Raw genomic sequence first — 57,442 nt, forward strand, 5'->3', positions numbered from 1 at the left:
CGATCACGCCGCGCAGTACCTCTTTTTCACGCGCGGTCAGCGACTCGATCCGCTTGCGCAACTCGCGCTGCTTCTGGGCGGCCACGTGACGTTGAGCGGCGAGCTTCAGCGCGCTTTGCACGCGGTCGAGCATCTGCTGCGAGTTATACGGTTTCTCGACGAAATCGATCGCGCCGTTTTGCAACGCGCGCACCGACATCGGAATATCGCCGTGGCCGCTGACGAAAATGATCGGCAACGTGGCGCCGCGACGATTCAATTCCGCTTGCACGTCGAAGCCGCTTTGCTCGGGCATACGCACGTCGAGCACGAGACAGGCGGGCACGTCCGGATCGAACGCGCCGAGAAACTCGCCGGCATTCGGAAAACCCGCCGACTTCACGCCAACCGATTCGAGCAGCCACGCAAGCGACGTGCGCATGCCGCTGTCGTCGTCGACGATGTACACGATCGGTGCGAGGGGTGTGGCGGACTGCGAAGGCTGGGGCATGGTGGTAGTTTTAGATGCGAATCGAAGCGTATTACTGGTCCATCATAACCAGCGGAAAAAGCGCTGCAAAGCGATAGTTACCCTGAAATGCCGCTTTGTTTTGCCTACCAGCCCAACATTCGGCGATGCATTGGGGAAAGCTTTAGACGGACTGGGAAACACGGCTGCCCGGCTACCGCTCGCGCGGATTTTATTTTCCGCGGGGATTGCTTACGCTTGAATCCAATCACACGAGATCAGCCTAGGAACCCGAACGATGACGCCGACCCAACACGCGACTCCCGACGCCGAAGCTCACATGGACGCGAAACAGCAATTCCGTCAAGCCATGGCGCACCTCAGCGCCGCCGTCAACGTGATCACGACAGCGGGCCCGCATGGACGATGCGGCGTCACCGCGAGCGCCGTGTGCTCGGTCACCGATACGCCGCCTACGTTGCTCGTCTGCCTGAACCGGTCGAGCGCCATGCACGCGACCTTCCAAAGCAACCGGCATGTTTGCATCAACGTGCTGCCAGGCGAGCACGAACTGCTCGCGCGCCACTTCGCGGGCATGACCCAGGTGCCGATGGAAGAACGCTTTGGCTGGCCCATCTGGGACGAAGGCACGCACGGCGTGCCGGTCTTGCGCGACGCGCTGGCGAGTCTGCAAGGCGAGATCGTCGACCTGAAGGAAGTCGGCTCGCACTCGGTGATGTTCGTGAAGACCACACGCATTAGCGTACGAAGCGATGGCGATGGCTTGATCTACTTCGACCGCAACTTCCATCGCATCAAACGTGCGGCATCGCATTGATGCATGATCGCGGCACGTGGACTGCTCATGCGACGTCCGCGCGATCGGTGTCGGATTGAAAAAGCGGCGCTGACGCGACGGCTTCGACGAAACAGTCGAGTTGCGCGCCGCGCGCGCTGCGTGTCACGAGCGGCACGCCCAATTCCTGCTCGATCTTGCGAATCGCCTTGGTCAACGCGGGCTGGGACAGGCACACCGTCTTGGCCGCGGCGCGGATGCTGCCGTGCTGGGCAATGGCCACTAAAGCGCGCAACTGGTTGTATTCCACGGGCGTTTTCGCGATTCGGATTGAGGCCATACGGGGCACGCAGCAACTCGAACAGACCCCGCGCCGTCGACACCGGGTTGTGAGCATTCACAACCCCCGCCGATTCCTGCGCCGTGATCCAGAGCAGGTCACTGAATTCGGTCGGTGAAATGCCTTCGAGCTCTATCGCTTTGCGCAACGCGTCTCGCGACGCGATCGGCACGATCAACGGGTCTCTTGCCACCCAACCCTGCTTGCCGTGCTTAACCTGACGATGGACATGCGCATGCTTGTTCATAAACGATCTACATTCCAAAGATGCTGGAAGCGACGGTTGCGCATGGATCGGGTTCGCTTTTGCCGTCACTGATCGGGCTGATGCAAGGCATCTTTCGGTTGTGTTTCTCACCAGCGCACGTCATGTTTCGTTGTCCCATTGCACGAGCAACTCGGCCGGAATCGCCAGGACCACCTCCGCATAGCGTTTGCCGACGAATCGTTCCGCGCGCCGCAGCAGCACTGGAATGGGACTGCTCGGCTCATGCTGCTCGAACCACTGACGAGCTGCCCGGACCAGTTCGAGCGCGGCTTGACGATCCGCCGGTGTCACGTCCAAGCGGCGATTGACGGCGGCAGCGACAGGCGATGCTGTTCTCTCTTCGTTCGCGGGTAACGAATCGCCCGACGCGGCATTCGTGACTTCGTCCATAGCCTGCGCGTCGGCCGCGACGATCGCCGGGTGAGCGCTGTCCGATCGCACTTCCCCGGTGCTCAGTTGTCGCAGCAACCGGGTAAGCGCTGACAAGTCCGCGGCGTAGAGACTCAGGTGCTCGCGGCTCCACGCGTCAATCGCGGCGACGCTCGCCAGCGCGTCATTGAATCCCGCCAGGGCCGCTGGTTGTTGCACGCGTAGATCATCGAGTTGCCGCGTCACCGACTCGGGCGCAAGCGCATCGCTCGGACGCGGTTGGGCAAAGGCGCGTTCAACGTCGCGCACCTGCAGGCGTGTCGCTGTCGACTTCGTCAGCGCGATCTCGCGCACGTCCGATAGCAGACCGTCTGTATCGGCCAACGTCTGCAAGGCATTCATGCGAATTTCCAGCGCGGCATCACGGTCTGTGTCGACGCCCGGTTGCGGGTGAATCCCGTCGGGAAACGCAGCCAGCCATGCAGCGAGCAATCCGGTGCCTTCGGCAAGACCTGCGGCACCCGCAAGGCGCGTACGGCACCGCGTAAAGAGGACCGCGAGGCGCATGTCCTTGCTGCGCATCATCAGGCGCCGGCAGTCGCGATCGACATCGCTCCAGTTGACCGGGTCCGGAGAACCCACGAAGTCGCCATACTGTGCCTCAATCCTTGTGGCCACTTTCGCCGAAAGCACCACGAATTCCGGATCGTATTCGAGGTCGGCCCCGCAAGGAGCGCTGTCATCCACCGGCATCATCCAGTCGTGGAGCGCTGGCCCTTTGGCCGGCGCGGCTTTCTGGGGCGCCTGTTTTCTGTTATTGCTCATCGTCTACCTTCATCACCCGCGCGGCTGCGCCACATCCACGGCATCGCTTGAATTCCTTTACATAGCGTTCCGGCTCGAAACGCATACCGGTAATCCGCTCTTCAGACGCTGAACGTCCCAGCCACCCGGACCATCCGAGCTGCTGCGGACCGCCCATGACAGCAGGCGGCGCACTCTGCGGCCGGATGCGCAGTTCCAGTTCCCAGTTGAACTCATTGCCGACGAACGTCCTGACCCATTCAATCAGTCGCGGCAAATCCGCACCCTGCGGGGTAAAGCGCAGGTATTCGTCGAGGTCGACCGGACCGACGACAATGCGGAATTTGTGCTGGCGATCAGGAATCTGTTCACCGAGCGTCGCGCCGTCGCACATTGTCGACGGCGAGCCAGGCCAGCCGAGACGGCTGTGTTCGCTCGGATCCACGTCGAACCAGTGAAATGCAAATTCCTCGATGGCGACTGGCACGCCGAAGTAGTGCGCAAGCGTGGCGCGCAGGCCATCCGGATTACGCGCCTCGCGCACCAGATGCGGCGCGGCCGACAGCCGAGCATGCGCAGGCAGCGGCCCGTGATCGATCTCGCGGACATCCTGGCCGGTAAGGCTCGCAACGTAGAACGAGAATCGCTCGTTGCCGGGTCGATCGAGTCCCGCCGCGGCCTGGGCGGACGCCCATGCGCGGTACAGCAGCGTCAGATAGCGGTGGTGGAAGATGTCGAGGAAATTGACCAACGTGGTATCGCGTCGGCTCTGCTCACGTTCGCGCGCAATCTCCGTTACGTGGATCGGCAGCGGCCCGTTCGGCCCGAGCATCCCCAGACTGAAGAGGCGCACTTTCAGTCTTCCGTTCGCCTGCCCGACGCTCGCAATTTCGCGCGGGGCGAAGGTCAGGCTCGGCTGCTGCCCGAGACGAAACGGTTCCGCCTGCGGGCGTTGCGCCGTGCCGACCGGATCGATTCGCGGATCGGCGCCGATGCGACGCAGCAGCATCAGGAAGCCGTAGCGCCACGGCTCGGCCCGCAGGCGTTCGATCAACTCCGGCGAAAGCGCTGCATCGCGCACGATCGCCTTAAGCAGGGCCCGGTCCATCAGACGATCCCACGCGTGCCCATGCGCGCGGGCCAGTTCGCCACGCGGCCGCGCTGCATCGAATGCAGTTCGGTCTGCGTGAAGCTGTTGACCGACACGTGTCGCGTCAGATAGTGCTCGAGAATCAGGCCGAACAGATAGGGGCTGGTGCCCGAGAAGCCGGTTTCGTCGACGGTCAGCGCGCACTCGATGCCACGTCCGAACACCAGCGGGCCACCACCAGGAAGTTTCCTCGCCACCGGCCGTGTCTTCACGCCGACGAGGCTTTCGACCTGACGTCGGTGCTCGGTGTCGTCGGCTGCCAGGAACAGTCGCAACAGGTCACGCAAGCCCTGCCCGCCCTCGCGGTGATCGAGATCGTCAAGGGGCAAATAGTTGAAGTTCAGTTGACGGATCAGCCGCCAGGCCATCTCGCGCTCCGCGTAGGGCGCTCTCGGCACACTGGGGGCGCGAATCAAGCCGGTGCTCGCCACCGCATCGGCGTCGGCTACCGCAAGATCGTTGACGCCGTCACGCGGCACAAGGTTTGGCAGATCGCGGTTGGTAACCCACGCATCGACCGACAGGTAGCGGATTTCCTCGCTGTAGGGTGCCTCGTGCTGATCGACCAGCGACACAAACATCTCCGTGCCGATATACGGTGTTCGTGTACCGTAGCGGCGCGCCGAGTCCGAAATCAGCCGGCGCTCGCGGCGCGTCGAGAAATACCGTCCGTAATTTCCTTCGTCGTTGTTCAACGTTTGAAATAGCGGCCGGAATTCGCGCTCGGCGGACGTCGTCGTGACCTGCCCGGACAGCTTTTCAACGGCAAACACCTCATAGTCGAGTGGATGAAGCCGCGCCGGCACGATGCGGAACTCGGTGTCGCCTTCCGACAGTTCGATCTGGTCGGTGTGCTTACGGAACAGGTTGATGACCGGCGTGCAGAACAGCGCAAAGCGCGACGCGTCGACGAGGCTCGCGAGCCGGTCGGGCGACTGGTCGAGTAGCAGGACAATTTCCGCTTCTGGGCCGTTGACGCGGCGCAGGCCCTCCTTGAGACCGGTTAGCGTAAAGAAATAGAAGCGACTCGGGCACGCGAAGTATTCGTGCAACAGGTTGTGTCCGTGAAATTTCGACCACGTGAGTGGCAGCAGGCCCTCGTCGTGCCCCAGCCCCTCGTGAACCACCGCGTCGGAGCTCACCACGGACAGCGGCCGGCCGGCTGTGCCGAACTGACCCGGCACGCCGGTTATCGTTGCAATGCCCGCCGCGTGGATCAGTTCGAACAGGTGTGAAGCAACCTGTTCGTCACCCGCCAGGTACACAGGCAATCTGTCCAGCCCTCGCAGATCGGCCATGGATGCTGCATTAGTCGTACGCAACTTCAGGCGCAGCGCGCCGCGTACCTGCACGTTCGGCGGCACGTAGCGGCCGAGCGAGGCAATGTCGGGCGGAATGCCGGTCAACCTTGCGTCGACAATCTCCAGCGGATAGAGCATCACGTCCTGGCTGCTGCGGAACTGACAGGGCGTCTGCTCTCCATCGGGTACGCGCGACTTGAAGGCGGTGCCGCGTGCAACGCGGAAGCCTTCGGCAAGATTGCCTTCGACGGGGCTCGGGTACAGGCGCGCGACGGCCATCGAAGGCGTGGGAGCAACGTAGTTCGGGTAGATGACTTCGAGCAGCCGCCCGGTGAAACGCGGAAACTCGGCATCCAGCTTGATCTGCATGCGTGCCGCCATGAAGCAGAACGACTCGATCAGACGTTCGACATACGGGTCCGCCACCTCACCCGCCTGCATGCCGAGCCGCCGCGCAATCTTGGGATGAGCCTGCGCGAACTCGCCGGCGAGCTCGCGCATGTAGATCAATTCCTGGTTGTAGTAGTCGAGCAGTCGCGGATCCATCGGTGTTTTCTCGTTGTTCTTTAAGCTTCTCTTGCGCAACGGAGGGCTGTGCTCAGCCCGCGCGCATGCCGGTGACGTTCAACTGACTCGTTTCCAGATCGAGCGAACTCTGCACCATGAATTCGAGCGGATAAGGATCCATGCGGATCATGCAGCGGATCTCGAATGCCAGCACGTTGTAGTGAACGTCGGCATCGACTCCCGCGAGCGGCGCAATGCTGAGCGAATCGGAGATCAGCCGCGGCTCGAACTCGCTAATCGCGGTCCGGATGATTTTCTCGATGTCTTCCCACTTGCGCGTTGCCGTGAACGCGCCCGCCAGCGGCGGCACGCCGAAATTCACGGTCGACGAAGCCGCGTGCGGATGCCGCTTGCGATCGATCAGGTCCTCGATGCTGGTCGTGTTGAGCAGGAACGCCAGGTCGCGCTGCACGATGTCGCGCATCTGTGCACGGGTCACCGCGTATTCATTGGGCGCTTCTGTCTGCCTCTGCGGGGCATCGTCACGCAGGCGGTCGAGCAAGGTCGGCAGCAGGTGCGCATTCGCACGCCGAGGCGTGGTGCCGCCATCACGAACCGACCGCGCGTCGCCGCGCATTGGCTTCGACGCCGGCTTAAGCCTGTTCATTTGAGCCGCCCTGCTGATTCGATCCGCGCTTGCTCGCGCCGTTACTGAATTCGCAACCAGCAAGCTCGAAGAGACTCAAGTCGCCGGCACTGGTTGTCCACGTTTTCCGGCCATGGGCGATCACGCCGGTCGCCCCCGATTCCCGCCACACCGTCTTGCGTCCTAGTCGGATGGCATCGCGCTCACCGCTGTCCCCCTGCACATCTTCCGCGCCAGGGTAACGCGCCGGCGCGAAGCCGCAAACCGTGGTGCCGTCGAGCAGCGTCCACGTGCACGGTGCCCAGACGAGATCAAGGAGCGTGGCGGGACGCTCGACCTTCCACGCGGCAAGATCTGAAAACGGCAACCACCGGTAGCGTCCTGCCATCACCACTTCGCAGACTGGTCCGAAGCGCGAATCGCTGTCGCCGATCCAGTCGAACGCGAAATGCGGCGCTTGACCCGCGACGAGCGGCGCGCGATCGAGCGCCGCATAGCGCGCCTGATCGGCGGCGTCGATCTGACCGGCAGCGCTCAGACGCAACGCCTCGATGAGCCCCTCGACCCATGACGGCGCGTGGAAGACGAACCCGGGACGCTCGCGACCCGCGATGACTTTCGCGCGCCAGAGCTCGGCGCGAATCAGATCGCGATACACCTGAACGGCCTGAGTCTGCTCGGGGCAAAGTTGCGCGAACACCTGGAGCTGACCGATTGCGCGCTCCCAATGACCGGTCACGCATAACAACTGGAACAGCGCCCAGCGAAATTCGGCTGCTGCGGGGCGCGTGCGAATCTGCATTTCAGCAGCCGCGATGCGCTCATCGAGCGGCATGCCGTGATCGGTCGTCGGGTTGATGCGGGATAGCTGCGCGGTCATCGAGCGTCATCGTGTGTCAATGAATGGGAGGCCGGCAATGGGCTGTCAAGACCCAACGTATGGTGCTCGCGCCGCGCAAGCGCAGGTGGCAACGCGCGGGCGCGCCGCGCTGCCGCGGCGAGGTATTCCTCCGGCGCAAAAAGACCCAGGATTTCCGGGACCGGATCCGGTGCCGCCAGGTCAGCTTCATGAGCCGCCGCCAGCGGGCCGAAGACGTCTTCCATGAAGCGCGCGCCGGACAGGAGTGCCTCTATCGACCCGCTGTGCGGCGCCTGAGCAACCACCGATGACTCATAGTGCAAAGCCGGGTGCAGTCCCGCCGATAACGCCGGCTGTGCTCCCCACCCTTCGGTAAGCGATGCCTGCGGATCAACAAGCACGCGACGATACTGCTCATGCAGCGTCTCGATCAGATCGTCGGCGCCATTACCTGCCTCGTCTCGTTCGCGCCGCGATTCGCCATTTTCAGAGGCCAGGGCGCCGCCGATCAGTCCGAATATGGCGCTACTGCCACGCAAGTCTTCGTCGATGCGGTCCTCGGCATCGTCTTCACAGGCACGTAGTGGATCGTCGACGGCCTCGCGTGCGAGGCGCATGTCTTCCCGCAGTCCGCATTCCGTTTCGGCCGCGCCCGGTTCAATGCGCGTCGGCGCCATGGCGTCGCGCCTGATAAGCCTGTTTATCCACATGCGATTCCCGTGCCTTTCCTCAATGGCGAGAGATCGCATTTTAACCACAACTCGCGGGCATTAGTCCATTACCCATCGAATAAAATTTTACTCCGATAGCCGATCTTATTTTTGAGACAAACACCATTCGCCGAAAAACCTTGATCGACGTTAGACAGCCCCCAACCTCACAACACTCACCAACATTTAAATGCAATATAGAGATATATTTTTATGCCATAAAAACAAAGACATGCAGACAAAACACCAATGACAACATATCCACCACGAAGAACTTTCCGAACATTGAATAGAAATTTCCCAATCTAGATAAGTTGCAAGTTTTATAGGCAATAGTCAATTGACGAATCATCCAAGCCATGTGTTTAATACAGTCAAGACGATTTGCTTATTCCAAAGAATATCGGGAAATTCGGAATACAACCTTGATTCGACCAGACTAAATTGAATAGTCGTTAGGCTGATTAGAAATTACGTTGTCCGGCAATAGTCGAAAGCACAAAACCAAGAACAACGATTCAGAGAAACCACATGGCGATTTCGCGTCAGGCGCTTTTCGGCAAGCTTGGAACCACGCTGTACAGAAGCATCGAGTCCGCCACGGCCTTCTGCAAGCTGCGCGGCAATCCGTATATCGAGCTTGTGCATTGGCTCCATCAACTGCTGCAGCAGCCTGATTCGGACCTGCATCGGATCGCGCGGCACTGTGGCATCGATCACGCAACGCTAGATCGCGATCTGGCGCGTGCGCTGGCCGCACTGCCCGCGGGTGCCAGTTCGATCAGTGACTTCTCGCATTACGTCGAATTGGCAATCGAACGCGCGTGGGTGCTTGCAACACTTAGTTTCGACGACCGAAGTATCCGTAGCGCGTGGCTCGTCGCCGCACTCGTACAGACGCCTGAACTGCGGCGTGTGCTGCTGTCCATCTCACCGGCGTTCGGCAAGATACCTGTCGAAGGTCTTGACGACGCTGTTCTTGCGTACATCGACGGGTCGCCCGAAGCCGCTGACGCACCTTACGACAACAGCGATTTCTCGCCAGCGGTGCCCGGTGAAGCCTCGCAGGCCCTTTCCGCGGTATCAAAGGGCTCGCCGCTCGAACAGTTCTGCACGGACCTGACAGCGCGCGCACACAACGGTGAAATAGACCCGGTCGTCGGGCGCGAGCTGGAAATTCGCACCATGATCGACGTGCTGCTGCGCCGCAGGCAAAACAATCCCTTGCTGACCGGCGAGGCGGGCGTCGGCAAGACCGCTGTTGTCGAGGGGTTGGCGTGCGCCATCGCCGCGGGCGACGTGCCGCCCAAGCTGGTGGGCGTGCGCTTGCTGAATCTCGACGTGGGCGCACTGCTCGCAGGCGCAAGCATGAAGGGGGAATTCGAAGCGCGTCTGCGAGGCGTGCTGGAGGCGGCGCTGAAATCAACGGTCCCCGTGATCCTGTTCGTCGACGAAATCCACACGCTGATCGGTGCGGGCGGCCAGGCCGGCACCGGCGACGCCGCCAATCTGCTCAAGCCCGCGCTCGCGCGCGGCGCGATTCGCACGATCGGCGCGACGACCTGGGCGGAGTACAAACGGCACATTGAAAAGGATCCCGCGCTCACGCGGCGTTTCCAGGTTCTGCAAGTGCCGGAGCCGGAAGAACTGGCGGCGATCGACATGGTGCGCGGACTTGCGGAAACGTTCTCGCGGCATCACGGCGTGGTCGTGCGTGACCAGGCGATCCGCGCGGCCGTGACCCTGTCGCATCGGTATATCCCTTCCCGTCAGTTGCCGGACAAGGCAATCAGTCTCCTCGACACCGCCTGCGCGCGTGTCGCACTTTCCCAGCATGCGCCCCCGCGAGAGCTGCAGGACGTGCGTCAACGCGTGCGGGCAGCGCGCGTCGAAAGCGAGTTGCTCGCCACGGAATCGCGTATCGGCCTCGATGCCGGCCGCGCCTTGGAGGCGGCCCAGAGTCGCATCGATGAACTCGTCGCCGCCGAGCAAAGCATCGAAGCGCGCTGGCAAGCACAGCTCCTCGCGGCGCAGGCCTTGCTCGCCGCCCGTCATGCGCTCGGTGCCGATGCTGGTGCATCGCAACCAGACAGAAGCATGGATACGCGCAGACCGCTTCATCCGCTCAAGGAACTGGAACGCGCGCTCACCGAATTGCAGGGCGATGGGCCGCTGGTGTTTCCGGAGGTGAGCGAAGCGATCGTCGCGGAGGTTGTGTCGGATTGGACAGGCATCCCGGTCGGCCGCATGCTCACCGACGAAGTGGCCGCCGTGCAGTCGCTGCCGGCCACGCTCGAGGCGCGTGTGATCGGCCAGCGCGATGCACTGCATCAGATCGGCGAGCGGGTGCAAACCGCACGCGCCGGCCTAACGGATCCGAAGAAGCCGCTGGGCGTATTCCTGCTCGCGGGGCCGTCCGGCGTGGGCAAAACCGAGACGGCGCTCGCACTGGCAGAGGCGCTCTACGGCGGCGAGCAGAACCTGATCACCGTCAATATGAGCGAGTATCAGGAGGCTCATACCGTTTCCGGACTGAAAGGCGCTCCGCCCGGATATGTCGGTTACGGCGAGGGAGGTGTGCTCACTGAGGCCGTTCGGCGTCGCCCCTATTCGGTGGTTTTGCTCGACGAAATCGAGAAGGCCCACCGCGACGTGCACGAAATGTTCTTCCAGGTCTTCGACAAAGGCTACATGGAAGATGGTGACGGCCGCTACATCGATTTCCGCAACACGACGATTCTGCTCACCAGCAACGCCGGATCGGAACTGACGACAAGCCTGTGTGCCGACGCACCGCTCTCGCCGGACGCCGACGGGCTGCGCGAAGCCCTCACACACGAGTTGCTCAAGGCATTTCCCGCGGCATTCCTCGGCCGCGTCACCGTGGTGCCGTACCGGCCGCTTGCCGATGAATCGCTTGCGCGCATCGTGCGCTTGCATCTGGACCGCGTGGTCATGCGCATGGCCCGCGCCCACGATATTGCGCTTGCCTACAACCAGCAAGTGGTCGACTACATCGTCGGCAGATGTCTTGTCGAGGAAACCGGGGCTCGTGTGCTAATCGGCTTCATCGAACAACACGTGCTGCCTCGCCTGTCCGCGTTGTGGCTCGACGCATTTTCGTCGAAATGGCCCATCACGCGCATTGAAATCGACGTCGTCGACGCGAGCGCACCACCCATCGTGGCGCTCACTTTCCAATGCACGTATGCGCATGCCCCGGTCGAGCCATCAGCAGCCGCAATGTCACCTTCCCTTTCCGTCGAGCAGGTTGACTAAACGCTGCCGACTCATCACCACCGTCCACGGAGACCTCAATGTCTGTTCCCAGTAGTTCGCAGAAATTCATCGCGCGCAATCGGGCGCCACGTGTGCAGATCGAGTACGACGTCGAAGTCTATGGCTCCGAGAAGAAAGTCGAACTGCCGTTTGTCATGGGCGTGCTTTCGGACCTCTCCGGCAAGCCCGTCGAACCGCTGCCGCCGGTTGCCGACCGCAGTTTCCTCGATATCGATATCGACAACTTCGATGAACGGATGAAGGCGATCAAGCCGCGCGTCGCATTCGCGGTGCCGAACACGCTGTCAGGCGAGGGGCAGTTGATGGTCGATATGACCTTCGAGAGCATTGAGGACTTCTCGCCGGCGGCCGTCGCCCGCAAGGTCGATTCCCTGCGGCAACTGCTCGAAGCCCGCACGCAACTCGCGAACCTGCAAACGTACATGGACGGCAAGTCCGGCGCGGAATCGCTCGTCAACAGGCTGCTGCAGGATCCGGCGCTGCTGAAATCGCTTGCGGCCACACCGAAACCCCAGCTTTCGAACGCCGCAGCCGACGTGGCGGATGCCGCGGACGCGCCCCGCTGATCGACGGGACAGAACAGATTCAGAGGACAAAACATGGCAAAACAACCAATGCACGCGGCCACCGCGGAAGTACACACGCAGTCCGACTTTACCCAACTGCTCAACCAGGAATTCAGGCCGAAAACCGAACAGGCCCGCGAGGCCGTCGAGCACGCCGTGCAGACGCTCGCCGAACAGGCGCTGCTGCAATCGGCCACGATCAGCGACGACGCCTACAAGAGCATCGAGGCGATCATCGCTCAAATCGATCACAAGCTTTCCGAGCAGATCAACCTGATTCTGCATCATGACGACTTCCAGAAACTGGAGTCCGCCTGGCGCGGCGTACACCATCTGGTTTCGAACACGGAAACCGACGAGCGTCTGAAGATCCGTTTCATGGACGTGTCGAAAGACGAATTGCGCCGCACGATGAAACGCTATAAAGGCATCGCCTGGGATCAGAGCCCGCTCTTCAAGCAGATCTATGAAGAGGAGTACGGCCAGCTTGGTGGCGAGCCTTACGGCTGCCTAGTGGCCGACTACTATTTCGACCATACGCCGCCTGACGTCGATCTGCTCGGCTCGATCGCAAAAGTCGCCGCGGCGGCGCACACGCCGTTCATCTCCGGCGCGTCGCCCTCGGTGCTGCAGATGGAATCGTGGCAAGAACTCGCCAATCCTCGCGACCTGACCAAGATCTTCACTCAGAATCTCGAGTACGCGCCGTGGAACTCGCTGCGCAATAGCGAAGACGCGCGCTATGTCGGTCTCGCGATGCCCCGTTTCCTCGCCCGCCTGCCCTATGGCGCGAAGACCAATCCCGTTGACGAATTCGACTTCGAAGAAGACACCAACGGCTCCGACCACCGCCGTTACGCGTGGGCCAATGCGGCCTATGCGATGGGTGTGAACATCAATCGTTCGTTCAAGCTGTATGGCTGGTGCTCGCTGATCCGCGGCGTCGAATCCGGCGGTACGGTCGACAATCTGCCGTGTCATTCATTCCCCACCGATGACGGCGGCGTCGACATGAAGTGCCCAACCGAGATCGCCATCTCGGACCGGCGCGAAGCCGAGTTGTCGAAAAACGGTTTCATCCCGCTGATCCACCGCAAGAATACCGATCACGCCACTTTCATCGGCGCGCAGTCATTGCAGAAGCCGGCCGAATACCACGACGCTGACGCCACCGCGAATGCGAATCTGTCCGCGCGCCTGCCGTATCTGTTCGCCTGCTCGCGCTTCGCGCATTACCTCAAGTGCATCGTGCGCGACAAGATCGGCGCGTTCAAGGAGCGCGAGGAAATGCAGCGCTGGCTGAACGAGTGGGTCATGCACTACGTCGACGCGGATCCCGCCAACTCGTCTCAGGAAACCAAGGCGCGACGTCCGCTTGCCGCGGCTGAAGTCGTCGTGGAAGAGGTGGAAGGCAATCCCGGCTACTACCAGGCGAAGTTCTTCCTCCGCCCGCACTTCCAGCTCGAAGGCCTGACGGTGTCCTTGCGTCTCGTCGCGAAACTGCCGTCCATCAAGGAAGCGGCTTAATCGATACGTTCGCGAGTAGGTCCCCCTGAATGCACGGCATGTCTGCTGTCCGAAACCAGCCGTGCGTCCAGGCACGGACCAGCTCGCCGTTCGTGATTCTTTACCGTTTTCGATCCGATTCAAGGCGTTGATATGGCCGATGAAAATTACGATGTCGATGCAGCCGTAGCGCATCTCAATGCTCACGCACATGCGGACTCCCTTAGCCGATGCGCGTCCTACGTCAGGCAAGCGATTGCGGCCGGCGGAATCGTCATTTCTCAAGGACCGGCGGTCGAGTTGGCGAAGAACTACGGCCCCGTTCTGCGCGCGCACGGTTTTGTCGAGGTGTCGGCAAGTGACCTCATTACGCCGCGCAAGGGGGATGTTGCCGTCATTCAGTCTTACCCAGGCGGCAATATCGCCGGCCATATCACCATGTACAACGGTCAGCGGTGGGTTTCCGATTTCCGCCAGAACGACATGTGGAGCGGGCCCGGCTATCGCCAGAACAAGCCCGCGTACAAAGTGTACCGGTGGCAGGGAGAACAGTGATGCGATTGCGAGCCTGCGTATTGGCGGTGATCGCATGGGCTGTTCTGAGCATGCAGCCGGCACTTGCACAAAGCGCCGCGTCAGCGCAGCGGTTTCTGCAAACCGTCTACAGCGCCTACACGTTCAACGGCGATCCTCCCGGCATTGAGGCGGCGGGCTCTCACGCCATTGCCTCGCCATCGCTCCTGCACTTGATCAGGAAAGATCAGCGGGCATTGAAGGGCGAGGCCGGCTATCTGGACATGGATCCGATTTGCCGTTGTCAGGACTTCGACATGAAGACGACCGGCATTGAAGTCACGGTGGCGAAGCGCCAAAAAGCAAAGGCCGTCGTTTCATTTACGAACTTCAGGAAACCGAACAGGGTGGAGCTCGATTTGGTGTGGGTTCGTGGCAAATGGCTTATCGACGATATCAGGGGCAGTGATGATCGGCGCAGCCTCCGTGACGCACTACAGGCAGAGATTGCTGATTTGGTCAGGTAGTTGTTGTGAAACCAGGTTGTAGATGTTTAACACCAAGGAGCTTTAGATGGCACAAGACATTTTTCTCAAGATTAACGGCATTGATGGCGAGTCGCCGGACTCGTCGCACAAGAACGAGATCGAGGTGAGGAGCTGGGGCTGGCGCGTATCGCAGCAAGCGAACATGCACGCTGGTTCGGGTGGCGGCGCCGGCAAGGCCACCGTCGAGGACCTCGAGTTCGAACACCTCGTGGACCGGGCGAGCCCGAACCTGATGAAGTACTGCCTGACCGGCAAGCACGTCGACCAGGCTGTGCTGGTTGTCCGCAAAGCCGGTGGCAACCCGCTCGAATATCTGAAGATCACGATGAGTGACGTGATCGTGACTCAGGTTCATCCGTCCGGCAGCAACTCCGACGAAGGCATTCACGAACACGTTCGGCTTTCGTTTGCCAAGGTCAAGCAGGAATACGTCGTACAGAACGCGCAAGGCGGTAGCGGCGGCGCCGTGACGGCCGCCTTCGACATCAAGGGCAATAAGGAGGCTTAAGCCGTCCTGCCAACAGTCGCCCGGGCAGGTCCTGGCCCGCCTGGGCCTTTCCGGTTTGCTTCCCGCGGCGTTTCTATCGCGCCTCATTTTGCGTTGCCTAATGCGCCTCTTCATCAACGTTATTGCTCTCGCTTTTGCATGCGCGCTGACCGCGTGCGTCAGCAGCGATCCCAAAATGGCGAAGGAACCCGTCAAGCTCGAACTGTCGGTCGTGGCATCCGCCGGCGTCAATCCCGACGATCAGAAGCGCGCGGCGCCGATTGTCGTACGGATCTATGAATTGAAAACCGACGGCGTGTTCAATTCCGCCGACTTTTTTTCATTACAGGACAAAGACAAGACCGCTCTCGCGGACGATCTCGTCACCCGCCAGCAATTCCAGCTGCGGCCTGGCGAGAGCAAATCCATCAAGACCAGGGCCGATCCCGCAACCACCAGCGTCGGAATCCTGGCGGCCTACCGGGATCTACCCAACTCGGTATGGCGCGCGGTCTATCCGCTGCCGGCGGCGCCGGATGCGGCGTGGTACCGCGCCTCGCCCAAACTCAAACTGACCATCAATCTTGAACCCAACGCAATCAAGATTACCGAGACCAAATAGTGGAATGAACGCATGAGCTGGCACAACAAGGTCGTCTGGAGCGAGGGGCTCTTTCTGCGCCCGCAGCTTTTTCAGCAACAGGAACGGTATCTCGAACACTATGCGCACAAGCGCGCAGCAACGCTCTCGCCGTTCTTCTTCGGCTTCAGTCATTACAGCCTCGATACCGAAGCGCTGGCGCTAGGCAAGGTGATCGTGAAATCGGCCAGCGGCGTGTTCGCCGACGGCACGCCATTCGATACGCCCGGCAGCACTCCCCCGCCTGCGCCGCTCACCATCCGCGCGGAACACCTGGATCAGTTGATCTATCTCGCCGTGCCTGTCCGTGTGCCGAACGGCGAAGAGACGACTTTCGACAACGCCGCTGACTCGCTCGCCCGCAACGTCGTATTCGATACCGACCTGCGCGACACCAATTCGATCGGACAAGGGCCGAAGACCGTGCAATTGTCGAATCTGCGCCTGCGACTCGTGCCGGAAAAGGAATTGACCGATGCATGGATCGGACTTGCGCTGACACGCGTCAAGACGATTCACGCGGATAGCAGCATCGTTCTGGACGACACATTGATTCCGCCGGTGGCCGGCTTCGGGGCGAGCGACCTGCTCACGAGCTGGCTCGCGAAGATTCACGAACTCACGCGCCTGCGCGCAACCGCCCTCGCTACACGGCTGACCGGCGGCGACGGCAAGGCCGGCACGACCGCCGAAGTGTCCGACTATCTGCTGTTGCAGACGCTCAACCGTTACGAGCCTCTGCTCCAGCATCTGCGCCGGGTACCGACCACGTCGCCGGCCGATCTGTACGCGCTGCTGCTGAGCATGGCAGGAGAACTGTCGACCTACGTGCGTCCCGAAAGCCGCCGCCCGCTCGACTCCCATCCGGCCTACCAGCACACCACACCACATCTTTGCCTGAAGCCCGTGGTGGATGACACGCACCTGTTACTCAACGCGGTGCTGGTGCGCAGCGCACAAAGCATCGCGCTGAAAGAACAGGGACATGGGATGCGCAACGCGGTGGTCGATCCAGTCGACATGCGCGGCTTCACGGCAGTCGTGCTCGCAGTGCACGCCGCGATGCCGCCGGATCTGCTCCAGCAACAGTTCGCCGCCCAGGCGAAAGCCGGTCCCTCTGAACGGTTGCCGGACCTGGTGCGAGGACATCTGCCGGGCATCGCGCTGCAGGCGTTGCCGGTGCCGCCGCGACAGATCCCGTTCAACGCGGGCTTCGTGTACTACGAACTCTCGCGTAGCGGCCCATTGTGGGAAGAAGTCGCGCGGCACGGCGGCCTCGCCCTGCATGTCGCCGGTGATTTCCCGTCGCTGAAGCTCGAACTGTGGGGCGTGCGCGGCTAGCACACATCAGCCGATATCGGGCAGCGGGAGGTGCTCGTGCCTGAGATCAGAAGGCGCGACGAAATTCCAGAGAAAAAAGGTAAACCAGTGAATTCAGACGTAGCGAACCGTTCGGGCGAGCGTGACCGGTGGCCAGGCGATCAAGACGGCATTCAGAGCACCGTCCCGCGTTCCGCACCAGGAGGACAGTCTTCCCGGAGCGCGGGCGCGGCAGCGTCCGGAGCGTCTCTTCATCGAGATGTGCCGCAGGGGGAATCGACTGCGGAGCGCCTTGCCGCCATCAGAGCGGCCCGCAATCCGCTGCTCGAGGCGGCTCGCCCTCTATTGCGGGCGCTGGCGGACTTGCCCGATCAGTTGGAAAAGGACGGAATAGATCAGTTGCGAGTCTTGCTGGAGCAAGAAGTGCGGATCTTCCAGAAGCTCTGCGATCAGATCAGTATCCGGCGCGATCACATGCTCGGCGCACGCTATTGCCTGTGCACGGCACTCGACGAAGCCGCGATGCAAACGGTATGGGGAAAAGGCGGTGAAACCGGCGTCGAATGGAATACCAACGGTCTTGCCACGCTTTTCCACGAGGATCGCCAGGGCGGCACCAAAGTCTATCTGTTGGTCGGGCGGCTGATGAGCGAGTCGCAGGAGCATCTCGACCTGCTCGAACTCATTTACCGGATTCTTAGCCTCGGCTTCGAAGGTCGCTACCGCTACGAGGCGGATGGCCGACGCAAACACGAAACCGTGCGTCAGCGGATCTACAACGAGATCATGTCGCAGCGCGGGAGCCTGGCCGTCGCACTATCACCTCACTGGCAATCGGATGTGACGGGCAAGCGCGTGTCGTTCTTCGACTTCCCGGTATGGATCACGCTTGCCGTTCTATCAGTCATCCTGATCGGTCTGTTCGGCTATTTCAAATACGAACTGTTGAACCGGAGTGCCGAGGTGCAAAAACAGATCGCCGACATCGGGCGCATGACGCCCCCGCCTGCCCCGCCCGCACTTCATCTCAAGGAACTGCTGAAGAACGAGATTGCCGCGGGCACCGTGAGCGTCGACGAAGACGCGCATCACAGTTCAGTGACGTTCCACGGTGATTCGATGTTCCCGCCGGGCGCCGCGGCGGTGAAGACGTCGATGACGCCATTGGTCACGAAGATCGCGGGCGAAATCGTGAAGGTACCGGGCAAGGTAACGGTGCTGGGTTACACCGATAACCTGCCGATAAAGAGCCGCCAGTTCGCGTCGAACGAAGCCTTGTCCGAGGAGCGCGCCACCCAGATCATGCAGATGCTTCAGACCGCGGGCGTGCCGGCGGCCCGGCTCGAAGCAGTAGGAAAGGGTGACGCCGATCCGATAGGCGATAACGCAACCGTCCAGGGCCGCGCACAGAATCGCCGCGTCGAAATCACGGTCGCGCAATAACGGACCAACCAGGACACTCGGGAAATTCAAGCATGAAGAAGTTGTCGTTTCTGGTATCGCGCCAGTTTCTTGCCTTTGTCGCGCTGCTGGTTGTCGCGCTGGTGGTCTGGTTTGTCGGTCCTCTTGTTGCGTTCGGTGGGCTGAAGCCGCTCGCAACCGTCGGGATGCGTGTGCTGGTGATCGGACTGATGCTGGGCGGCGTGCTGCTGTGGCTAGCCGGCTGGTCCACCAGCATGATGTTCGTGGCGCTACTGTGCCTGCTCATCTGGTATGCGTCGCCGCTCCTCGCGTTCGGGCATGAACAGCCGTTTGTGCCCGGGTCGGCACGCGTGATCGCCATTGCAGTCGTGCTGGCGATTTTCGCCGTGTACTGGACTTTGCGGCTCTGGCAGAGAATGCGCACCGACGCGCAATTCCTCAAGAGCCTGCTCGACTTCGGTGGCGCAAAAGAGGCATCGCCGGCTGCGGCGCAACTGGAGAAAGTGCAGGCGATCGTATCGGGCGCGTTGGCGCGGCTGAAGGCAATGCGCACCGGAGCACGCGGCATCGGACGCCTGTTTCAGGGCAAGCGCTACCTGTACGAACTGCCGTGGTACATCACGCTCGGCTCGCAGGGTTCGGGGAAAACGGCAGCCTTGCTCAATGCCGGCCTGTCGTTTCCGGTCGCGGGCCAGATGCAGCGTACCGTCGGCGCCCTTGCCGGCACCGAGTCCGTCGACTGGTGGCTGACCAACGACGCGGTGCTGATCGATACCGCGGGCCACTACACCCGTCACGGCACCTCGCAACACAGCAGGCTGTTGTCGACGGTCGCTACGGTTGGAAGGAAATCTGCCGACAAGACGGATGCCACGTCAAAGAGCGAAAGCGCGCACGACAAGGACAAATCGGTCGTGGCTCTCCCGGTGCAGCCCGCTGCCGCTACGGCTTCCGCCACGGTCCATCCCGCCTCCGGTCCGTTGCACGAGAAAATGGATGCGGCCGAGTGGTTCGGCTTTCTGGCGATGCTGCGCAAGCACCGGCCTCGCGCACCGATCAACGGCGCACTACTGACGCTGGATCTGGCCGTGCTGACGAGTCTCGACGACAGCGCGCGCATGGCCGAAGCGGCTGCGTTGCGCGGACGTCTCGCGGAGTTGCGCCAAGCGCTCGGCATCCGTTTTCCGGTCTATCTGGTCGTGACCAAAATGGACCGGCTGACCGGCTTCAACGAATACTTTGCTTCCTTGCCAGCGGAGGGACGCGCCCAGTCCTGGGGTTTTACGCTTCCCTACGGCAAGGAGACCATTGCGGCGGAAGGAGTTCGGACTCGCTGCAACGAGGAGCTCGGCTTGCTGGCAAATCGTCTGGCCGACGGCGTCAACACGCGCTTGCAGGACGAGTTCGATGCCACCCGACGCCGGCAGCTTGTCGCGCTATCTGAAGAGTTCGCCGCTCTGTCCCGACCGCTCGGCGAGCTGGTCGAGCGCGTCTTCCTCGACTCGCGTTACGACGATACGCAACTTCACGCCACTCTGCGCGGCGTCTATTTCACCAGCGCGATCCAGGCAGGCGGCGCACTTGTCGCCGAGCGGCGGACTATCGCGCAGCGGCTATCGGCGTCGCTCGATCGGGTACTGGGCACACGCGCGTCGAGACCGGCCGGCAACCAGAGCTACTTCCTGCACGATCTGCTCACGAAAGTCGTGTTCGCCGAGGCGCAGTTGGTGCGACCCAATCTGCGCTGGGAATTCCGTTTCCGTCTCCTGCGGCTCATCGGCCATGCCCTCGCTGTGCTGCTGTTCGCATGGCTGGCCATCGGCCTGCGCCTCAGCTTCGGCAACAACAGCGACTATCTCTCCATCATCAGCCGCAAGACCCAGGCGCTGGCCGCGAAGGTCGCGCAACTGTACAAGGAGCCGAAACCCGATGCGATCCCCGATACGCTCACCGAGGCACGCTACCTGCCGACCTTCCCGAGGCTCGACCTGTCGGACCCGGATAGCGCATTTCGTTTCGGCCTTTACACCGCGCCTGACGTCGTCACTGAGAGCCGTCGCACCTACGACGTGCTCGAGGACAACCTGCTGCTGCCGCAGATCGTCAAGCGTGTGGAGGACGTCATCTCGCAGGCGGTGGCCAACAAGGATTCGAAGGCGGCCTACGACGCGCTGCGCGTCTACCTGATGCTCTACGACAAGGCGAAATTCAACGCCGACGACGTGAAGGCCTGGGTGCTCAACGACTGGGCGAACACGGATAGCGCAACGGCTTTCGGCGGCCGGGCCTCGATGATCGACCACGTCCAGCAGCTCTTTTCAGGAAGCCGCGTGGTCCAGTCACCGTTGATCCGCAACGATTCACTGGTCCGGCAGGCCCGCTCGTTTCTCGACGGCAGCAATGCAACCGGGCGTCTGTACGAACGGGCCAAGACGGCGATGCAAAAGGAAGCGCCCGACGAATTCACGTTGATCCGCTCGGTCGGGCCGCAAGCCGGACTCGTCTTCACGCGGGCGAGCGGCGCGCCGCTGTCGCGTGGCGTGCCTGGACTGTTCACCTTCGACGGATACCGGCATCTATTCGACAAGCGCCTGCCTGAGTTCGTGGAGGCCGCGCGCGACGACGATGCGTGGGTGATGGGTCGCTCCTATCTCGGCGAGGCTCAAAAAAAAACATCTGAATTCGTAGGCGCCGTGACCGGCGCCGACGACCCGCTGACGGACGCCATCCGCCGGCAGTATCTGACGGAATACGCACAACAGTGGGACGCGTTTCTCGGTGACATCCGTACAGTGAACGGTACCAGTCTGCAGTTCAATCTGCAGGTGCTGCGCAGCTTTGCGGCGCCTGATTCACCGCTTGCCCGGCTGGCGCGCGCAGCGGCGCGCGAGACCACGCTGACGCAACCCGTCGCGGCAGCGGACGGCTCTCTCCTGCAAAAGGCGGCTGACCAGCTAAGCCAGAAGGCGGACAAGACGCTCGGGATACGGGCTTCGGAAATCATCGAACGCGAGCTGGTCGATAGCCACTTCGCCGCGCTGCGCGAGGTCGTCACGGGCAACGCGGACGGACAGGCCGCACCGCAAGCGGCCACTGCACAGGCCGGCAAGACCGGTCTCGACGGTGTCGCGAGCTTGTTGAACGACTACTACACATCGCTGACTGTCGCCGACAACGCCATCGCCAACAGCAGCATGCCGCCGGCAAGCGACACGGCGTCCAAACTCAAGATGACCGCCAACACGATGCCGGCTCCGTTTCGCGCCGTACTGCTGGCGTTGGCGGGGGATGGCTCGCGCGAGGTGAATCAGGGCATTGGCCAATTGTTGTCGCGACAAATGCAGGCAGTGGTCGGCGACACTTGCCGGCTGACGATCGAGGGCAACTATCCGTTCGCAGCCGACAGCAAGCGCGATGTCCGTATCGATGACTTCACGCGCGTCTTCGCACAAGGTGGCGTCATTGACGATTTCTTCACGAAGACGCTCTCGGCATTCGTCGACACCTCGGCAAAACCCTGGCGCTACAAGACGTTGGCTGGCGCCACCGAACCCGTCCAGGGTCCGGACCTCGAACCCTTCCAGCATGCCAAGGCCATTCGCGACATCTTCTTTGCCGATCCGGATCAGAAGCAGTTGTCCTGGAAGGCGGATATCCGGATTCCTGAACTCGATCCGACGATCACCTCTCTGATGGTCGACATCGACGGCCAGACGACGCTCTATCAGCATGGGCCGGTTGCGTCGTTCCCGGTGACCTGGCCAGGACCTCGCGGCGGCGTGCACGCGGAGATGACGGCCGAGCCGCGCATCCGGCCGGAGAGTTCGACGATCACAGCGGACGGTCCGTGGGCGCTGATGCGGCTGGTCCAGAAAGGACAGGTCGTCGAGACCACGACACCCGGACGCATACGTGTCGCATTCGATTTCGACGGCCGGAAAGCCGTGCTCGATATCGCCGGTGTAAGCAGCGTCCCCAATCCCCTGACGAGCGATGTGCTGAAAACATTCCGATGCCCGAGCTCGATGCCGGTGTTCACCCTCACCGACAGCGGGCCGCCTGCGAGATTGCCGCCGGGCGCTCCGCCTGCGGCGCCGGGCGCGCCTCGTTGAACTCGCACGCGACATCCGGGGAATGCACATGACATCGACATCCGGTCCAGCCATTTTGCCCACGCAACCACGCATGCCCGCATCGCCGCCGATTCGCACGCGTGTCGAGGCGGCTGAGGCCGCGGCAAATCCGCTTCTCGAAGCAGCGCGCCTTTTGCTCGACGCACTGGCCGACACGCCCGTGGAACTCGACAGCCAGGCCGTCGAAATGCGTTACAGGTGGCTCTCGCATGAAGTCAGGGTATTCGACAAAGCCTGCGCCGAACTCCGTCTTCGCCCCGATCACGTTCAGAACGCGCGTTATTGCCTGTGTTCGGCGTTGGACGAAGCTGCCATGCAAACTGCCTGGGGCAAAGGCGTGTCGACTGGTGTGGAGTGGACGGCGCATAGCCTCGCCGTTGCGTTCGGCGGAGATCGCCAGGGCGGCGACCGGGTCTATGCGATCATCGAGCAGGCCATGCTTGATCCGCTCGAACATCGTGACCTGATTGAGGTGATCCAGAAGGTGCTGGACCTCGGCTTCAAGGGACGGTACCGGTTCGCGTCGAATGGGCAGGCCGAACTCGAAGCGGTTCGCAGGCAGCTTCACAACGCGGCCGCGACAACGAATCGATCAGCATCCGCGCGTCGTGCTCATACCGCAGTCGTTGCCTCCGCCGTCACTGCGTCGCTGCGCGACCACGTCGATCCGGAGGTCAGGCTTGTGGCGGCGGTGCCAAGACGCAAGGCGTATCTGCGGGTTGCGCTCGCTCTCATGCTTACCGCGCTGCTCGGTTTCGTCAGCTACGCCGGTTTCCACGCCGGAGTTGATGAGCCGCGACCGGCTCGACTCGCAAAGCCGGCTGACGTACTGGCGCGGAATCTGGCTGATCTTCTGAAGAACGAGATTGCTGCCGGCACGGTCAGCCTGATGGAAAATGCCCAGCAGGGAACCATTAAGCTTCGCTTTGACGACATGTTTCCGCCGGGCGAGACAAGTGTGAACGCCTGGGTTGCGCCGCTGATCGCCATCGTGGGAAGAGAAGTTGCCCGGATGCCGGTAACGGTGCGGGTCACAGGGTATGCGGACAGTTTGCCGGTCGCAAGGTCTTCGCTGGCGTCCAACCAGACGCTGTCCGAAGAGCGCGCGAAACAGGTCATGCAGATTTTGCTCGCAGCGGGTCTGCCGTCTGATCGTGTCATTGCAACAGGAAAAGGCGATGAGGAACCGATTGCAGCCAACGACACGCCTCACGGCCGGATGAAAAACCGGCGCGTCGAGATCACGGTGACGCAGTAGCAGCGCGGCTGCGCAGCCACCCATACCACGCTTCCATGCCCTCTCCGCTCTGCGCCGACACCTGAAGAATCTGCATTTGTGGATTGACGCGCTTCGCATACTCGATGCACCGCTCCACATCGAAGCGCAAATGCGGCAACAAGTCGATCTTGTTCAGCAACAACAAGGAACACGCCCGGAACATATGCGGATACTTGATCGGCTTGTCCTCGCCTTCGGTCACCGAAAGAATCAATACCTTGGCGGCTTCACCGAGATCGAAAAGCGCGGGACACACCAGATTGCCGACGTTTTCGATCATCACCACCGAATGCAGCGGCGGGTCGAGTTGCGTCAATGCTCTCGACGCCATCTCCGCGTCGAGATGGCACCCGGTGCCGGTGTTGATCTGCACCACGCGCGCACCGGTCGCGCGAATCCGCTCGGCGTCGTTGAGCGTGGCCTGGTCGCCTTCGATCACCGTCAGCGGGAACGCGTTACCCAGATCGCGAATCGTTCTTTCGAGCAATGTCGTCTTGCCGGCGCCCGGCGAGCTCATCAGGTTCAGCGCCAGGATCGAACGGCCGGCGAGCCAGCCGCGATTGCGTTCGGCCAGTAGCTGATTTTTCGCCAGGATGTCGCGTTCGAGGTTGATCGAGGTGCTGTGTTCGTGGTGATGTTCGTGATGGTGGTGGACATCTCCGTGATCGTGCACATGATCATCGTGATGGCTGTGCGAGTGTGAATGCGAATGCGCACTGACACCCACAAGATGACGCGGGATGACTCGCCGATAGGCAGGTCCGGCCGAGCCCGCACCTGCGGTTGTCGACTCAGACTGAGACCCCGCCTCCACCGCCTCATCCAGATCGGTCACTGCCGCGCTCTGCGTATTCGAGCATCCGCATGTCGTACACATCACACCACCTCCATCTGCCGGATCTTCAACTGCTGACCGGAAACCAGTTCGAGATTCTCGCTGCCGCACGCGCATTGCCCAAATGGCAGGTCGACCGCGAGCGTCGCGCCGCATGTGAGACAGCGCGCCTCGCCCGGTATAACGACGATCTCGAGTGTCGCGCCCTCCACCGCCGTATCCTTCGCGCACACGTCGAAGCAAAACCGGATCGCCTCCGGCATCACCGCCGACAGTTGCCCGATCTCCAGCGTCACGCGCCGCACGCGGGCGCCGTGCGCCTGTTCCGCGCAAATCTCGACGACGCTGTTCGCAATACTCAACTCGTGCACGGCGCACTCCCGGCTGGCCGCTCAACAGATGCGCGGCAGTTGCTCGCCCACCAGCATATCGACGATGCGTTGCCCGCCGAACACGGTCCGCATCACGACTAGCCCATTCGCCTCCGCCTCGTTCCGTTCAACCGTCCCGATCACCGCCGCCTCGCGTCCCACCGGGTGCGCGCGCATGGCCGCCAGCACGCGTTCGGCGGCGTCCGCGGGCACCACGGCCACCAGCTTGCCTTCATTGGCCAGATACAGCGGGTCCAGGCCGAGAATCTCGCACGCGCCCTTCACCTGTTCACGCAAGGGCAGCGCGGCTTCATCGAGCCGTATCGTCACGTTCGAACTTTGCGCGAATTCATTGAGTACGGTCGCAACACCACCGCGCGTCGCATCGCGTAGACAGTGGATCTGCGGACACGCGTCGAGCATCGCCGCGATCAGGCCGTTGAGAGGACAGCAATCGCTTTCTATGTCGGCTTCGAGTGCAAGCTGCTGACGCGCCACCAGAATCGCGGCGCCGTGATCGCCGAGACAGCCGTTGACGATCACCACGTCGCCCGGACGCGCGTTGCGCGCCGAAATCGAGACATCGTGGCGCACCACGCCAATGCCCGTGGTGTTGATGAACAGCTTGTCGGCGCAACCGCGCTCCACCACTTTCGTGTCGCCCGTGACGATCGCGACGCCGGCTTCGAGCGCGACGCGCTGCATGCTCGCCGCGACGCGGCGCAGAAGATCGACGGAGAACCCCTCCTCGATCACCACGGCGCACGACAGGTATAAAGGCGTCGCGCCGCACACCGCCAGGTCGTTCACCGTCCCGGACACGGCCAGTGTGCCGATGTCGCCGCCCGGAAAGAATAGCGGATCGACCACGTAGCTATCGGTTGTAAAAGCGAGCCGGTCGCCGTGCGCGGCGAGATCGGCCAGCGCGAAGACGGCCTGATCTTCCAGCGCCGCGAGCGTGGGATTGTCGAAGCTCGACACGAACACGTCTTCGATCAGATCGCGCATCGCGCGGCCACCGCTGCCGTGCGCCAGATTGACGGTAGCGTCGCGCACGCGGTGCGGCGCACTGGCTTTGATCGAAGTAGAAGCGCGATCGTTCATGGGCCACCTCGCACGGCGGACACGCCAACCACATCGGCCCTGCTACCCGCGCCAGGACACGCCCCGCCCTGAACCGCCGCTTGCCGCGCTTCACGCCGTTCATCGATACGCGACGTATCGATCCGCCCATAGTTGTAATACGCCGCGCACGCCCCTTCGCTCGACACCATCAGCGAGCCGAGCGGCGACTCCGGCGTACACGCTGTGCCGAACACCTTGCATTGATGCGGCTTGATCACGCCCTTGAGCACCTCGCCGCATTGACATGCTTTCGGATCGGCGATCTTCACGTTCGGCACCGCGAACTTGCGCTCGGCATCGAATCCCGCGAACGCCTCGCGCATCCGCACGCCGGAATGATCGATCGAGCCGAGTCCACGCCACTCGAAAAACTCACGCGTCTCGAACACGCGCGTGACCGCCGACAAAGCCTGCGCGTTGCCATCCTCCGGCACGATCCGCCCATACTGGTTCTCGACCTCGCAGCGGCCATCCGCAATCTGCTTGAGCACCATCCACATCGATTGCAGCACGTCGAGCGGCTCGAAGCCGGCCACCGTGATCGGCTTGCGATAGTGCCGCGCGATGAAGTCATACGGCCGCGTGCCGATTACCATGCTGACATGTCCCGGACCAAGAAAGCCGTCGAGGTGCAAATCGGGCGAGTCGAGAATCGCCTTGATGGTCGGAATGATCGTAATGTGATTGCAGAACAGCGAGAAATTCGTGACCTTTCGCGCGTGCGCCTGCAAAACGGTCATCGCGGTGCTCGGCATGGTCGTCTCGAAGCCCAGGCCGAAGAAGATCACCTCGCGTTGCGGATTGAGCTGCGCGATCTTCAATGCGTCGAGCGGCGAATAAACCATGCGCACGTCGGCGCCGTCGGCCTTCGCCTTGAGCAGGCTTTTCTTCGAACCGGGCACGCGCATCGCGTCGCCGAACGTCGTGAAGATGACTTCCGGACGCTCCGCCAGCGCGACGCAATCGTCGACGCGCCCCATCGGCAGCACGCACACCGGGCAGCCCGGACCGTGAACGAATTCCACGGCGTCGGGCAGCAATTGCTGGATGCCATAGCGGAAAATCGTGTGAGTGTGGCCGCCGCACACTTCCATGATTTGCAGCGGCCTCTGCTTCGCGCGCTCGATGCGTGACACCAGCGCGCGAATTTCCCTCGCGAGCGTTTTCGCCTTCTCCGGGTCGCGAAACTCATCGACGTATTTCATGGCGTGCCTCCGGCGGCCGCCGTGGGCGAAGCGCCGAGACCGCCGCGGTCGTCGGCGAGCAGCGTATGCACGAGGTCCCACAGAATGTGATAAATCGCGACATGCGTCTCCTGCACGCGATGAATGCTGTCGCTTCTCACCACGAGGCAATGATCGAGCGCGGCGCTCGTGGCCATGCGTCCGCCGTCATGACCGGAGAGTCCGATGGTCAGCAGTTCCATCTCTTTGGCCTTTGCGAAAGCGGCCAGCAGGTTCTCCGAATTGCCGCTCGTCGACACGCCGATCAGCGCGTCGCCGCGCCGCGCCTGCGCGACCAGTTGCCGGACGAAAATATGATTGAAGCCGACGTCGTTGCCGACCGCCGTCAACATGGCCATGTCGGCGACAAGATTGATGGCGGTGAGCGCGGGACGTCCCGTCGTGATCGGATGCAGAAACTCGACCGCGATATGCGCCGCGTCGCAACTCGAACCGCCGTTGCCCATCGCGAAGAGCCGGCCGCCACGGCGATACACGTCGGCAATGGCGTGAGCCGCGCGCACGACCTCGGGCGCGCTTTCATCGAAGAAACGCGTCTTCGCATCCACGCTGTCCTGCGCCTTGCGACGCACCGATTCGAGCAGGGCCGCGTCGAGCCGCTCCGCATCCTGATGCGCGCCATGCAGGAACGGATACAACGCTTGCAGCGATTCATGTTCGGGCATGGCCGGTCTCCGTGTGCTGGCGACGGCGCGCTCACGGCGCGCCGCGCAACTCATCCATCTCGCCCTGCGCGACGCCCAGTTCGTGCAGCAGCGCAAGCGTGCGCGCCGCTTCCTGCTCGTCGAGCCGGCTCATCGCAAAGCCGACATGCACCAGCACCCATTCGCCGACGCACGCGCTCGCCGGCCGGTCTTCATCGATCACGAACGCGATGTTGATCACGCGCCGTACACCGCCGACATTGACGAGCGCGAGATCGTTCGCCGCATCCGTCACTTCGACGATTTGCCCCGGGATGCCCAAACACATGTCGCTCTCCTCTCTGCCCCGTGCGAACCATCAACCCTCGCCGCGCTGCCGCGCCGCCGCGATGACCGCCTGCCCGAGCGACAATCCGCCGTCGTTGGCCGGCACCTGGCGATGCGTCAGCACGCGAAACCCCGCCTCGCCAAGGCGCGTTGCCACCTGTTCGAACAGGATGCGGTTCTGGAACACGCCGCCCGATAGCGCGACGCTGCGCGCGTCGGCCGGACCGGTCAGCAGGTCGGCAAGACACTCCACCATGCGCACGATCGCAATCGCCACGCCCTTGTGAAAACGCGCCGCAATCACCGGCACAGGCGTGCAGCGCAGCAGATCGTCGAGTAAGGCTTCCCACATCGGCCGGGGTTCGATGCAGCGCAACCCACCCGGCACGGTGTTGGTCAGTTCGAACGGGTATGCATGCGCGTCGCTATCGTTGCGCAGCGTGTGCTGATCGACCAGCGCCTCCAGTTCGATCGCGGCCTGGCCTTCGTAAAGCACACGCTCACGGCACACGCCGAGGGTGGCCGCCACCGCGTCGAACAGACGGCCCGTCGAACTCGCGAGCGGGCTGTTCACGCGCTGCGCGATCATCGCGTCGAGCGCGGCGCGCGGACGGCCGCTCAGGAACTGCTGCATCTCCAGACCGCTGTAGTGCCGCGTAAATCCGTACCAGTCGAAGGCAGCCCGCAGATGCGCGTAGGCATTGCGCCACGGCTCGTCGATGGCGCGCGTGCCGCCCGGCATCGCCACCGGCTTGAAGCGGCCGAGACGCGTGTAGCCGCGATAGTCGGCCAGCATGAATTCGCCGCCCCACAGTGTGCCGTCGTCGCCGTAGCCGAGACCGTCGAGCGCGACGCCGAGCATCGGCAACGCATCGAAGGCGACCCCGTTTTCGGCCATGCACGCGGCAAGATGCGCATGATGATGCTGCACTTCGACCACGGGAATCTGCGAGGCTTGCGCGAGCTCGTAGCCGATCTTGCGCGACAGATACTCGGGATGCCGGTCGAGCGCGATCACCTGCGGTTCGTATTCGAACAAACGCAGATACTGCGCCACCGCGCGGCGGTAGTCCGCATACGTCAGCGCGTCTTCCAGATCGCCGATGTGATGCGAGACGATCGCTTGCGCATCGCGCGCAAGGCAGAAGGTGTTCTTGAGTTCGCCGCCCATCGCCAGCACCGCGGGGGTGTCGGCGAAACCTTCGGGCAACAGCAGCGGCGCCGGCGCATAGCCGCGCGCGCGCCGAACGATCTGCGCGCTACCCCGCACGACGCGCGCCACCGAATCGTCGACCCGGCGCGAAATGTCGCGATCGTGCATCAGGAAGACATCGGCGATACGGCCGAGACGCGCGCGGGCGTCCGCGTTGTCGATGCACGGCGGCTCGTCGCTGGTGTTGCCGCTCGTCACGACGAGCGCGGAATCGATCGACTCCGTCAGCAGCCGATGCAGCGGCGAGGACGGCAGCATGAAGCCCAGCGTGCCGACGCCCGGCGCAATACTTGGCGCGACGCATTCGGCGCCGTCGGCGGACATGATCACGATGGGTCCGCCGGCGCTCGCGAGCAGCGCGCATTCGGCCTCGCTCGGCGTGCAATACCGCCGCATGGCTTGCAGATCGCGCGTCATCAGCGCGAAGGGTTTGCGCTCGCGCCGTTTTAGCCGCCGCAGACGTGCGACCGCGGTTTCATCGCTCGCATGGCAGGCGAGCTGAAAACCGCCCAAGCCTTTGATCGCGACGATCGCGCCGTGCCGCAGCAGCAGGCTCGCCGCGCGGCACGGGTCGTCGCCATTCACGCGCGCGCCGTCACGGCTCTCCAGCCAGACACGCGGGCCACATGCGGGGCACGCAACCGGTTGCGCGTGAAAGCGCCGGTCGGCCGGATCGTCGTATTCCGCGCGACACGCGTCGCACATGACGAACGCCGCCATTGTGGTATTGGCGCGATCGTAGGGAATGGCTTGTATGATCGACAGCCGGGGCCCACAGTGCGTGCAATTCGTAAACGGGTAGCGGTAGCGGCGGTTCGCCGGATCGGCGATTTCCGCCGCGCAATCGGCGCAGATGACGGCATCGGGTGTGACGCCGGTTTGCACATGGCCGCTCACGCTCGGCACGATACGAAAGTCGTTCGCCTCGGCCGCCTCGTTCAATTGATGCCGCTCGATCGCGTCGATCCGCGCAAGCGGCGGACACTCGGCGCTCAGGCTGTCGATGAAGCGTTGCAGCATCCACGCGTCGCCCCATGCGTGAATCAGCACGCCGTCGCTGTCGTTGCAGACGTCGCCGACCACGCCGCAGGCATGCGCAAGCCGCCACACGGTCGGCCGGAAGCCGACGCCCTGCACCAGTCCGCGCACGCGGATCTCTTCGCCGACCGGTCCCACGACCGCCGGATGCTGCGCCGAACCCTGCCCGGCGGGCTGTGCATGCGTGCTCATCGCCATCTCCCTGGCCGTTGTCGCCTACATGTTGCGGATGCGGATATAGCGCTTGATGTCCTTCATATTCGCCAACACGCCGACCACCAATGCCGGCAACAAGAGGTACTTGAAAAATCCTTTCATGATGTCTCCCGCTTCAGTCGTTTCACACCGTATGCATGACGTGTTCGCGCACCCCGCATGTCAGGCCACGCGCGCGGCGCGCTGTTCCAGCCTCGCCGTCACGAGCCGCACCACCACTTCGGCGGCCTGCTCCACCGCGGCCGCCACGGGGCGGCTCAAACTCATCCGTCCTTCTTCGCCCTCTTCGCAACCGAAATCCTGCGGCTCGCAGCCGAGCACGACGATGTCCTCGCACCCGCCGCCGAGCATCCGCACGGTTTGCAGCACCTTGGCCGGGTCCATCTCATGCGGCGACATCAGGATCGGCACGGCGTACGGATCGTCGCTCGCAGCGCCACCCGACTCTTCGATGGACGGCTCGATCACGTACAGCGTGCCGGGCGCGCCGCCGCGCTGCGTCGCGTCGATCAGGATCGCGCTGTCCACGCCGTCGAGCAGCGCGTAACACAGATCGACGCCGCGAATGCCGAAGTCCGCGACGTTTACACCCGCCGCGAATGCCGGCAACTCACCCGCGGCCAACTGTTCCTGCAAACGCCGCACCACTTCGACGCCAAAGCCGTCGTCGCCGAGAAACACGTTGCCGATGCCGGCCACCAGAATCGCGCTCATACGAGCCCCCGCCGGGCGCCGGCAGCATGCCCGAGCGGCTCGATCTCGTCCGGCCCGAAGAAGAACCGGTGGCCCGGCATGCGCTGCACGCCGAAGTCCTTGCCCGGATCGTCGTCGATAGTCACGGCGACATGCACGTGGTCGTCGAAATCGCGTTCGATCGATTCGATCGTCGCGACCATGCCGCTCAGCGCGATATCGAAGATGTCGGCGCGGCCGCGCGGGCGCAAGCGCACCTGATCGCCGATGCGAATCTCCACGCCCGCGACCCGCACGCAGGCAAGATGCGGTCGCGCATCGAGTTCGGCCCACGGCGAGACGGGCATGGCGGTCTGCGCCGCGGAGATGGACGCGCCCACGCTCGCCGCGTCGAGCGCGCGCACCTGCCGCAAGGTGCCGTGCAGCTTCTGCATCTGCTCGGCGCCCAAACCTTCGGTGCGCGCGAGCAAGGCGCGAGCACGCTCGTCGGTGGCGATCATTTCGCGCTTTTCTTCGTCCGTCATGGTGAGAATGCGCAGCGTGAGAATCTCGTCGATCTCCGTGGCGTCGAACAGATCGCCGGCGCTTTCGGGCGCGATCTGCGGAAAATCGTAGAGGATGATCGGCGAGGCGAGCATGGTGTCGGGCCGCTGTTCATCGCCGACCAACACCGGCCACACGCCGATATTGCGGCACGCGGCCGACGCCGCCGCGAGCTCGTCGGGCGGATCGATCGACGAGATCCACGTGCCGCGCTCGATGCTCAGCACGGTATGGCACGAGACCAGCGCATACAGCGAAGCAGCGTCGCGCGTGAGGTCGCGCGCATGCTCGAGCGGCGTCTCGTTGACGATGCGCACCTTCAGCCGATAGACGCCCGCCGCCACGCTCGCCGCACTGATTTCCACGCGGCCTTGCAGCGCCGCACGCGTGCGGCGCAGCGCGCCACGCAGCGTGCCATGCCGGTCCGCCAGCGGTTCGAGGTCACTGCCGGCGTCGAATGAAAACGGCATATCGCGCGGCGCGTTGAGCAATTCGCCCAGCACCAGCACCGGCAGCGCGAGATGCCGTTCAGCCGCTTCCTGCCACGGCGTATAGCGCCGTTCGTCGATATCGAGCCCAGGCACCGTGCGCCACGCGGGCTCGCCCGACTCCGGGCGCACCGCGGCGTTCTCCGACACGTCCAGCACCATCCGCTCGATCACCTGCAAGAACCCGGGCCGCACCGCGACGCGCGTATGTTCGCCGCCGCGCAGCAGACACTCGCTTTGCGTCACCCACGGATCGCTGCCGGATGCCTCCGCATAGGCGCGCGGATACACGCCTCCGAAGGTCCAGCGCTGCCGGTTCTTCACCGAAGTCGGCCGGTACGGATACAGCATGTAGCCTTCGTACAGCACCGCCTGCACCACGCTTTCGACCGCGTTCACGATATGTCCTCCTCGAGCTTGTCGAGCAGGCTCGCGACCGCCTGCTCCCAGCTCGTCAGCCCCCCACGGGTTTTGAAGCGCGCGAGGCGATCGAACACGTCGCGATGCAGGCACAGCCATGCGCCGCTCGGGTAATAGCGAGCCATCATGTCGCGCCATAGCGCCACCGGCAGACGGTACGCCGCCTCCTTGTGCCACGGAATCGGCGCGACCTGCAATGCGCCGTCGGCCTCGCGATAGAACACGGTGCCGCTGAACTGCAGCATCAGCGGAATCTCGCCCTCTTCGAGTCCGTGAAAATATTTGGTGGCGGCTACATTGAAATCGTAGCTGCACGGCACGGGCAGATCGAGCGTGCATTCGCCGGTAAACGGGGGCGCCACCGCCGACGCATGCGTCCACAGCATCGTGCGTAACGTATCGCCCCAACGCGGCGGAATGCCGAACAGGTCTTCGAGCCCGTACTGCTCGGCGGGCGCGTAGCGGCGTTTCGCGGCTTCGATCTGGATCTGGCATTGCAGCGTGATGCTGGCGATCTCGCGCTGCGGCGCATTGTCAACCGCCGTATCGACGACACGCAGCTTGAACATCAGCAGCGGCGCCGCGGCAAACGGCACCACTTCCGCCGACTCGACAGTGAATCCGAGATCAGGCATGGAGCAAGCCCTCCGGTACGCGGCCCTGAGTCTTCAGCGCGGCGAAGAAACGATGGATCGCGTCCCAGGCCTGCCGTCCGCCAGAGACACCACGCCAACGCGCGCGAATTACGCCGGTGAGCGCATAACATTGGTCGATCGGCACGCGGTAGTACTCGCGCGTGCCCTCGCTGCGGTTCACGAGCAGCGCTTCGACATCGGGCTCCAGTTGCGCGAGCCACGGATTGTCGGCGACGAGTTCGGTCCACGCCTGCAGATCCAGCAGCGACTGCGTGCCGCCCGCCGGTCCGGGATACAGCGCGACGATCCGTTGCGCCGAACTGTCGTGAAAGAAGAAAGCCATGTCGATGGGAATCGCCAGCGCGTCCCACTGCGCGTCGCTCATGTGAAAGCCGTCGAGATAACGCGCGTCGCGCGGCACCGGACGATAGCGCGCGTTCTGCTGATTGCCGAACAGCAGCGCGCAGGCACGGCAGCAGCAATACAGTTGGCGTTTGGCGATTTCGAACAGATGAGGATGGTCGGCCAGCAGCGGCGCGCCGCACAACTCGCAATGCACGTCGTCGGCTTGGCGCACGAAATGGCGCACGGCCGCGACCCAGCCGCGCGTCGTGGCGGCGGCGGGTGTCATTGCGCGCCGGCCTCGGTCCGGCTGGCTACCTCGGTGTGCTCGGAGCGCGCGTCGGCGTGCGGGTCAGTGTGCGTGTTAGGCACGAAGCGCAGTTCATGCACGTTGACGTCCTGCAAACCCGCGATGTCGACGCGCATCGTCTCGGGCGCAGCTTCGAAAATCGCAAGCTCGATTTCCTGCCGCAATTCGCCGACCGAATTGTGCTTGCCTTGCAGACGCCCGGCCACTTTCACGCGCACCGCTTCTTCGGCGGCGTCGAGCAATTCGATCTGAATGCCTTGCACGCCGAGCAGCGGCCGCATCTTCTCCACCGCGCGCGATACGCGCGTCGGCAGATCTTGCGGATGCAAACCGTGCAACAGAAGCAGCGCCGATACACTGGCATCGCGTTCGAACGCTTCAAGCATGGCGTCGTCCATCGCCCCGGCGGACGAAACGATTTCCAGCAGACGCGCGAGCCCGTTCGTATGCAGATCGAGCACCACCTGCAGCAGTTCCTGAGCGCTCTCGCGCGCAGGCGGATCGTCGAGCGTCTCCAGCGCCGCAATGAGTTCCTCGATGCGGCGTTGCTGGGCGGCGACCGAGCGCGAGTCGCTCGTCTGGGCGCTCACGTATGCGCTCCCTGCATCACGCCGAAGGTCGGCGAGTGCGAGGTGTCGATGGTCTTGCCGTTGCCTACATACATATGCACGCCGCACGGCAGGCACGGATCGAAGCTGCGCACTGCGCGCATGATGTCGATGCCCTTGAACTTGTCGGGGCCGTTCTCTTCGAAGATCGGCGTGTTCTGCACCGCGTCCTCATAAGGTCCGGGCGTACCGTAAATATCGCGTGGGTTGGCGTTCCAGGGCGTAGGCGGATACGGATGATAGTTGGCGATCTTGCCCTCGCGAATCACGAGGTGATGTGAGAGCACGCCGCGCACCGCCTCATGGAAGCCGCAGCCGAGGCCTTCTTCCGGCACCGTGAAATCGCTGAACGTGCGGGTGCGGCCCGCGTGCAATTCGGCGAGCGCCTGCTCGGCGAAATACAGCGCTGCCGCCGCCGAATAGGCCTGAAAATACGTGCGGGCGCGATCGCGTTCGAGCGCATTGCTCCACTTCGGAATCTTCCATTCGAACTCGACTTCGGGCTTGAGCGCGGTCTTCGGCAAATAGATTTTCACGCTGTGACCGGTCGCCTTGATATAGCCGATATCCACCAGTCCCGCCAACGCGGTGGCCCACAGGCGCGCAATCGGACCACCGCCGGTATCGAGCGCGAGGTGATCGCCTGTGCGCTTGTCGAGCCAGCGCGGCGACATCACCCACGTATAGTTGCCGTCGAATTTGCGTTTCTGCGGATGCGGCAACGTAGTCTGATTCCACGGATGCTTGCGGTCCACCGGGTTGCCGAGCGGGTCGTTCTTCACGAAGGTTTCTTCGTGATCCCAGTCGTCGTAATAGGAGCTGCCGAGCAGAATGCGAATGTTCAGGTTGATGTCGACGAGATCGGTCGTGACCAGCTCGCCGTCCACCACCACGCCCGGCGTGACGAACATGCCGCGGCCCCATTGCGTCATGGTGTTGTAGTTGTAGTCGCACACGTTCGGATCCTGGAACGAGCCCCAGCAGCCGAGCAGAACACGGCGCCGGCCCACTTCTTCGTAACCTGGCAATGCCTCGTAGAAGAAGTCGAACAGATCGTCGTGCAGCGGCACGACCTTCTTCATGAACTCCACGTATTTCATCAGACGCGTGATGTAGTCGGTGAAGAGCTGAATGGTCGGCACAGTGCCCACGCCGCCTGGATACAGCGTCGACGGATGCACGTGGCGGCCTTCCATCAGGCAGAACATTTCGCGCGTGTAGCGGCTCACCATCAGCGTTTCGCGGTAGAACTCGCCGGTAAAGGGATTGAGCGCGGTCATGATCTCCGCAATGGTTTTATAGCCGTGCTTGTCCGCGTGCGGCGCGGGTGTTTTCTGGGCCTTGTCCCACACGCCCGGATTGGTCTCCTTGACCATCGTCTCGCAGAAGTCCACGCCCACCAAGTTGTCCTGGAAGATGTTGTGATCGAACATGTATTCGGCTGCTTCGCCGAGATTGACGATCCACTCGGCGATCGGCGGCGGCTTCACGCCGTAGGCCATGTTCTGCGCGTAGACCGAGCAGGTCGCGTGATTGTCGCCGCAGATGCCGCAGATCCGGCTCGTGATGAAATGCGCGTCGCGCGGGTCCTTGCCCTTCATGAAAATGCTATAGCCGCGAAAGATCGACGAGGTGCTATAGCATTCCGCCACCCGCCGGTTCGCGAAATCGATCTTGGTGTAAATCCCCAGACTGCCGACGATCCGCGTGATCGGATCCCAGTTCATTTCGACCAGCTTGCCCGGCGCTGCCTGGGTGGTGCCGGTCGCTTCAGGTGCGGTGCTGACGGCCATGACCTTCTCCTGCTGACTATGCTGACGACACTGACTACGCGAATTCAGCCGCTCAGCGACGGTAACCGGTGGTGAGTTCCGAACGGTTGTGACGCCATTTCGGCTCATCGTTGAGCGTGTTTTTGGTCAGCTTGCGCAAGCTGCGGATCAGCGGGCCATAGCTCCTGATCAGATTCGACGACAGCACCGCGCCGGGCGGCTCGTCCATGAACGGCATGAACTTGTCCGGGAAGCCCGGCATCGTGCAGCCGATGCAGATGCCGCCCACGTTCGGACAGCCTCCGATGCCCGCCATCCAGCCGCGCTTGGGCACGTTGCATTGCACGACCGGTCCCCAGCAACCGAGCTTGACGATGCAATTCGGGCTGCCGTATTCGGTCGCGAAGATCGCCTGCTCGTACGAACCCGCCCGGTCGCAACCGTCGTGCACGGTGCGGGTGAACAGCCACTTCGGCCGCAACGCGTCGTCGAGTGGAATCATGGGCGCGAGGCCCGCGAGCTGATACAGCAGATAGAGCAGCGTCTCCATGAAGTTGTCCGGCTGCACCGGACATCCCGGCACGTTGACGATCGGCAGACCCGCTTTCGACTTCCAGTCCCAGCCGAGATAATCGGCGAGACCCATGCAGCCGGTCGGGTTGCCCTGCATCGCGTGAATGCCGCCATACGTCGCGCAGGTTCCCGCGCCGACCACCGCCAACGCGCGTGGCGCAAGCCGGTCGAGCCATTGCGGAATCGTGATCGGGTCGCCCGTATCGGGGTCGGTGCCCAAGGCGGCCCAATAGCCCTCGCGATTGATCCGCTCATTGGGTATCGAGCCTTCCATCACCAGCACGAAGTTGTCCAGCTCGCCACGCGCGGCCTGATGAAACGGCTTGAGAAACTCGTCGCCGTTTTCATACGCCAGCACGGGATTGTGTAAATGGACCTTCGGCAAGCCGGGAATCGCGCCGAGTATCACGTCCTCGATACTCGGCTGGGTGGCGGCGGTAATGGAGACCGAATCGCCGTCACAGCCGAGGCCCGCGGTGATCCAGATGATGTGCACTTCCTTGAGGGCCGGCGCGTGCTGAGTCTTGCGCCCATAGGGGACGTTGTCTGCTTCTGCCATGATGTGTCTCCACGACGTTCACGTTCTTTTGGACAAACAAAGATACGTGGCGAGCGCCGCACGGCAGTCACGTGTCCAGCAATCGATCAGGGATAATTTCCGCGTGGGGAGCGGTTAAAAAGATCGGATTTGCTGCATGTTTTCGTTTGAATGGTGCCCACCGCAATGAGCCCGCAAAACTTTTTCGAGTATAGGTCAGCGATTCGGAATAACCCAATTTTCATAGCTTATTCGCGAAGCTTCGCGCGCCGCGATAGCCGCATCCACACGCTCTATTCAATTCTCTGACGATAGCTCTTAAGGGTTTGCGCCAAACTGATCTGCCGTTGCGTACCAATCAGGAACGGATCTCCATCTCCCCGATTCGCCGCCATTTGTAGACCGCCACGGACAATAACCAGGCGGCCGCGAATACGCCGGCGATCGCATAGCCGAGCATGCCGAAGTTATCGTTGAGAACCGCCACCGCCTGCCAGAATCCGCCATTCAGATGCAGCTTGTCGGCTACCAGCCCAAGCCCTTCGATGCTGCCGACCAGCAGCGCCACCAGCACCGAAATCGTCGTGATGGTGAGGTTGTAGTAGAGCTTGCGGACCGGCTTCACGAAGGCCCAGCCGTAAGCGCCCAGCATGAGGATACTGTCGGTGGTATCGATCAGCGTCATGCCCGCCGTAAACAGCACCGGGAACACGAGGATCGACCAGATCGACATGCCTTGCGCGGCGCCCGCCGCGGAAATGCCGAGCAAGCCGACTTCGGTCGCGGTGTCGAAACCGAGGCCGAACAGAAAGCCGAGCGGATACATGTGCCAGCTTCGTGTGATCAGGCGGAACAGCGGCCGGAAGAGGCGTGCGAGAAAACCGCGATTGGCGAGCAGCATGTCGAGATCTTCGTCGACGTAGGGCTCGCCGCGGCGCACGCGCCGAAACGCACGCAGCACGGAGCGCAGCACGACGAGGTTCAGTAGCGCAATGGCGAACAGGAAAAACGTCGACACGAGCGTGCCGATCATGGCGCCCGTTTCCCTGAATCCGCTCAGCCGGGTTTGCAAGGCCATCGCGGTGACGGCAATGCCGAGCGTGGCCAGTACGACGATGGTGGAGTGGCCGAGCGAGAACATCAGCCCTGCCGTGAGCGGACGCTGGCCGGACTGCATGAGCTTGCGCGTAACGTTGTCGATGGCGGCAATGTGGTCCGCGTCCACGGCGTGCCGCAAACCGAGCGAGTAAGCCAGTAGACACGAGCCCATCAGCAGCGGATAGCCGCGAAACGCCATGAAGGCCGCAAGCCACGCCGCGAGATTAAAGGTCAGTAGCAACGCGTAGAGCCACGCGATCCGCCGGCGCTGATGGCCGGGCACCACTGCCGGGAACGCCTTCACGAACTCCGTCATGTGTTCTTCTCCCCGGAGCGAAGGCGAAGGCGGCTGCTTTGCACAGCCAGGCGCGCGAGGCGTCTTTTCGATAATAGACCTTTTCACACGCTGCGCCATCGCTCGATGGATGACGCAGCGCATCACCGCTTCAGGCTATTTCACATTGAACGCATAGTCGCCATGCGTGCGATGTCCGTCCGACGCCACGGCAACCCAATGCACCGTGTAGTGACCGGCCGCGAGCGGCGGCAGCGGCACGGCGATGAGCGCCGGCTGATGCTCGTCGACCGCGGCCTTTTGCGTGTTGACCTGCTTGCCGCTCGCGTCGGTCACCGTCAGCGAACTGAACGCCGCTTCGAGCGGCCCGTCGAAAATCACCCGCACCTGCGCGGGCGAGGCCACCGTCGCGCCCGCTCCCGGCTCCTGCTTTTGAGGGAACACGTGAGCGAAGGCCGCGCCCGCGAGCGCGAGGCCGGCGCACAGCGCCGCCAGTTTCGCCACGGCGTTAGTGCCGCGCAAACGTCGGTGTTTCATCGTGCCATTCATCATCACTCTCCTGCGTTACTGGAACAGCGGCTTGCCGATCGTGGTCGGCGCGACGTCGTCGAAGAAAATATGCGCCTGCACCAGAATGCCCACATGCGAGCCGCTCGCACGATTGATCGGGATTTGCGCCTCCACACCGAACTGCCCATAACGGTTGATCCAGATAAAGCCCGGATTGACCGTGCCTGTCGTCTGCCCCTGGCTGCGGGACAGCGGAATTTCCACCAGCGGAATCAGGTTGGCGAACGGCTGCGGCAGGCCGACATCGCGCACGTGCTGTTGCAGATACGGCAAGCTGTACTGCACGGTGAAGCCGTAATTGAAGGCGTTCGGCTGTCCCGCGCCGGTGGTCAGCGCCGGTCCCGCTTCGCCCGTGATGGCGATCGGCCGCAGATACGCCAGCGAGTCGGGCAGATCGCCCATGCCCTTGCCGGCAAAGATGGTCGGCGAGATGGTCGAGAAGTTGTCGGCGATCGCGCGGCTGCCTGTGCCGCCGAGTTCGGCATCCACACCGACCGAGGTCATGAATTCGTGCGCGTCGTTGACGTACAGCAGGTACTTCAAGCCAACGCCGAAGTTGTCGAAGCCGTGCGCCCGCGGATTGTTCTGCATTGCATATGTGCCGTCGACGGACACCGCGAGCCGCGGTGTGATCAGCTTGTCGTATTCGAAGTCGAAGGTGTTGATGCTCTGGTCGCCGTTGTCGCCCGGCACGCGTTGATGGCCGAACTGCAAGTTGGCTTCGTCGCCGACGCCGGGGTCGTCGACGGCCATCGTCGATGGGAAGACGCGGTTGCCCGCAATCGCGTGAGCGCCGGCAAGCGAAGGGGCGCACAACAATGCGCCGGCAGTGGCCGCGAAAAGCGCCGCCGCGCGCAGCGGTTGCCTGCGGGGCGTTGTGTGGGTAAGCATGATTCATCCTGTTTCATGGGTCGTGACAATGCCGGCGCGCGCAGCCGATAGGGACGCGCGGCGGCAACCGCGATGCATTCGATGCATCGCGCCGTGGTGACTCGAATCAGGATGCGGTCGGAGGTGCCCGGGGTTGAGCGAAGGTGAGCGGTTCGACGCGGCGCACGCTCTCGAAGCGGGTCGCGACAGTGTGCTGCACGGCGCGGACGGTGACGACGAACAGTGCCTCGACGCTCGGCACGGCCGGCATGTGGGCGAGCAGGCTGCAATAGCCGCAGAGGTCGCCGTCGGACATGGCCGTGTGGTCGGCGTGTTTGTCGCCTGCTGGATCCGGCGCGCTCGACGTGACCGATGTCGCGTCCGGCGTGTCGTCCTGCATCGAGTCCATCGAACCCATGGACGCCATCGACGGCATGTCGCAATGCTCGGCTGACATGGCGCTTTCATCGCTGCGTGCGGCGAGCGTGTGCGAGATCGTCGGAGCGAGCGTGGCCATCAGGATCGCGAACAATCCCAGCCAACTGCCGATCTTCCGATAGAAACGACTCACGATGCGCCCGGCGACACGATGAGGAAGCTGTCGCGGATTATGCCACGGTCGATACCGCATTCCGGTCCTGATGCGACAGTTATGTTGGGCATTTCACTCATGCACCACGCATGCAGCGCACGTCTTCGAAGGTGCCGCGCGGAGGGCTCGCGTCGCCAAACGGCAAGAGCTTCGCGACCGCCCGGTCAATAGAGCAAACTGCCGACGCCAAACCCACCGCGGACGGTGGACAATGCGATCATCCCGGCTCGGCACGGAGTGTCCATGAAAGCGCAGCGCCCGCGTCCCCCGCACTTTCCTGGCGAAGAGCCGCATGCCGAGTGGCGCGACCACACGCTGCTCTATGTTGTCGTGGCCGGGGTCATCATCCTGATGGTCACGCTGGTCGTCTGGCTGGTCGATCCGGCGCCGCCCAAGACGATCACCCTGAGCGCCGGTCCGCATGACAGCTCGTTTCTCGTCGCCGCCGAGCAGTACAAGAAAATTCTCGCCCGCAACGGCATCAAGCTGAACGTGCTGGAGTCCGACGGCTCCGTGCAGAATCTGCACCGTCTGCTGGACCCGAAAGAGCGCGTCGACGTCGCGCTCGTGCAAGGCGGCGTCGCCGACGGCCTCGACACCTCGTCGCTGATGTCGCTCGGCAGCGTTTTCTATATTCCTGTGGTGGTCTTCTATCGCGGCACGGGCCTGAGCCAGCTTTCGCAACTGGAAGGCAAACGCGTCGCGGTGGGCCGCGAAGGCAGCGGCACGCGGCTGCTGGCGCTCAAACTGCTGGATGCGAACGGCATCGAGCCGGGCGGCGACACCACGCTGGTGCCGAGCGACGGCATGCAGGCCGCCACCCAACTGGTGGCGGGTGACGTGGACGCCGCGATCCTGAACGGCGACTCGGCCACGCGCGGCCTGATGCTGCGCCTGCTCAAGGTGCCCGGCGTGTCGGTGATGAACTTCGCCGAAGCGAACGCGTATACGCGTCTCTTTCCCTATCTGGACCAGATCGACCTGCCGGCCGGCGTGCTGGATCTGAAGCGCAGGATTCCGCCCGAAACGGTGCATCTGATCAGTCCGACCGTCGAACTGGTGGCCCGTACCACACTGCATCCGGCCATTTCCGATCTGTTGATCGAAGCGGCGCAGGAAGTGCATGGCATGCCGGGCCTGTTGCAGCGCGCGGGGGAATTTCCGAGTCCCGTCGCACGCGAATATCAGATCAGCGAAGACGCGCAGCGCTACTACAAGACGGGCAAGAGCTTTCTGTATCGCACGCTGCCGTTCTGGCTGGCGAGCATCGGCGACCGCACGCTCGTTCTGCTGCTGCCGATGGCCGTGCTGCTGTTCCCGGCCATGCGCCTGATTCCGGCGCTCTATCGCTGGCGGGTGCGCTCGCGCATCTATCGCTATTATGGTTCGCTGATTGCGATCGAACGCGGTGCGCTCGCCGATTCGACCGACGAGGAGCGCGCGCGGCTCTTCGCGGAACTGGATCAGATCGAGGATTCGTTGAATCGGCTGCGCATGCCGCTCGCCTACGCCGACGCGTTCTATGTGCTGCGCGAACACGTCGGCTTCGTGCGCAGCCGGCTGGGGGCTGCGTCGCGGCTAGGCAGCCACCCCTAGGCGGGGTGGCGGGTTTTGCGCTTTTTGGGTGACGGGTAGTTGGGCGGTTCGGCCGGAAGCTGCGTGGGAGACTTCGGGCGCGGTTTCGTGCCGGGTGTCCTGCACATTTTCGTGTGCGGTGTCACCGATCAGCCGGCCGGCTCGTCGAGCCGGCCTACGCCTTACGCCTTCGCTTCGCCGTCCTGCGAAGCCGTGGCGGCCTCGGCCGGCGCATTCGCTGCTTCGGCAGTGGCCTGCGTGGTCGCTTCAGCGGGCGCTTGCGTGGCCGCTTCAGCGTTCGGCTCCGCGGCTGTCTCGGTGGACGCTTGCGAGGCTACTTCAGCCGTCGCTTGCGTGGCCGTCTCGCCGGCCGCATTCGCATTCGCATTCGCGCTCGCCGCACCGGCTGCCGCCTTCTGCGCACCCCTAGCTGCGCGATGCGCCTGCAGACGCTGCGCGCCCGCGGCTTCCTGCGCCGTGACCTTGCCCGCCTCGGCGCCCGTCAGATCGACGCGAGCCGCGCCTTCCACGAGACATTTCCAGTAGCGGCTGCCACGGCACCACGTCTTGATCGCGTCGCGCAATTCCGCTTCGCTCAACGACAGGTCCTTGGCGTGCACCACCAGGTCTTCGAAAATACCGACCTTGAGCGGCAGCTTGGGCGCCGGATTCTTCGGGAAGGCAATGGGGAAGCGCTTCTGCAGCCGCCCGATCGATTTCACCACCGGATCCACGGGCTTCGCGTCCACTGGCGGTTTAGCGTCGGACGCGGCTGCGGGCGCGGCACGGCGCGGCGGCGCGGGCTTGCGGGCAGGCCTCGCGCCCGGCTTGGACGCGTCCTTTGCAGCAGGCTTGGAAGCGTCCTTAGCGGGCTTGGAAGCGTCCTTCGAAGCAGGCTTGGCGCCGGACTTCGCGGCAGGCGCAGCCTCGCGGCGAGCCGCGGCCAATTGCTTCTTCAGTTCAGCGAGTTGTTCGAAACCCATAGCGCACAATCAATCGAGAAAGACGAGATTGTAGCAGCGTAAGGAAACACGCTCGTGACGACGCCGCGAGCCGCGCCGCGCGAGGCTCCGTGCGGGGTTGCGCGAGTGTTACCCTGTAGGCTCGGCGCGGCACGGTTAAACTCGATGTTTGCGGCCCTTCCCGCCCCCTTCCGGCCCCGTCTCCGCCCCCTTTTTGTCCCTTCCCGGCCCCGCTCCCGCGCTTCATGGACCTCAAGCAAATCCAGTATTTCATCGCGCTTTTCGAAGACGGCTCCGTCACGCGCGCGGCGAAACGGCTCAATATCGTCCAACCCGCGCTCAGCATGCAGATTTCGAAGCTCGAAACCGAATTGCGCCAGAAACTCTTCGAACGCGGGCCGCACGGCATGACGCCGACCGACGCGGCGCGCCAGATGTATCGCCTGTACACGCCGATCATGCGCGACATCGAACGGGCGCGCGACCAGTTGAGCCGGCAGGATGCGATCGTCACGGGGCGGGTGTCGCTCGGCATGGTGTCGTCGGAGGCGGAAAGCGTGCTGCCGGAGTCGCTCGCCAGATTCAACGCGATGTTCCCGCAGGTCGAAGTGTCGGTTGCCGACGGCTTCAGCGCGCAGTTGATCGACGCGGTCGAAGCCGGCCGGCTGGATGCGGCCATCATCAACAAGCCGCGCGGGCGTCTCACGCTCGACGTGGTGCCGTTGCTCGACGAGGAAATGGTGCTGGTGACGAGCGCCGCGCTCGGCCCCGACCTGCCGCCGACCGTCGATCTCGCGAAACTGGCCGGCATCGAACTGGTGCTGCCAACCCGCCGCAATGGCTTGCGCGGCGTGCTGGACGCGGCGCTGCTGGCCGCCGACGTGGTCATCAAGCCGAAGTTCGAGATCGACCTGCTCAACACCATCGTGCAGTTCGTCGAACAGAGCGGCGTCGCGACGATCCTGCCGCGCGTGGTGGTTCAGCGCAAGGTCGACGAAGGCGTGCTGTGCGCGCGCACCATCGCGTCGCCGCCGATCGTGCGGCACATCATCCGCGTGAGCCATCCGAAGCGGCCGATCGGGCCGGCGGCGCACGCGCTGATCGATATCATCGGCGAGGAGATCCGGCGTGTGACTACCGGTGTGCCAGCCGGCTGAAACGTCGCCAGGCCACCCGCCCAACCGCGACCTAAACCGCCTCGCGCACCGCCCCCTCCTCGAGCCTCCCACGCGTTTCCGGCACGACGAACGCGCCGATCAGGAAAATCACGCTGATCGCCCCGACGAAGATCGCCAGCGTCATCGGCAACTCACTCGCGTCTTTCGCCACCAGTGAGACGGCGGTCGGCATTATCCCACCGATCGCAAAGCCGATGTTCCAGGAAAGCCCCGTGCCGGTCGCGCGAATCGCCGTCGGAAACCGTTCGTTCAGGAAGATCAGGACCGGCGCGTAGCCGGCACTGCCAAGCGCGCTGAGAATCACCGCGTACACGCCGATCATCGTGATGCTTTGCGCCGTGGGCAGCAGCAGGAACAGCGCGGGCAACGCGAACAGGCGAATCAGGCCGAGCCAGATGAAAGCGCTCTTGCGCCCGATGAACGTGCTCAGATGCCCCGCCGCAACCGACGCGATCACCACCGCCACACTGCAGATCAGCAGGATCGCCGCCGCGGCACCGTTCGGAGCGTGGCTCACCACCTTGAGAAAGGTCGGCAGATAGCCCGAGGTCAGGTAATAGCCGCTGCCGCCGCCGATGGTCAGCAGCAGGTTGACGAACAGAATCGAGCGATAGTCGCGGGAAAACAGCGTGCGCACCGGCGAGCGCACGATTTCGACGGGCGCATCGAGCTTCTGCGCCGCGGCCTTGGCGGCCTTCTCGGCGGCGAGCTTCTTCCACAGCGGCGACTCTTCGAGGCTGCTGAAAACGAACAGCCCGAGCACCGAACTGATGATGCCGGTGAAGAACATGCAGCGCCAGCCCCACACATCGAACGATGGGCCGGGGAACAGCGCCGACATCGCCAGATACGTGAGCGAGGCGAGCAACGCGCCGAGGCCTGCTCCGCCGCCGCCGATCAGCCCCGACACCGCGCCGCGATATTTCGGCGCGACCGATTCCGTGCCGATGGTATGCGTCGACGCCACCACGCCGCCCACGAACACGCCCTGCACGAGGCGCAACACGAGGAACAGGATCGGCGCGGCGAGGCCCACCTGCATGACGGTCGGCAGCACGCCGAACGCGGCCGTGGAAAGACCGACGCCGACCACCGCGATGATCATCGCGCCCTTGCGTCCGTGGCGATCCGCATAGGAGCCGAACCATGCCGAGCCGAGCGGGCGCATCAGCAGCGTCACGGCAAACGACGCATAAACCGCGGCGAGCGAGAGCATCGCGTGTTCGGACGGGAAGAACAGCCGCCCCACCACCGGCGCGACGAACAGCAACACGAACAGATCGAACAGATCCAGTGCCCAGCCGAGGCACGAGGCCATTACCGCACCCATCACTTGCCGCTGGTCTACCGCGGGCAAGGCGGCGCCATTTTGCGCTGCTACGGACATCGTCATCTCCTTGACTGTCAGCGGGCCGTCTCTCGATCGTCCGCGTTTGTAGGCACGCTCTCTTGCGCGCGCTCTTGGTGGTGTTAAGAAACCTTATGGCGAGGCCGCGGTGAGCGGCGCCGTATTCGATGCTGCGTTTGCCTCGCGCCGCGCGAGCATCGCGTCGGCGATTTTTTCGGCCATCGTGATAGCCGGGACAATGAAGTCTTCGAGCGCGCCCGACTCGGCCAGCAGCGCGGACATGCGTTGACCCCGCGTGAAGAAACGCTCCATCCCCCTGTCTCCTTTGTCGACCGGAGTTAGCGCTTTAGCGCTTACTCCGGTCCCATGCACGGCTGTCGACCGGAGTTAGCGCTTCAGCGCTTACTCCGGTCCCATGCAACCTGGCCGCTGTCTTCCCATTCGCCGTCGTGCGGCTGTCGCATTAACTTCCGCGAAACACCGGCTTGCGTTTGCCGTGAAATGCCTCGACGCCTTCGCGGAAATCGTCGGAAGTGCGCAGACGGCTGTAGCAGTGCCCTTCGAGTTCGATCGCGATCGACAGCGGCGCGTCCTCGGTGTCGTTGAGCAGCTTCTTCGCGGTGCGTTGCGCGAGCGGCGAGAACGCGCGCAGCTCGTCCACCAGCGCGTCGGTCGTGGCTTCGAGTTCCGAGTCGGCCACGCACTCGACCGCGATGCCCCACTCATAGGCCTGCTTGCCCGGAATGCGGCGCGAGCGCATCACGATGTCCTTGGTGCGGCCGATGCCGACCATCTGCTGCAAACGGGCCGAGCCGCCCGACCCCGGAATCTGGCCGAGCTTCTGTTCCGGCAGCGCGTAAAAAGTGGTGTCGGTGGCAATGCGGAAGTCGCACGCGAGCGACAGTTCGAAGCCCACGCCGAAACAGAAGCCGCGATTGGCGGCGATCACCGGCTTCGAGCAGCGCGCGGGCGCGGCGATATTCCAGGCGAGCTTCGACACGGTTTCCGGCGATGCTTCGAGAAAGCCCTTGATGTCGCCGCCGCTCGAAAAGTGCTCGCCCTTGGCGCGCACCACGATCACGCGCACGCGCGGATCTTCGTCGAGCGCCTCGAAGGCGGCGCGCAACTGGTCGCGCGCATGCATCGAAATCACGTTCAGCGGCGGCCGGTGCAGGATGATGTCGGCCCGCTCGCGTTGCGCGTCGATCTCGATGGAAAAACCGTCGAGATCTTGCAGCAGGCTCTGGCCGCGGTGGGTCAGGTCGGTCATGAGGTTACTCCTTGGTGGTTTCCGTGTGAGGTGCAATGGATTCGCCGCGCGTGTCGCGTTGGTACTCGCCCGCGGACAGCTTGCGGCGCAGGATCTTGCCGACCGGCGACTTCGGTATGTCGTCGACGAACACGTATTCGCGCGGACGCTTGAAGTTGACGAGATCGGAGGTGCGGCAGTGCGCGTCGAGCGTGTCGGCGTCGACGTAATCGCGGCGCTTGACGAAGGCGACCACGCGCTGGCCCCAGCGCTCGTCCTTCACGCCGGCCACCGCGACCTCGTCGACCGCGGGGTGCAGCGACAGCACCGACTCGATATCGACCGGCGAAATGTTCTCGCCGCCGCTGATGATCATGTCGTCGACGCGGCCCGACACGTACAGGTCGCCTTGCGCGTCGAAGAAACCGGTGTCGCCCGTGAAATACCAGCCGTCGCGCAATGATTTGGCGTTCGCATCGGGACGGTTCCAGTAACCTTCGAAGGCTTCGTCGCCGAGCAGGTCGGCGATGATCTGGCCTTCCTCGCCCACTTGCGCGAGGTCTTCGGGCGTGTGGGCGTCGAGCCTGACGACGCGCAAACGCGTGTTGATGCCCGCGCGCCCCGCACTGCCCGGCTTGCGCGTGGCGTCCTGATCGATGCTGAAGGTGTAGACCTCGGACGAGCCGTAGTGATTGACGAACAGTTCCGGTTCGAACGCCGCCGAGAGGCGCTTGAGCAAACCGTCGTTCATCGGCGCCCCGGCAAAACCGAGCTTCTTCACCGTCGTCGTATTAATCGACGCGAAAGCCGGATCGGCCAGCAGATCGTGATACAGCGTCGGCACCAGATAGAGACACGTGAGCTTGTGCTGCGCAATCGCATCGAGTGCGAAGCGCGCATTCCAGCGGCGCACGCAGACGAACAGGCCGTCCACGAGTGCCATCGAGAGCAGCGAGCGCACGCCCATCGTGTGATAAAGCGGCATCACGCCGAGCGTGCGCTCGCCGTGGCCATACAGATTCTGCGCGACATGCGCGAGCGCGGCGGCGCGTTCATGACGATGACGGCGCGGCACGCCCTTCGCCTTGCCGGTGGTGCCCGAGGTGTAGAGAATCAGCGAGTAGTCGTCGGCATTCGCGCAGGCGTGCCCGGCGTTCAGCGCGTCAGGCGTGCTGCGCGCCATCAGTGTTTCGAAGCTCGCGGTGCGGCCCTGCGCGTCGTCGAGACCGATACGCGGCAGACGTTGCGCTGCGGGACTCTGCGCGACGGCATCGGCGCAAACCGGCTCGTACACGATGGCCTTCACACCGGCATCGGTCACGCAGTATTCGAGTTCATCGGGTTTCGCACGCCAGTTCAGCGGCACGATCACCACGCCCGTGAACTGGCAGGCCCAATGCAAGGTCGCCATTTCCCAGCGGTTTTGCAGCACTACCAGCAAGCGGTCCCCATGCGCGAGGCCCAGGCCGCGCAGACCTTCGGCCACCTTCATGATCAGTCGATGCCACTGCGCATATGTCAGCGTCAACTCACCGTCGACGAGCGCGAGTGCATCGGGGCTGCGTTCCACGCTCTGCAGAAAGGTTCGGCCGAGGTCAAGCATGAGCGGCCTCCACGGTCTCGCCAGCCGTCTTGCCTTGCCGGCGCCGCGAAGCCACGTCGAGCACCGCGGCGACGATCGGCGTATAGCCCGTACAGCGGCACAGATGGCCCGAGAGCATGTCGCGCACCTGCGCTTCGCTCGGATCGGGCACGCGCTGCAGATAGTCCGCGCACGACATAAGAATCCCGGCGGTGCAGAAGCCGCACTGCAACGCGTGGTGACGCTGGAACGCCTGCTGCAAGTCTCCGAGTTTCATGTCGGGCGCGAGTCCCTCCACGGTGTCGATGCGGCGTCCCTCCGCCTGCACCGCCAGCATCAGGCACGAGCGTCCCGCCACGCCGTCGACGTGCACCGTGCACGCGCCGCACACGCCATGTTCGCAGCCGACGTGCGTGCCGGTCGCGCCCAGTTCGTGACGAATGAAATCCGATAGCAGTTCGCGCGGCTCGCAATAGCCGCTGCGTTCACGGCCATTGAGCGTCAGCGTGACGCACTGCCGTTCGCCCTGCCGCATCACGTGCACGACGTTGCCGTTCGATGTGTTGCTCACTTCGCCTCCTCGATGACGCGCCATCCGAGTTGCCGGACCAGATGCCGGCGATACGCCGCGCTGATATGCGCGTCGTCCTGCGCGCCCAGCTTCCAGCTCAAATCGTTCAATGCGCTGCGCAGATCCTCGTCACGCAGACGCGGCCATTGCTCGACCACCGGCCGGTCCGCGACGCCGCCCACCGCGAGGCGGATCGAATCGCTCGTCACGACGGCCGCGCAAGCAACCATCGCGAAGTCGCCGTGGCGCGCGGAGAATTCCGTGAAGCCGTAGCGTTCGCCCGGCCGCTTCAGCGGAAAGCGCACGGCTTCGACGAGTTCATCCGGCTCGCGCGCGGTCATCAACATGCCTTGAAAAAACTCGGCGGCGGGCAGCACGCGATGTTTCTTTTTCGAGCGCAGCATCACGTCGCCGCCGAGCGCGGCCAGCACCAGCGGCAGTTCCGCGCTCGGGTCGGCGTGCGCTATCGAACCGCACACCGTGCCGCGATTGCGGATCTGGAAGTGCGAGATGTGCGGGAACGCCATCGCCAGCAACGGCACTTCGTCGCGCAGAGATTCACGCCACTCGACGCTGCCCTGCGTCGCCGCCGCGCCCACCACCAGCAAGCCCGCCTTGTGATCGACACGCACCGAGTTCAGTTCGTCGGTGCGCGAGATGTCGATCAGCATGCGCGGCTGCGCGAGCCGCATGTTCAGCACCGCCATCAACGACTGGCCGCCGGCCAGCACGCGTGCGTCCTCGCCGCTTTGCGCGAGGGCGTCGAGCGCATGCTGGGTGGTCATGGCGCGCAGATAATCGAACGGCGCGGGTTTCATGCCTGTCTCCTGAAACGGGCGAAGAGGCGCGAGAGCCACGAGCCACCGGTTTGAACCGGCTTGCCCGCCGCCTGACGGCCGAGCGATTCGAACAGTTGCCGCAACACGACCTTGGCCGCGCCTTCGAGCATGCGGCCGCCGACCGCCGCGACCTTGCCCGACACCTGGGCTTCGTAGTCGTACGAAAGACGCGTGCCGTTTTCAATCGGCGTCAATTCGACGAGGCCGCTGCCGCGCGCGCTGCCGAGCGACGACATGCCCGCGCCAGCCAAACGCAGCCGATGCGGCGCGTCGATTTCCGACAGGCCGATCTTCGCTTCGAAACGCGCCTTGATCATGCCGACGCCGACCGTCACGTCGGCGCGATACTGATTCGTGCCTTCGGCTTCGAGCGCATGGCAGCCGGGAATGACCTTGGCGAGCGCGTTCGGATCGAGCAGCACGGCAAAAATCGCTTCCGGCGCTGCCGGCAGATCGACGCTGCCCTGCGCGGTAAGCGCCTTGCCGCCGCCCGGCAGCGCCGGTTTGGCCGCTGCGGCTTCACGCAACTCGGGACGCGACGGCGCGGGATCGTCGATGCCGATCAGCGCCATCACTTTCGAAGGCGTCAGCGGCAAACGGATATCGTCGACGCCGAGCGCGTCCGCCACCGCATTCGCGATGCACGGCGGCGTGCTCATGTTGTTGCCCTCGCCGAGTCCTTTCGCACCGAGCGGCGTGAACGGCGACGGCGTCTCCAGATGCACGATCACCGGGTCGGGCACTTCGCAGGTGGTCGGCATCAGATAGTCGGCGAGCGTGCCGGACTGGAAGCTGCCGTCCGCGCCGTAGCGGAATTCCTCCATCAACGCCGCGCCGAGCCCTTGCGCGAAGGCGCCGCGAATCTGGCCGTCGGCGAGCGCGGGGTTCAGCAGCGTGCCGGCGTCGTGCGCGGTGACGTAGCGGTCGATCCGCACCCGGCCGGTGGCGCGATCCACTTCGACCCCGCACATGTCGAACGCAAAGCCGTAGGCCGCCGAAGTGTTGACGCGATCGTTCTCGTCCGGCGCGGCCATGTTCGGCGGATTCCAGAACACCGTCTCGCGCAGACCGGGTTCTTCGCCTTCGGGCAACAGCGCGGGCGCCCAATGCGGCGCATTGGCGGCGACGCGGCCGAACGGCTGCGCGCGATCCTCGGCGCCCTTTGCAAAGATGCGGCCTTCTTCAAAACAGACATCGTCCGGCGCGCAGCCCAATTGTTTCGACACGATGCGCGCGATCTTGTCCCGTACACGCACCGCCGCCAGATGCACCGTGCCCGCCACCGCACCGGCAAAGCGGCTCGAATAATTGCCCGCCGCCACCGACCACGCATCCTTGTGTGTATCGAATTCGACATTGACGACGACATCGTGCGGCGAGACGCCGAGCACGTCCGCGACGACTTGCGCGCACACCGTCATATGCCCCTGGCCCGCGGGCGTCGACGCAATCGTCACCACCACGCCGCCGAGCAGATCGACGCTCACCGTCGCGCTCGCGATCGCGCCGCTCTTCGGTCCGGCTTTCTTGCGCGCGTCGGCGGGCATTACCGTCGTGATGTAGCCCATGTTCGACACCGACGGTTCGACGATTGCCGCAAAGCCAATGCCGTACAGACGTCCTTCCTTGCGTGCCGCCTCGCGACGCGCATGCAGTTCGTCATAGCCGCCTTCGGCCAGCGCGCGGCGCAGCGCTTCCTGATAGTTGCCCGAATCGAGCAGCGCGCCGGCCGCGGCGCGATACGGGAACGCATCGGCGGCGACGAAGTTGCGGCGGTACACATCGAGCACATCGAGCTTCAGTTCGAGCGCGATGCGCTGCATCAGCCGTTCGAGCGCGAAATACACCTGCGGTCCGCCGAAGCCGCGCACTAGCCCCGTCGGCGTCTTGTTGGTCAGCACGACGCGGTTGCGCACCAGCAGATTGTCGATCGCATACGCGCCGGTCAGGCAGCCGTGCATGCGATAGAACGTGGCCGGTTCCGGCGCGCGCAGATAGCCGCCGCAGTCTTCGAGTTGATCGTAGGAGAGCGCCGTGATGCGGCCGTCGTTTTCCACCGCCGCTTCGAGTGTCGATACGCGCGCGGTCGCGGAAGTGGCCGCGCTCAGATGTTCGAGCCGGTCCTCGACCCATTTCACCGGCGCACCCGCCTTGCGCGAGGCGAGACACATCAGCACAACGTAAGGAAACACCGCCTGCTTCACGCCGAAGCTGCCGCCCGAATCGCGCGGCGCCTTGTGACGCAAACGGTTGGCGGGCACGTTCAGCGCCATCGCCATCACCGCGTGCAGCGAGAACGGGCCCATGAAATTCGACGTGACGTCGTAGCCTTCATCGCCCGCCAGATACTCCGCGATCACCACGCCGCATTCGATCGGCGCGCAGCTATTGCGCGGATAATGCGCGACCAGTTTCACGCGATGCGGCGCTTTCTCGAACGCCGCTTCCGGCTCGCCGTAGCGGAAGTGCCGGTCGCTGATCACGTTCCTGCCGACCTTCTCGTGCAATACCGGCGACTGGTCGCTTGCCGCCTGTTCGATCGATGTGACCGGATCGAGCGTCGCGTACTCGACCTTGAGCAGATCGAGCGCGTCTTCGGCGATAGCGCGCGATTGCGCCAGCACCACCGCCACCGGTTCACCGACATAGCGCACGCGGTCCATCGCCAGCGCCCACTGTTCCATCGGCGATTTCACGCCGACCACGAAGGGCCGCGACCACGCGCGCAGGTCGTCGCGTGTCAGGATCGCGCGCACGCCGGGCAGTTTCGCGGCGGCATCCGTGTCGATCGACACCAGTTCGGCATGCGCGTGCGGCGAGCGCAGGATCGCGGCGTGCAGCGTGCCGGGCCGGATGCCGATGTCGTCGCCGTAACGGCCGTGGCCGGTGAGAATCGCGGGATCTTCCAGACGCTCCATCGGGCGGCCGAGATGACGCTGCGGGCGTTTGTCCGGTTCCGGGTCGCGGTCCTGCGTCGCCGTGTCGCCGGCGTGGAGCGTGTCGCGCCGATTCATTGGTCCGCTCCCGAGTCGCGGCGCTGCGCGAATTCGTCGGCGAGTCCGCTCCAGCGCTGCGCGATCTCGCGATGCTCGATACCGAACAGATCGAGAATCCGCCCCACCGTATGGTCGACCACGTCTTCGATAGTCTTGGGATGCGCGTAGAACGCGGGCACCGGCGGCATGACGATCCCGCCCATCTCGGTGACGGAAGTCATGTTGCGCAAATGCGCGAGATTGAGCGGCGTTTCGCGCGCGACCAGCACGAGCCGGCGACGCTCCTTGAGCATCACATCGGCGGCACGCGTGAGCAGGTTGTCGCCGAAACCGTTGGCCACGCCCGCGAGCGTCTTCATCGAGCACGGCGCGATCACCATGCCCGCGGTGATGAAGGAACCGCTCGCCACCGCCGCGCCGATGTCGCGCACGTTGTAGGCCACGTCGGCGAGACGCTCCAGATCGCCGCGCGTCATACCGAGTTCCTGAGCCGCCGTGACCGCGCCGGAGGCCGACACGATCAGATGCGTCTCGTGCGTGCCGAGGCGCCGCAGCGCGGCGAGCAGACGCACGCCGATCAGCGCGCCGCTCGCGCCGGATATGCCCACGACGATACGCTCACGTTTGTGTTCAACCATGTGCGCCACCCAGATAGCTGTCGAACGCGGCGTTGTCGGCGGCGATCAGCGCGTCCAGATTCACCGTGTCCTGACCGGGAATGCGCACCCGCGTGAATACGTGCGACGGGTACACCACCGGCCGTGTAGCGTCGAGTCCCATTTTGGCGCTCACGCCTTGCAGATGCGGCGGCGCGTCTTCCGGCTGACCCACGGTAGTCGACGGATCGAGCGGCGAGCCTTGCGCGCCTTCGATCACGACCAGATCGCGATCGGCCTGAAAACGCGTGGCAATCGCCCATTCGATTTCGGCCGGGTCGTGCACGTCGACATCGGTATCGACCACCACCACCTGTTTGATGTCGTAGTGCGCACCGAACGCGCACAGAATCACGTTCTTCGCTTCGCCCTCGCGCTTCTTTTCGAACTGCACCCACAGGTGATAACGGCACACGCCGCCCACGGACAGATGCACGTCCTTCACATTGGGATGACTACGTTGCAGATGCGCCAGCAAAGTCGCCTCGCGCGGAATCGCGCCGAGCAGCAGGTGCTCCATTTCCGCCGGCACGATCGTATGAAAGATCGGCTTCTCGCGATGCGTCACCGCGGTGACTTCGATCACTTCACGCGCTTCCTGAGCGCTGTAGTACTTCGGAAATTCGCCGAACGGACCTTCCAGTTCGCGCACGTTGGGCAGAATGCGCCCTTCGATCACGATCTCCGCGAAGGCCGGAACGTTCACGCCGTTGCTCACGCACTTGACCACCGGCAGCGGCGCGCCATGCAGCGCGCCGGCGATTTCCAGCTCGTCGGAATCGATCGGGGAAATGGCTTGCGAGGCGAGCATCGTCAACGGATCGACGCCGATGGCGATCGCGACGTCGAGCGCGTCGCCCGCCTCTTCCGCGGCTTTCTGGAATGCATACAGATGGCGCGGCAACAGCAGGATCGCCATGCGATCGGGTCCATGCACCTGAATGCGGTTGATGGACACGTTCTGCACGCCGGTACGCGGATTGCGTGCAATCACGAGACCCGCGGTGATGTACGGCCCGTTGTCGTGCTCGCTATGCGTAGGAATCGGCAACAGCTTGTGAAGATCGATGCCGCTGGTATGCACGACCTGCTGGCAGGCCGCTTCGGCACGCGGGATTTCCTTCGAAGGAACCGGCTGAACGGCCGCGTCGCGAAAGCGCGCCAGCAGATCGGCCTCGGCCACGCCCATCGCTTCCGCGATCCACGCGCGCCGCGACATGAAACCGCTGACCACCGGTACGTCGTGACCGCCCGGCTTCGTGAAGAACGCGGCTTGCGTGCCGTCCAGCCGCTTTGCAATCGCGGCGAGTTCGTGTTCGAGCGCGACCGGCTTGTCGATCGTCGCGACCCGGCCTGTGCGCGCCAGATGCACCAGCCAGTCGCGCAGCGTGAGCGCGGCGGACGGGCGGGCCCACGTCAGGTGAAAAGTACCGTGCGATGCGGCATCGCGAGTATTCATCTACGTCTCCATCAATACCTGGCTTCATGTCCGAACCGGACGGCCAGTTGATGATGGAAGCGTAACGAGATCAGCGTATAACTTCTAATATTGATTATTGATGCGTCGAATCATTCCCGATGATATGCGTGTTAGCACCAATGACAGGTAATTGTAGGCAGGATATCAATAGACACCGCGCGGGCGGGGGCGCATGCGCCACCGTCGGCTGAGGGTTTGGGAGCGTCCATGGCACACGGTTGCGGCCTTTATCTGATACGGCGCGTCATTCTCATTACGTTTGCTGATGTTTTATTCATACCAACATGGACCTCAGGCAAATCCAGTATTTCATCGCGCTCTTCGAGGACGGTTCGGTCACGCGGGCGGCGAAACGCCTGAACATCGTGCAGCCCGCGCTCAGCATGCAGATCGCCAAACTCGAGGACGAACTGCACCAGCAGCTCTTCGAGCGCAACGCGCACGGCATGGCGCCGACTGCCGCCGGCCGGCTCATGTATCGGCTCTTTCTACCGATCATGCGCGATCTCGCGCATGCGCGTCAGCAACTCGTGCAGCGCGACGAGGTGGTGACCGGCCATGTGTCGATCGGGCTGATCGCGTCGGTTACGGAAAGCGTGCTGGCCGATGCGCTATCGCGTTTCCACGCGCGCTACCCGCATGTCGAGGTGACCGTGGCGGACGGCTACAGCGCGACCTTCATCGACTGGGTGGCGGGCGGCCAGCTCGACGCGGCGCTGATCAACAAGCCGCGCGCGCGTCTCTCGCTCGACGCGCAGCCCTTGCTCGACGAGGAAATGGTGCTGGTGACGAGCGCCGAGCACGGCCCCGAGTTGCCGCATGCGATCGAACTCGCGCAACTGCCCGAGCTGGAGCTGGTGCTGCCGACCAAGCGCCACGGCTTGCGCGGCGTGCTCGATACAGCCGCGCAACATGAAGACGTGCTGCTCGCGCCGCGCTTCGAGATCGACGTGTTGAGCACGATCGTGAAGCTGGTGGAAAGCACGCACTTCGCGACCATCCTGCCGCGTATCGCCGTGCAGCGCGCGGTGCGCCTGGGCAGCCTGCGCGCTTATCCGATCCTCGCGCCGCGCATCGTGCGGCATATCGTGTGTGTGAGCCATCCGCGCCGCCCGTTGAGCGCCGCGGCGGATGCGCTGGTGTCGATCATCGCCGACGAATTGCGCCAGGTGTCGAGCGCGTCGGAACTGGACGCGACGCTAAACGGGCCGCCCAGTGATGCATCGACAGATCCGCGTTCATCGCCCTTGTCCAGGGAGCGCTCCGTATGAATACCGCGCCATGAAGCAATCGCCGTCAGCTTTTGACGGCCACCGGCGCGTCGACGTCATGCGCCTTCAGACCGGACACGGTCACACGCAAGCCGTGCCGGCCCTCGTTGTTGCGCAGCGAAAGGTCCATCTGATGCCGCTCGGCGATACGCGACACGATCGCGAGTCCGAGGCCGCTGCCCTCGCCTTGCGCTTCCTCGCCGCGATAGAAGCGGTCGAAGACCCGTTCGAGTTCGGCCTCCGGAATGCCCGCGCCGGTATCGACGACCTCGAAGCCAACGCGCGTACCGGCACGCTTCAGGATCACGTCGACACGGCCGCCGCGCGGCGTATGCCGGATCGCATTGTTGATCAGATTGCCCAGCAGCACGCTCATGCCGTGCGGCTCCGCCAGCACGGTATAAGCATCGCCCTCCGTGCGCGCGCCTTCGCATTCCAGGCCGATGTCGATCTCCTTCGTTTC

Annotated in this window: 53 protein-coding genes (2 of these 53 only partly in view); 15 read left to right on the forward strand and 38 right to left on the reverse strand. The window is 63.6% G+C overall.

Annotation, left to right across the window (positions count from 1 at the left end; translation table 11 throughout):
- Positions 1-490, reverse strand: the 5' portion of a protein-coding gene (locus P0D73_RS06615) for a response regulator transcription factor (RefSeq protein ID WP_408430448.1). Its footprint begins 173 nt before the window's first position; only the first 490 of its 663 coding nucleotides appear in the window; its start codon is at positions 488-490; the stop codon falls past the left edge of the window.
- Between the two features lie 256 nt (positions 491-746).
- Here P0D73_RS06615 and hpaC point away from each other — a divergent pair, with 256 nt between their 5' ends.
- Positions 747-1,286 (forward strand): 4-hydroxyphenylacetate 3-monooxygenase, reductase component, encoded by a 540-nt coding sequence (gene hpaC / locus P0D73_RS06620; protein WP_408311077.1) that lies wholly within the window; start codon positions 747-749, stop codon positions 1,284-1,286.
- Positions 1,287-1,311: 25 nt separating this feature from the next.
- Here hpaC and P0D73_RS06625 read toward each other — a convergent pair whose 3' ends face one another.
- The 7 genes from P0D73_RS06625 to P0D73_RS06655 form a co-directional block, all read right to left on the reverse strand.
- Entirely contained in the window at positions 1,312-1,584 is a 273-nt protein-coding gene (locus P0D73_RS06625) for a helix-turn-helix domain-containing protein (RefSeq protein WP_408176575.1), read from the reverse strand.
- Between the two features lie 367 nt (positions 1,585-1,951).
- Entirely contained in the window at positions 1,952-3,046 is a 1,095-nt protein-coding gene (locus tag P0D73_RS06630) for a type VI secretion system protein TssA (protein WP_408430450.1), read from the reverse strand.
- On the reverse strand, positions 3,036-4,133 hold the full coding sequence (gene tssG, locus P0D73_RS06635; protein ID WP_408311065.1) for a type VI secretion system baseplate subunit TssG: 1,098 nt from the start codon (positions 4,131-4,133) through the stop codon (positions 3,036-3,038). The genes P0D73_RS06630 and tssG overlap by 11 nt, the downstream gene beginning before the upstream one ends.
- Positions 4,133-6,022: a type VI secretion system baseplate subunit TssF gene (gene tssF / locus P0D73_RS06640; RefSeq protein WP_408430452.1), complete on the reverse strand. Its 1,890-nt coding sequence runs from the start codon at positions 6,020-6,022 to the stop codon at positions 4,133-4,135. Before tssF ends, tssG begins: the two co-directional genes overlap by 1 nt.
- A gap of 52 nt (positions 6,023-6,074) precedes the next feature.
- Positions 6,075-6,620 carry a type VI secretion system baseplate subunit TssE gene (gene tssE / locus P0D73_RS06645; RefSeq protein WP_408176905.1) on the reverse strand — a complete coding sequence of 182 codons (546 nt, stop codon included), beginning with the start codon at positions 6,618-6,620 and terminating at the stop codon, positions 6,075-6,077.
- A 16-nt stretch (positions 6,621-6,636) separates the two neighbouring features.
- On the reverse strand, positions 6,637-7,509 hold the full coding sequence (locus P0D73_RS06650) for a type VI secretion system accessory protein TagJ (protein WP_408430455.1): 873 nt from the start codon (positions 7,507-7,509) through the stop codon (positions 6,637-6,639).
- Positions 7,506-8,165, reverse strand: coding sequence for a TagK domain-containing protein (locus P0D73_RS06655; protein ID WP_408430458.1), 660 nt, complete (start codon positions 8,163-8,165; stop codon positions 7,506-7,508). Before P0D73_RS06655 ends, P0D73_RS06650 begins: the two co-directional genes overlap by 4 nt.
- Positions 8,166-8,729: 564 nt before the next feature.
- Between P0D73_RS06655 and tssH the strand changes: the two genes are divergently transcribed.
- The 11 genes from tssH to icmH all read left to right on the forward strand — a co-directional run bounded on the left by tssH (position 8,730) and on the right by icmH (position 23,891).
- The gene (tssH, locus tag P0D73_RS06660) at positions 8,730-11,477 is read left to right on the forward strand and encodes a type VI secretion system ATPase TssH (protein ID WP_408430461.1); all 2,748 of its coding nucleotides are present in this window, start codon (positions 8,730-8,732) and stop codon (positions 11,475-11,477) included.
- Between the two features lie 38 nt (positions 11,478-11,515).
- Entirely contained in the window at positions 11,516-12,064 is a 549-nt protein-coding gene (gene tssB, locus P0D73_RS06665) for a type VI secretion system contractile sheath small subunit (RefSeq protein WP_408282063.1), read from the forward strand.
- A gap of 33 nt (positions 12,065-12,097) precedes the next feature.
- Positions 12,098-13,591: a type VI secretion system contractile sheath large subunit gene (gene tssC / locus P0D73_RS06670; RefSeq protein WP_132374336.1), complete on the forward strand. Its 1,494-nt coding sequence runs from the start codon at positions 12,098-12,100 to the stop codon at positions 13,589-13,591.
- Positions 13,592-13,723: 132 nt separating this feature from the next.
- Complete coding sequence (locus tag P0D73_RS06675) at positions 13,724-14,125, forward strand: hypothetical protein (RefSeq protein WP_408176564.1); 402 nt, start codon at positions 13,724-13,726, stop codon at positions 14,123-14,125.
- A complete protein-coding gene (locus P0D73_RS06680) occupies positions 14,125-14,610 on the forward strand; it encodes a DUF3828 domain-containing protein (RefSeq protein ID WP_408430464.1) in 486 nt (161 codons plus the stop codon). Before P0D73_RS06675 ends, P0D73_RS06680 begins: the two co-directional genes overlap by 1 nt.
- Positions 14,611-14,656: 46 nt before the next feature.
- Entirely contained in the window at positions 14,657-15,139 is a 483-nt protein-coding gene (locus P0D73_RS06685) for an Hcp family type VI secretion system effector (protein ID WP_132374334.1), read from the forward strand.
- A gap of 100 nt (positions 15,140-15,239) precedes the next feature.
- Complete coding sequence (gene tssJ, locus P0D73_RS06690) at positions 15,240-15,740, forward strand: type VI secretion system lipoprotein TssJ (RefSeq protein WP_132374333.1); 501 nt, start codon at positions 15,240-15,242, stop codon at positions 15,738-15,740.
- A gap of 12 nt (positions 15,741-15,752) precedes the next feature.
- Positions 15,753-17,099, forward strand: coding sequence for a type VI secretion system baseplate subunit TssK (gene tssK / locus P0D73_RS06695; RefSeq protein WP_408176562.1), 1,347 nt, complete (start codon positions 15,753-15,755; stop codon positions 17,097-17,099).
- 87 nt (positions 17,100-17,186) lie between these two features.
- Positions 17,187-18,521, forward strand: a complete 1,335-nt coding sequence (gene tssL / locus P0D73_RS06700; protein WP_408430466.1) for a type VI secretion system protein TssL, long form — start codon at positions 17,187-17,189, stop codon at positions 18,519-18,521.
- Between the two features lie 32 nt (positions 18,522-18,553).
- On the forward strand, positions 18,554-22,612 hold the full coding sequence (tssM, locus tag P0D73_RS06705) for a type VI secretion system membrane subunit TssM (RefSeq protein WP_408430469.1): 4,059 nt from the start codon (positions 18,554-18,556) through the stop codon (positions 22,610-22,612).
- A 73-nt stretch (positions 22,613-22,685) separates the two neighbouring features.
- On the forward strand, positions 22,686-23,891 hold the full coding sequence (gene icmH, locus P0D73_RS06710; protein WP_408430824.1) for a type IVB secretion system protein IcmH/DotU: 1,206 nt from the start codon (positions 22,686-22,688) through the stop codon (positions 23,889-23,891).
- On the opposite strand, the gene hypB is transcribed toward icmH, so the two are convergent.
- From hypB to P0D73_RS06805, 19 genes are all read right to left on the reverse strand, one after another.
- The gene (gene hypB / locus P0D73_RS06715; protein WP_408282044.1) at positions 23,875-24,585 is read right to left on the reverse strand and encodes a hydrogenase nickel incorporation protein HypB; all 711 of its coding nucleotides are present in this window, start codon (positions 24,583-24,585) and stop codon (positions 23,875-23,877) included. The genes icmH and hypB overlap by 17 nt on opposite strands.
- A 203-nt stretch (positions 24,586-24,788) precedes the next feature.
- The gene (gene hypA, locus P0D73_RS06720) at positions 24,789-25,118 is read right to left on the reverse strand and encodes a hydrogenase maturation nickel metallochaperone HypA (protein WP_408176555.1); all 330 of its coding nucleotides are present in this window, start codon (positions 25,116-25,118) and stop codon (positions 24,789-24,791) included.
- Positions 25,119-25,139: 21 nt separating this feature from the next.
- On the reverse strand, positions 25,140-26,222 hold the full coding sequence (gene hypE / locus P0D73_RS06725) for a hydrogenase expression/formation protein HypE (protein WP_408430472.1): 1,083 nt from the start codon (positions 26,220-26,222) through the stop codon (positions 25,140-25,142).
- The gene (hypD, locus tag P0D73_RS06730; protein ID WP_408282041.1) at positions 26,219-27,448 is read right to left on the reverse strand and encodes a hydrogenase formation protein HypD; all 1,230 of its coding nucleotides are present in this window, start codon (positions 27,446-27,448) and stop codon (positions 26,219-26,221) included. The genes hypE and hypD overlap by 4 nt, the downstream gene beginning before the upstream one ends.
- Positions 27,445-28,152: a D-sedoheptulose-7-phosphate isomerase gene (locus P0D73_RS06735; protein ID WP_408430474.1), complete on the reverse strand. Its 708-nt coding sequence runs from the start codon at positions 28,150-28,152 to the stop codon at positions 27,445-27,447. The genes hypD and P0D73_RS06735 overlap by 4 nt, the downstream gene beginning before the upstream one ends.
- A gap of 31 nt (positions 28,153-28,183) precedes the next feature.
- Positions 28,184-28,459 carry a HypC/HybG/HupF family hydrogenase formation chaperone gene (locus P0D73_RS06740; RefSeq protein WP_132374323.1) on the reverse strand — a complete coding sequence of 92 codons (276 nt, stop codon included), beginning with the start codon at positions 28,457-28,459 and terminating at the stop codon, positions 28,184-28,186.
- Positions 28,460-28,489: 30 nt separating this feature from the next.
- Positions 28,490-30,901 carry a carbamoyltransferase HypF gene (gene hypF, locus P0D73_RS06745; RefSeq protein ID WP_408430476.1) on the reverse strand — a complete coding sequence of 804 codons (2,412 nt, stop codon included), beginning with the start codon at positions 30,899-30,901 and terminating at the stop codon, positions 28,490-28,492.
- Positions 30,902-30,925: 24 nt separating this feature from the next.
- A complete protein-coding gene (locus P0D73_RS06750) occupies positions 30,926-31,027 on the reverse strand; it encodes a DUF6893 family small protein (protein ID WP_408176547.1) in 102 nt (33 codons plus the stop codon).
- Between the two features lie 60 nt (positions 31,028-31,087).
- A complete protein-coding gene (locus tag P0D73_RS06755; protein ID WP_132374321.1) occupies positions 31,088-31,639 on the reverse strand; it encodes a hydrogenase maturation protease in 552 nt (183 codons plus the stop codon).
- Positions 31,636-33,048 (reverse strand): hypothetical protein, encoded by a 1,413-nt coding sequence (locus tag P0D73_RS06760; RefSeq protein ID WP_408430479.1) that lies wholly within the window; start codon positions 33,046-33,048, stop codon positions 31,636-31,638. The genes P0D73_RS06755 and P0D73_RS06760 overlap by 4 nt, the downstream gene beginning before the upstream one ends.
- On the reverse strand, positions 33,045-33,704 hold the full coding sequence (locus P0D73_RS06765) for a DUF6084 family protein (RefSeq protein ID WP_408430482.1): 660 nt from the start codon (positions 33,702-33,704) through the stop codon (positions 33,045-33,047). Before P0D73_RS06765 ends, P0D73_RS06760 begins: the two co-directional genes overlap by 4 nt.
- Entirely contained in the window at positions 33,697-34,335 is a 639-nt protein-coding gene (locus tag P0D73_RS06770) for a DUF5947 family protein (protein WP_408282029.1), read from the reverse strand. Before P0D73_RS06770 ends, P0D73_RS06765 begins: the two co-directional genes overlap by 8 nt.
- Entirely contained in the window at positions 34,332-34,946 is a 615-nt protein-coding gene (locus tag P0D73_RS06775; protein ID WP_408430485.1) for a NifU family protein, read from the reverse strand. Before P0D73_RS06775 ends, P0D73_RS06770 begins: the two co-directional genes overlap by 4 nt.
- The gene (locus P0D73_RS06780) at positions 34,943-36,757 is read right to left on the reverse strand and encodes a nickel-dependent hydrogenase large subunit (protein ID WP_408176541.1); all 1,815 of its coding nucleotides are present in this window, start codon (positions 36,755-36,757) and stop codon (positions 34,943-34,945) included. Before P0D73_RS06780 ends, P0D73_RS06775 begins: the two co-directional genes overlap by 4 nt.
- Positions 36,758-36,809: 52 nt before the next feature.
- Positions 36,810-37,868, reverse strand: a complete 1,059-nt coding sequence (locus P0D73_RS06785; protein ID WP_132374316.1) for an NADH-quinone oxidoreductase subunit B family protein — start codon at positions 37,866-37,868, stop codon at positions 36,810-36,812.
- A 337-nt stretch (positions 37,869-38,205) separates the two neighbouring features.
- Positions 38,206-39,261 carry a HoxN/HupN/NixA family nickel/cobalt transporter gene (locus P0D73_RS06790; RefSeq protein ID WP_408430488.1) on the reverse strand — a complete coding sequence of 352 codons (1,056 nt, stop codon included), beginning with the start codon at positions 39,259-39,261 and terminating at the stop codon, positions 38,206-38,208.
- Between the two features lie 135 nt (positions 39,262-39,396).
- Positions 39,397-39,789 (reverse strand): copper resistance CopC family protein, encoded by a 393-nt coding sequence (locus tag P0D73_RS06795; RefSeq protein ID WP_408430827.1) that lies wholly within the window; start codon positions 39,787-39,789, stop codon positions 39,397-39,399.
- Positions 39,790-39,804: 15 nt separating this feature from the next.
- Positions 39,805-40,701: a hypothetical protein gene (locus P0D73_RS06800; protein WP_408282019.1), complete on the reverse strand. Its 897-nt coding sequence runs from the start codon at positions 40,699-40,701 to the stop codon at positions 39,805-39,807.
- 106 nt (positions 40,702-40,807) lie between these two features.
- Positions 40,808-41,251 carry a DUF2946 domain-containing protein gene (locus P0D73_RS06805; RefSeq protein WP_408430491.1) on the reverse strand — a complete coding sequence of 148 codons (444 nt, stop codon included), beginning with the start codon at positions 41,249-41,251 and terminating at the stop codon, positions 40,808-40,810.
- 264 nt (positions 41,252-41,515) lie between these two features.
- Between P0D73_RS06805 and P0D73_RS06810 the strand changes: the two genes are divergently transcribed.
- Positions 41,516-42,868: a TAXI family TRAP transporter solute-binding subunit gene (locus P0D73_RS06810; protein ID WP_408176536.1), complete on the forward strand. Its 1,353-nt coding sequence runs from the start codon at positions 41,516-41,518 to the stop codon at positions 42,866-42,868.
- A gap of 161 nt (positions 42,869-43,029) precedes the next feature.
- Here P0D73_RS06810 and P0D73_RS06815 read toward each other — a convergent pair whose 3' ends face one another.
- Positions 43,030-43,830 (reverse strand): ProQ/FinO family protein, encoded by an 801-nt coding sequence (locus tag P0D73_RS06815; RefSeq protein ID WP_408430494.1) that lies wholly within the window; start codon positions 43,828-43,830, stop codon positions 43,030-43,032.
- Positions 43,831-44,054: 224 nt separating this feature from the next.
- Here P0D73_RS06815 and P0D73_RS06820 point away from each other — a divergent pair, with 224 nt between their 5' ends.
- Positions 44,055-44,966, forward strand: a complete 912-nt coding sequence (locus P0D73_RS06820; RefSeq protein WP_408430497.1) for a LysR family transcriptional regulator — start codon at positions 44,055-44,057, stop codon at positions 44,964-44,966.
- Positions 44,967-44,997: 31 nt separating this feature from the next.
- Here the strand turns inward: P0D73_RS06820 and P0D73_RS06825 are convergent, their stop codons facing one another.
- From P0D73_RS06825 to P0D73_RS06865, 9 genes are all read right to left on the reverse strand, one after another.
- Positions 44,998-46,374: an MFS transporter gene (locus P0D73_RS06825; protein WP_408430500.1), complete on the reverse strand. Its 1,377-nt coding sequence runs from the start codon at positions 46,372-46,374 to the stop codon at positions 44,998-45,000.
- 93 nt (positions 46,375-46,467) lie between these two features.
- Positions 46,468-46,647, reverse strand: a complete 180-nt coding sequence (locus tag P0D73_RS06830) for a hypothetical protein (protein ID WP_408176530.1) — start codon at positions 46,645-46,647, stop codon at positions 46,468-46,470.
- 151 nt (positions 46,648-46,798) lie between these two features.
- A complete protein-coding gene (locus tag P0D73_RS06835) occupies positions 46,799-47,605 on the reverse strand; it encodes an enoyl-CoA hydratase/isomerase family protein (RefSeq protein ID WP_310815005.1) in 807 nt (268 codons plus the stop codon).
- 4 nt (positions 47,606-47,609) lie between these two features.
- A complete protein-coding gene (locus P0D73_RS06840) occupies positions 47,610-49,187 on the reverse strand; it encodes an AMP-binding protein (RefSeq protein ID WP_408430503.1) in 1,578 nt (525 codons plus the stop codon).
- Complete coding sequence (locus tag P0D73_RS06845) at positions 49,180-49,701, reverse strand: (2Fe-2S)-binding protein (RefSeq protein ID WP_408430830.1); 522 nt, start codon at positions 49,699-49,701, stop codon at positions 49,180-49,182. Before P0D73_RS06845 ends, P0D73_RS06840 begins: the two co-directional genes overlap by 8 nt.
- 32 nt (positions 49,702-49,733) lie before the next feature.
- Positions 49,734-50,555 carry an FAD binding domain-containing protein gene (locus P0D73_RS06850; RefSeq protein WP_408311006.1) on the reverse strand — a complete coding sequence of 274 codons (822 nt, stop codon included), beginning with the start codon at positions 50,553-50,555 and terminating at the stop codon, positions 49,734-49,736.
- Positions 50,552-53,590 (reverse strand): xanthine dehydrogenase family protein molybdopterin-binding subunit, encoded by a 3,039-nt coding sequence (locus tag P0D73_RS06855; RefSeq protein ID WP_408430506.1) that lies wholly within the window; start codon positions 53,588-53,590, stop codon positions 50,552-50,554. The genes P0D73_RS06850 and P0D73_RS06855 overlap by 4 nt, the downstream gene beginning before the upstream one ends.
- Positions 53,587-54,210: a UbiX family flavin prenyltransferase gene (locus tag P0D73_RS06860; protein WP_408430509.1), complete on the reverse strand. Its 624-nt coding sequence runs from the start codon at positions 54,208-54,210 to the stop codon at positions 53,587-53,589. Before P0D73_RS06860 ends, P0D73_RS06855 begins: the two co-directional genes overlap by 4 nt.
- Entirely contained in the window at positions 54,203-55,687 is a 1,485-nt protein-coding gene (locus tag P0D73_RS06865) for a UbiD family decarboxylase (RefSeq protein WP_408430511.1), read from the reverse strand. Before P0D73_RS06865 ends, P0D73_RS06860 begins: the two co-directional genes overlap by 8 nt.
- Before the next feature lie 305 nt (positions 55,688-55,992).
- On the opposite strand from P0D73_RS06865, the gene P0D73_RS06870 reads away from it, so the two are divergent.
- The gene (locus tag P0D73_RS06870; protein WP_408430514.1) at positions 55,993-56,979 is read left to right on the forward strand and encodes a LysR family transcriptional regulator; all 987 of its coding nucleotides are present in this window, start codon (positions 55,993-55,995) and stop codon (positions 56,977-56,979) included.
- A gap of 25 nt (positions 56,980-57,004) precedes the next feature.
- Here P0D73_RS06870 and P0D73_RS06875 read toward each other — a convergent pair whose 3' ends face one another.
- Positions 57,005-57,442, reverse strand: the 3' portion of a protein-coding gene (locus P0D73_RS06875) for a sensor histidine kinase (protein ID WP_132374299.1). It continues 927 nt past the right edge of the window; the window shows 438 of its 1,365 coding nt (coding positions 928-1,365); its start codon lies beyond the right edge, outside the window; its stop codon occupies positions 57,005-57,007.

The organism is Paraburkholderia sp. RL18-101-BIB-B (genome assembly GCF_046026985.1).
GTDB lineage: Bacteria > Pseudomonadota > Gammaproteobacteria > Burkholderiales > Burkholderiaceae > Paraburkholderia.

What these genes read in the sequence shown, in the direction of transcription:
- P0D73_RS06860 (WP_408430509.1), bottom strand. Translation starts at nt 54,210, where the DNA reads ATGGTTGAACACAAACGTGAGCGTATCGTCGTGGGCATATCCGGCGCG.
- P0D73_RS06870 (WP_408430514.1), top strand. Translation starts at nt 55,993, where the DNA reads ATGGACCTCAGGCAAATCCAGTATTTCATCGCGCTCTTCGAGGACGGT.
- P0D73_RS06765 (WP_408430482.1), bottom strand. Translation starts at nt 33,704, where the DNA reads ATGCCTGATCTCGGATTCACTGTCGAGTCGGCGGAAGTGGTGCCGTTT.
- tssF (WP_408430452.1), bottom strand. Translation starts at nt 6,022, where the DNA reads ATGGATCCGCGACTGCTCGACTACTACAACCAGGAATTGATCTACATG.
- P0D73_RS06800 (WP_408282019.1), bottom strand. Translation starts at nt 40,701, where the DNA reads ATGCTTACCCACACAACGCCCCGCAGGCAACCGCTGCGCGCGGCGGCG.
- tssJ (WP_132374333.1), top strand. Translation starts at nt 15,240, where the DNA reads ATGCGCCTCTTCATCAACGTTATTGCTCTCGCTTTTGCATGCGCGCTG.
- tssM (WP_408430469.1), top strand. Translation starts at nt 18,554, where the DNA reads ATGAAGAAGTTGTCGTTTCTGGTATCGCGCCAGTTTCTTGCCTTTGTC.
- icmH (WP_408430824.1), top strand. Translation starts at nt 22,686, where the DNA reads ATGCCCGCATCGCCGCCGATTCGCACGCGTGTCGAGGCGGCTGAGGCC.
- P0D73_RS06865 (WP_408430511.1), bottom strand. Translation starts at nt 55,687, where the DNA reads ATGAATACTCGCGATGCCGCATCGCACGGTACTTTTCACCTGACGTGG.
- P0D73_RS06735 (WP_408430474.1), bottom strand. Translation starts at nt 28,152, where the DNA reads ATGCCCGAACATGAATCGCTGCAAGCGTTGTATCCGTTCCTGCATGGC.
- hypD (WP_408282041.1), bottom strand. Translation starts at nt 27,448, where the DNA reads ATGAAATACGTCGATGAGTTTCGCGACCCGGAGAAGGCGAAAACGCTC.
- tssG (WP_408311065.1), bottom strand. Translation starts at nt 4,133, where the DNA reads ATGGACCGGGCCCTGCTTAAGGCGATCGTGCGCGATGCAGCGCTTTCG.
- tssK (WP_408176562.1), top strand. Translation starts at nt 15,753, where the DNA reads ATGAGCTGGCACAACAAGGTCGTCTGGAGCGAGGGGCTCTTTCTGCGC.
- hpaC (WP_408311077.1), top strand. Translation starts at nt 747, where the DNA reads ATGACGCCGACCCAACACGCGACTCCCGACGCCGAAGCTCACATGGAC.
- P0D73_RS06795 (WP_408430827.1), bottom strand. Translation starts at nt 39,789, where the DNA reads ATGAATGGCACGATGAAACACCGACGTTTGCGCGGCACTAACGCCGTG.
- P0D73_RS06770 (WP_408282029.1), bottom strand. Translation starts at nt 34,335, where the DNA reads ATGACACCCGCCGCCGCCACGACGCGCGGCTGGGTCGCGGCCGTGCGC.
- tssE (WP_408176905.1), bottom strand. Translation starts at nt 6,620, where the DNA reads ATGCGCGGCGACGCGCGGTCGGTTCGTGATGGCGGCACCACGCCTCGG.
- P0D73_RS06680 (WP_408430464.1), top strand. Translation starts at nt 14,125, where the DNA reads ATGCGATTGCGAGCCTGCGTATTGGCGGTGATCGCATGGGCTGTTCTG.
- P0D73_RS06790 (WP_408430488.1), bottom strand. Translation starts at nt 39,261, where the DNA reads ATGACGGAGTTCGTGAAGGCGTTCCCGGCAGTGGTGCCCGGCCATCAG.
- P0D73_RS06740 (WP_132374323.1), bottom strand. Translation starts at nt 28,459, where the DNA reads ATGTGTTTGGGCATCCCGGGGCAAATCGTCGAAGTGACGGATGCGGCG.
- P0D73_RS06780 (WP_408176541.1), bottom strand. Translation starts at nt 36,757, where the DNA reads ATGGCCGTCAGCACCGCACCTGAAGCGACCGGCACCACCCAGGCAGCG.
- P0D73_RS06785 (WP_132374316.1), bottom strand. Translation starts at nt 37,868, where the DNA reads ATGGCAGAAGCAGACAACGTCCCCTATGGGCGCAAGACTCAGCACGCG.
- P0D73_RS06835 (WP_310815005.1), bottom strand. Translation starts at nt 47,605, where the DNA reads ATGACCGACCTGACCCACCGCGGCCAGAGCCTGCTGCAAGATCTCGAC.
- P0D73_RS06685 (WP_132374334.1), top strand. Translation starts at nt 14,657, where the DNA reads ATGGCACAAGACATTTTTCTCAAGATTAACGGCATTGATGGCGAGTCG.
- hypF (WP_408430476.1), bottom strand. Translation starts at nt 30,901, where the DNA reads ATGAGCACGCATGCACAGCCCGCCGGGCAGGGTTCGGCGCAGCATCCG.
- hypE (WP_408430472.1), bottom strand. Translation starts at nt 26,222, where the DNA reads ATGAACGATCGCGCTTCTACTTCGATCAAAGCCAGTGCGCCGCACCGC.
- P0D73_RS06655 (WP_408430458.1), bottom strand. Translation starts at nt 8,165, where the DNA reads ATGGCGCCGACGCGCATTGAACCGGGCGCGGCCGAAACGGAATGCGGA.
- P0D73_RS06810 (WP_408176536.1), top strand. Translation starts at nt 41,516, where the DNA reads ATGAAAGCGCAGCGCCCGCGTCCCCCGCACTTTCCTGGCGAAGAGCCG.
- tssC (WP_132374336.1), top strand. Translation starts at nt 12,098, where the DNA reads ATGGCAAAACAACCAATGCACGCGGCCACCGCGGAAGTACACACGCAG.
- P0D73_RS06815 (WP_408430494.1), bottom strand. Translation starts at nt 43,830, where the DNA reads ATGGGTTTCGAACAACTCGCTGAACTGAAGAAGCAATTGGCCGCGGCT.
- P0D73_RS06650 (WP_408430455.1), bottom strand. Translation starts at nt 7,509, where the DNA reads ATGACCGCGCAGCTATCCCGCATCAACCCGACGACCGATCACGGCATG.
- P0D73_RS06755 (WP_132374321.1), bottom strand. Translation starts at nt 31,639, where the DNA reads ATGAGCGCGATTCTGGTGGCCGGCATCGGCAACGTGTTTCTCGGCGAC.
- P0D73_RS06820 (WP_408430497.1), top strand. Translation starts at nt 44,055, where the DNA reads ATGGACCTCAAGCAAATCCAGTATTTCATCGCGCTTTTCGAAGACGGC.
- P0D73_RS06855 (WP_408430506.1), bottom strand. Translation starts at nt 53,590, where the DNA reads ATGAATCGGCGCGACACGCTCCACGCCGGCGACACGGCGACGCAGGAC.
- P0D73_RS06845 (WP_408430830.1), bottom strand. Translation starts at nt 49,701, where the DNA reads ATGCGGCAGGGCGAACGGCAGTGCGTCACGCTGACGCTCAATGGCCGT.
- P0D73_RS06830 (WP_408176530.1), bottom strand. Translation starts at nt 46,647, where the DNA reads ATGGAGCGTTTCTTCACGCGGGGTCAACGCATGTCCGCGCTGCTGGCC.
- P0D73_RS06675 (WP_408176564.1), top strand. Translation starts at nt 13,724, where the DNA reads ATGGCCGATGAAAATTACGATGTCGATGCAGCCGTAGCGCATCTCAAT.
- P0D73_RS06625 (WP_408176575.1), bottom strand. Translation starts at nt 1,584, where the DNA reads ATGGCCTCAATCCGAATCGCGAAAACGCCCGTGGAATACAACCAGTTG.
- tssH (WP_408430461.1), top strand. Translation starts at nt 8,730, where the DNA reads ATGGCGATTTCGCGTCAGGCGCTTTTCGGCAAGCTTGGAACCACGCTG.
- P0D73_RS06840 (WP_408430503.1), bottom strand. Translation starts at nt 49,187, where the DNA reads ATGCTTGACCTCGGCCGAACCTTTCTGCAGAGCGTGGAACGCAGCCCC.
- P0D73_RS06850 (WP_408311006.1), bottom strand. Translation starts at nt 50,555, where the DNA reads ATGAAACCCGCGCCGTTCGATTATCTGCGCGCCATGACCACCCAGCAT.
- tssB (WP_408282063.1), top strand. Translation starts at nt 11,516, where the DNA reads ATGTCTGTTCCCAGTAGTTCGCAGAAATTCATCGCGCGCAATCGGGCG.
- P0D73_RS06825 (WP_408430500.1), bottom strand. Translation starts at nt 46,374, where the DNA reads ATGTCCGTAGCAGCGCAAAATGGCGCCGCCTTGCCCGCGGTAGACCAG.
- P0D73_RS06750 (WP_408176547.1), bottom strand. Translation starts at nt 31,027, where the DNA reads ATGAAAGGATTTTTCAAGTACCTCTTGTTGCCGGCATTGGTGGTCGGC.
- P0D73_RS06630 (WP_408430450.1), bottom strand. Translation starts at nt 3,046, where the DNA reads ATGAGCAATAACAGAAAACAGGCGCCCCAGAAAGCCGCGCCGGCCAAA.